A 57,671-nucleotide genomic window follows, 5' to 3' on the forward strand; every position below is an offset into this window, starting at 1 on the left:
AGATCGGTCCGCCAAACCCGCCGCGCCTGAACCACCTGAACCACCACTACCCGGCACCGCTTCGTTTGCGTCGCTGCGTCTGCAGCAGAGAAACGGGATTATGGAGAGCGGTCGACAACACGTCAATACCCTGCTCACAATTTATTTTAAAAAGTTGAAGAGCTTAAAAATTGAGCAACGCCGCGTGCAACCTGAATTAGTTAGGCTTCCAATTGAATTCTCCGGAGCGCCGCGGCGAAAGGGAGAGATGAGTGGAGTTGCGAAAAGCCGTTAAGCAGCTTTTCCACAGAAAATGTTTGCAAGGCTGTGGATAACCGCTCCACAACCGCGGCAAGTGCTTGATCCAAAACCATTCTCGCGCGTTGCGCGCGAAGCATGGCCGCTTGCGCGGCCGCGTGTCACCGTCATAATCAGGCGGACTTCATCGTCACCCGCGCATTCGTACGCATAAAAGCGCTGCGCTCGACCATCGCGCCAAACAGCAGCCCGATCGTCGTCCACATGACCACCTGCATGCCGATCGCCGCGACGCGGAACTTCCACAGCAGCACAGCCGGGAACGCGGCCGGCACTTCATTGATGACCGGCATCGACAGTTGCACGGCCGCGATGATCACGACGAACACGAGCCCCGCGACGATCGAACCGTTCCACGCACCCAGCTTCGCCGCCGCGCGACGCCGCACCTTCAGCGAAAACACCATCGTCGCGAGCGAAATCGCGATCATCAGAAAGAACAGGCCCGTGCGCGTGCCGATCGTCTCCGGATCACCGACCGACGGCGGATTGGCCGGATACTTGATATTCGGCACGATCACGAGCGTGATGAACGCGCCAAGCGCGAGCCACGCGGACAGCGCGCGCACGCTCAACGTACCCGCGCGTCCATACGCATACGCAAACACCAGCGAGAACAGCCCGCCAAATGCCGCGCCATACGTGACCACGCCAGTCAGCAGGCCGAGGCCAGCCTGCGTCTGACGGCTCACGATTTCGGGCTCGGGCGCCTCGCCGCGCGCGGCGGCCGCTTTTTCTTCGAATGAAATGGCCTGATCGACCTGTGGTTCGCCGACGATTCGCGCGAACGCGAACGTGAGCAAGCCCGCGACGATGCCCGCGAGCATCCCGCGCACCAACAATTTACCTACCATGTCGAACTCCGTTAGTGGCAGGGAAAGCCGAGCAGATGGCGGCCGTCGTGCACGAACTCATGCACGTACATGCCGGGCACGAGCGACGTCGCGCCCTGTTCCGCACCAACGAAGTAAAGCGCGAGCAACAGCAGCAAGCCGCCGAACACGACCCATGGCAGCAGTTCGCGCAATGGAATGGGAGTGGGCTGGGCCGCCGGTTGCGCGGCGCGATCAAGAACAGCTTCGGTCATGATGGACATCTCCTGGGGTGACGCGCCCCGAAAGTCGATTGCAGAGGAATGGTGCGAAGCTCAGGTCTGGCTTTCGGCTCTTGTGGATTGCAATGCCGATTACAGTGGCGCGACCGCGCCGGGCTCTCACCGGCTTCCGTGCTTCGCAGTGCCGCTATTCTACGCGCTAAACTGCGGCTTCCGTGACGGCGAGGGCTACCTCGCAACGCTCGCCGCGAACCGATGAAACCTCGCAGGCAAGTACGAATGGAGCGCCAACGCAAAGAATGGATACGCGACTATTACTGGTGAGCCACGCGGCAACGGCCGCGCAGCGCGCGGGCCGCTTCCCTGCCGACGATCCGCTCGACGCGCGCGGTCGCGCCGAAGCCGAAGCGGCGCGCGCGTGTCTCGCGCTTCCCGCCGACGCCGCCGTGTTCACCAGCCCCGCCGCCAGCGCGCGCGAAACGGCCGCCGCGCTCGGTCTGAGCGCCACGCCTGCCGACGCATTGGCGGATATCGACTATGGCAAATGGCGCGGCCAGCGCCTCGCGGACATTGCCGACGAAACGCCCCGCGAACTCGCCGCCTGGACACGCGAGCCCGACGCCGCGCCGCCCGGCGGCGAATCGTTCGGTCAACTCGTGCAGCGGGTTGGAGAGTGGCTCGACGCGCAGCAGGCAGACGTGCGTTCATGCAATGCCGTCAACGAAGCAAGCTTCGCGGCCTTTGCGCACAGTCGAACCATCGTCGCCATCACCCACGCGGCTCTACTGCGAGCGGCAATCGTGCACGCCCTCGGCGCATCGCCAACCGTGTTCTGTCGCATCGAGATCGCGCCGCTGTCGGTCGTCGCATTACGCCACTCGCGACGCGGCTGGTCGTGGTGGCCGGCCGCCACCGCCTGAACGGCACCGCCGCTTACCTGCCCGACACCACGAGCCGCAACCGGTTGGACCCCTCGGGCGTCAGCGTGATTTCGGTGCGTCGATCCTTCGCGCCGAGATAAAAGTGCTGACGTCCCGGCGAATTCTGATCGTGCGTTGCATCGGGCAGGCACGACGCGACGTCTGCCGCGACCGCTTCCAATGCATCCGCGTTCGAGCCCGCCGCCTGATGCGGCGTCCACGTGCACTGGAAACTTCGATGCGCGGCCGAACATTGCGCGTCATCGCCATAAGGTTGCGCAACGCCTTTGCCGTCGTCGGGTGTCAGCGAGGCGAAGCCGTCCGGCGCCGCGGCCACGATCCGTTTGAGCGCACCGCAAGGTCTGGGGCTATCGTCGGCGGATGCACTGACCGGCAGCAGCGCAACGAGCGATGCCGCGGTAAGCGCGATAGCGGAAAGTCGACAGGTTTTCATGGTGTGCGTGAAGCTTCCCAAGTGCTGCTGAAGAAAAACTCGCAGCGAGCCACCTTTAACAGCACGCTTCATGCCCGTGCGCGCGAGGCCCGAGCACGCAGGCAATTCACGACGGCACACAAATTGCGTAGCGCCATACCGGCCGCGACATCGCGCCCGTTCCGATCAAAGCCACTGCCGACGTCATTTCAACCATCATGTCGACCACTACCGCCGCCCCTACCCCCGCCCGCATATCGTCGGGCATCGAAGGCATCGACGACATCCTCGGCGGTGGTCTTACGCCGAACCGCATGTACCTCGTGGAGGGTGTGCCAGGCACGGGTAAAACCACCCTCGCGTTGCAATTCTTACTCAAGGGCCTGCACGAAGGGCAGACCGGCCTTTATATCGCGCTGTCCGAAACCCGTGCTGAACTGCTCGCGATCGGCGTGAGCCACGGCTGGGATCTGAGCCGTTTCACGATACTGGAGCAACTGCCCGAAGAAGGGCTCGAACCGCAATACGAACAGACCGTGCTGCACCCGGCCGAAGTCGAACTCGGCGAAAGCGTGCGCAACGTGATCGAGCACGTCGACGAACTGAAGCCGGCGCGCGTCGTCCTGGACAGCCTGTCCGAACTGCGTCTGCTGGCGGAGAACCCATTGCGCTACCGTCGGCAGATTCTCGCGCTCAAGCACCATTTCTCGACGCGCGAATGCACGGTGCTGCTGCTCGACGACACGTCGGCCAGCGCCTCCGGCATTCAGCTTCACAGCATCGTGCACGGCGTGATCAGCCTCGAAAACGTCGCTTATGATTACGGCGGCAATCGCCGCCGTCTGCGCATCGCGAAGATGCGCGGCATCAAGTTCCGCGAGGGCTATCACGACTTCACGCTGAACACCGGCGGTCTGCGCGTCTATCCGCGTCTGGTCGCCGCCGAGCATCACAGCGAATTCGGCACGAGCCCGATGAGCACCGGCACGCCCGGCCTCGACGCGCTGCTCGGCGGTGGCCTCGTCCCCGGCACCAATTCGCTGATCATCGGCCCGTCGGGGGTCGGCAAAACCACCACCGTCGTGTCGTGCCTACTTGCCGCACTCGAACGCGGCGAGCGTTGCGCGTACTACGTATTCGACGAAACGCTCAGCACGCTGGTCACACGCTGCGCGACGCTCGGCATGGATCTCGCCCCGCACGTCGAAAGCGGTCTGCTGATGCTGCGCCAGATCGATCCCGCGGAAATCTCACCGGGCGAGCTGTCGAGCGACGTGCGCAACGCGGTCGAAAACGAGCACGTGCGCTATGTCGCGGTCGACAGCCTGAACGCCTATCTGCAGGCGATGCCCGGCGAGCGCTACCTGCTGCTGCACATGCACGAATTGCTCGGCTATCTGAATCAGCAGGGCGTGGTCACGATGCTCGTGCTCGGGCAGCACGGCATCATCGGCGAAGTGCAGACCGAGGTCGACGTCAGTTATCTGAGCGACGTGGTCGTGCTGTTCCGCTATTTCGAGCACCAAGGCGAAGTGCTGACGGCAATAACCGCCGTCAAGAGCCGCGCGAACGATCATGAACGCACGATCCGCCAGTTCCGCCTCGGCACCGAAGGCGTCGAGGTCGGCGAAGCGCTGCGCGACTTCGAGGGCGTGCTGTCGGGCCTGCCCTCGTATCGCGGCAGCACCGTGATGCTCGGCGCGACGAACCATCTGATCGATACGTCAGGACAGTGAGCGATGGAGCAGCGTGTCCTCATCCTCGCACCGTTCGGCCGCGACGCCGAAGTGATCACCGCCGCTCTGCACAACGACGCACGCGCCTGCGTGACCTGCGACGACGCCGACGCGCTCACCAGCGAGCTCGACGTCGGCGCGGGCACCGCGCTGCTCACCGAGGAAGCGCTCGCGAACGGCCACGGCTCGAGCCTGTATGCGTGGCTCGAACGGCAGCCCGCATGGTCCGACTTCCCGTTCATCCTGCTCGCCGCCCGCAGCATCGGCCATCGATCCGCGCGCGGGCTCGAAGTGCTCGAACGGCTCGGCAACGTAGTGGTGCTCGAACGTCCGCTCAATTCGGAAACGTTGCGGCGCGCGGTCGCGTCGTCGTTGCGGGCCCGCGGACGGCAATATGAGTCGCGAAGGCTGCTTGCCGAGCGCATCGAGGCACAGGACGCGCTGGAGCAGCTGAACGATTCGCTGGAAAGCCGCATCGCCGCGCGCACGCACGAACTTGCGTCAGCCAACGACCGGCTGATGGCCGAGATCCACGAGCGCGCGAAGGTTCAGGCCGTGCTCGTGCAATCGCAGAAGATGGAGGCGCTCGGTCAGCTGACCGGCGGCATCGCGCACGACTTCAACAATCTGCTGAACGTGATCATGGTCAACGCGGAACTGATCGCGCGCGTGGGCGGCGACGAACGCCTGCGCGGCATGGCGGCCACCGTCAAGCGCGCGACCGAGCGCGGCGCGAAACTGACTGGCCAGTTGCTGACTTTCTCGCGCAACAGCAACCCGAATCTGAAAGCGATCGACGTGGTCGCGCTGCTGCAGGGCATGCGCGACATCATCGCGGTGTCGCTCGGCTCGAGCATCCGCTACGACAACGACTTCGAGCGCACCGAAATGTGGACCCAGGCCGACGCAAATCAGCTCGAGCTCGCGGTGCTCAATCTCGCGATCAACGCGCGCGACGCGATGCCGGCCGGCGGGCGCCTCGACATCCACGTGACCCTGCGCGACGCGCCCGACCAGACGCTGAAGCATGGCCGCTACGTCGTGATCGAAGTCGCCGACACGGGTGAGGGCATTCCGCCAGACGTCGTGTCGCGCGTGTTCGATCCGTTCTTCACGACCAAGCCGATCGGCAAGGGCACGGGGCTAGGCCTGAGCCAGGTGTATGGCATCGCGAGGCAGGCGGGCGGCGCCGCGCGCATCTTCAGCGAAGAAGGTACCGGCACCACGGTGCAGATCTGGCTGCCGATGCGCGAGCGAGTGGCCGCGCACAGCGAAGCGGAGTCCGATGCGGAAGCGAACGCGGTCGGCGACAAGCGCGTGCTCGTGATCGAGGACGACAGCGAAGTGCGCGCGATGCTCGTTGAATCGTTGCGCATGCTCGGCTACACGGTGACGGAGGCCGCCGACGGCCAGGCCGGCCTTGACCGCCTCGTCGACGATCATCCCGATCTGCTGATGGTCGACTTCGCGATGCCGGGCATGAACGGCATCGACGTGATCGCCGCGGCGCGCAAGCTTCGTGCCGATCTACCGGTGGTCCTGGCGACCGGCTATGCGGACGTCGACATTGCCGATCTCGCAGTCAAGCATTGCACGATCCTGCGCAAGCCGTTTCAGCTCGACGATCTGGCGCGCACGGTGCGGATCGGGCTGCTCGCGTGAATCAAGCTCAAGTGAATCAAGTAGACCTCTTGCATCAAAATGTCCATTAAATTGCGGCGCACCGCACACCCAACGATTCTGTAAGCCCACCTCCTGGCCACCGATTTAATGCCGCTGTCGCATTCACGCCGCAGACTCCTCCGGTTCGGCCACGATTTCCAATTCAATAGTTTGCTAACGAATATTTTGGAAATACAATACCGGCCATGTCGAATCTCGATGCCCTGCGCCGCACAGTCAGCAGCACGCTGGTCGTCGCCGCCAGAAAGTGGCGGCGCACGAGTCATGGTGTGCTCGCGGCCTTCAACGTATCCGAAGCGTGCGCGACGCCGCTGCTGACCGCGAGCCGGCTCGGCTCGGCGGTGCGTCAGGTCACGCTCGCCGATCACATCGGCATCGAGGGGCCGTCCCTCGTGCGGCTGCTCGACCAGTTGTGCGCGGCCGGCCTGATGCGCCGCGACGAAGATCCCGAAGACCGCCGCGCGAAGACCGTCGTACTGACCGACGAAGGCCGCGCCGTCACCGCGAAGATGGAGGAGGAGCTGGTCACGTTGCGCGCGCAGGCGCTCAAAGGCGTATCGCGCGACGATCTCGAAGCCGCCCTGCGCGTGCTCGACGCATTCACGGCCGATGCCGCCGGACGCGCCGAACCGGGAAGCGTCGAGCGCGACGCGCGTCAGGAACGCGCGCAGCCCGTGCGCCCGGAATCGGTCAGGCACGAGGCGACGAAGCGCACCTCGTCGGCGAAGCGCGAGCCCGCCAAAGGCGAGGCGCTTGCCAGCAAGGTCAAACGGACGAGCGGCAAAAGCGCTGCCAAAACGGCCGGCAAATCACGCAGCACCGCCAAGGCGCGCAAGTCCACCAAGAGCGGCGCGCGAGCCACCGCGCCGCACAACGCCGATTCCGCGTAACGGTTCATGGTCTATCCCACTCTCCGCGACTGGCTGTTTTCCGTCAAAACGTTCGCCGCGGCCATGCTCGCGCTTTACATCGGCCTCGCGTTCCAACTGCCGCGGCCGTACTGGGCGATGGCGACCGTCTACATCGTGTCGAACCCGTTCGTCGGCGCGACCCGCTCGAAGGCGATCTATCGTGCGCTGGGCACTGCGCTCGGCGCGTCGGGCGCGGTGCTGCTGGTGCCGCCGTTCGTCGAATCGCCGTACCTGTTCAGCGTGATCGTCGCGACGTGGACCGGCACGATGCTCTACCTCGCGGTGTCCGACCGCACCGCGCGCAGCTACGTGTTCATGCTGGCCGCCTATACGATGCCGATCATCGCGCTGCCGTCGGTGACGAATCCGACCGGCGTCTTCGATCTCGCCGTGAGCCGGACCGAAGAGATCATTCTCGGCATCGTCTGCGCGAGCATCGTCGGCAGCGCGGTGTTTCCGAGCCGGCTCGCGCCGACCATCATCGAGCGCACCGACGCATGGTTTCGCGACGCCGCGTTCTACGCGACCGAAACGCTGTCGGGCCGCATCGCAAGCTCGGCGATTTCCGGCGCTCGGCAACGACTCGCGAGCACGATCAACGGTCTCGAACTGCTGCTGAGCCAGCTCGCCTACGATCACACGCGGCCCGACGTCCTCGCGCGCGCGCATGAACTACGTGGCCGCATGCAACTGCTGCTGCCGATCATGTCGTCGCTCGCCGATCCGCTGCTCGCGCTCTACAACAACGGCCCGCAACACTGGCCCGAAGGACTCCAGACGCTGATCGACGACGTCATCAAGTGGTTCAACCAACCGCTGCCCGCGCCGAACGAGGGCTATCACGCGGACGAAACCGCCAACGCGCTGCGCGCGCGCATCGCCGCGATGCACCCGCCCGCCGCCGCGCTCGTGCATTGGGACGGCGCGCTGCTGTCGAATGCACTGTGGCGCCTCGCGCAAGTGATCGACGTGTGGCAAGACTGCCGCTCGCTGCGCATCATCATCACGCGCGAGGAAGGTTCGTGGCGGCCGCATTTCCGTCACTGGCGACTCGGCGGCACCGAGCGCTTCTACGATCGCGGCATGATGCTGTTCGCGACCGTGTCGGCGGCCGCGGCTGTGGTGCTCGCGTGCGCGCTGTGGATCGGCTCGGGCTGGAACGACGGCGCGAGCGCGGTCACGCTCGCGGCGGTCGCCTGCTGCTTCTTCGCCGCGCTCGACGAACCCGCGCCGTTCGTGTTCCGCTTCTTCCTCGCGACCGGCGTCGCCGTCGTGGCCGCGGGTCTCTATCTGTTCGTCGTGCTGCCGCAGGTGCACGACTTCGCGATGCTGGTGATCCTGTTCGCCGCGCCGTTCATTCTGGTCGGCACGCTGATTCCGCGCCCGCAGTTCAACATGGTGACGGTGCTGGTCGCGGTGAACACGGCCACCTTCATCAGCATTCAGGACGCGTACGACGCGAACTTCCTGACGTTCCTGAACGCCAACCTCGCGGGCCTCTCCGGCCTGCTCTATGCATACCTGTGGACCCGCGCAACGCGCCCATTCGGCGCCGAGCTGGCCGCGGCGCGCCTGTTGCGCTCGAGCTGGGCCGACGTCGCGCTGAGCGCGTCGACGCGGCCGATCGAAGACCCGCGCAATCTCGCCGCGCGCATGCTCGACCGGCTGATGCAATTGATCCCGCGCCTCGCGGCCACCGACGACTACCGCCATCCGTCGATCGAGAGCTTCCGCGATCTGCGCATCGGGTTCAATGCGCTGGACCTGCGCCGCCTCACACGCAAGCTCGGCGGCGAAGCGGCCGGCGCGATCGACCATGTTCTCGATGGAGTGCGTACATACTACGAGATCTGCATCGATCGACGTCACCGCGTTCCGGTGCCGGACAGCCTGATGTCGTTGATCGACGTGGCCGTCGCGCGCGTCACCGCGCAGGGGCTCGCCAATGCCGCGGCGCCGACCGAGACCTCGCAGACCTCGGCGCGTCAGTTGCGCGATGCGCTGCACGCGCTGGTCGGCTTGCGTCTTTCGCTGTTTCCGGCGACCCTCACGAAACCAACGCCGACCGAACCGGAGGCCGCCGCGTGATGCACCCATTCTTGCGCCCCTGCTTGCGCCCGCTTGCGCACCCCGCCCTCCCTTTTCCCAGTTCCCGCGATGATCGGTGAAATCGATATCTTCGGCGTGTTCGTACCGTCCGTGCTGGTGCTGATGTTGATCGCGTATCTGATCAACCTCGGCATTCGCACCGCGCTCGATTACACCGGCTTTTACCGCTTCGTCTGGCATCGCACCATCTTCGATCTCGGCGTCTATGTGCTGGTGCTGGGCCTTGTCGTCGTCGTTTCGCACAGACTAATAACGTGAAAAAAACCTGGTTCTCCGTCGGTCAGATCCTGCTGACCCTGATCGTCGTAGTGGTCGCAGCATTCGTGCTATGGAAACTCGTCAACTACTACATGTTCGCGCCGTGGACCCGCGACGGGCGCGTACGCGCCGACGTGATCCAGGTCGCGCCCGACGTGTCGGGACTGATTTCGTCGGTCGAGGTCACGGACAACCAGCAGGTCAAGCAAGGCCAGGTGCTGTTCAGGATCGATCAGGCGCGCTACACGCTCGCATTGCGTCAGGCCGAGGCAACGGCGCAGCAGCGCCGCGCGACGCTCGATCAGGCGCGCCGCGAATACGCGCGCAATCGTCAGCTCGGCAACCTCGTCGCCGCCGAAGTACTCGAAGAAAGCCGCTCGCGCGTCGAGGCGGGCGAAGCCGCGCTCGCCGACGCGAACGTCGCGATCGACACCGCGAAGCTGAACCTCGAGCGCTCGACGATCAAAAGCCCGGTAGACGGCTATCTGAACGACCGCGCGCCGCACGTCGGCGAATTCGTCGCGGCCGGTCGCGCGGTGGTCGCGGTGGTCGACATGCATTCGTTCCGCGTCGACGGCTACTTCGAGGAAACCAAGCTGCGCGGCATCGACATCGGCCAGCCGGTCGACATCATCGTGATGGGCGAGCCGAAGCCGCTGCGCGGGCACGTGCAGAGCATCGTCGCCGGTATCGAAGACCGCGACCGCACGCAAAGCGCCAATCTGCTGCCGAACGTGAACCCGGCGTTCAGCTGGGTGCGGCTCGCGCAGCGCATTCCGGTGCGGGTCGCGCTCGATGAAGTGCCCGCTGATTTCCGCCTGATCGCGGGGCGTACCGCGACGGTGTCGGTGCGTGACCTGTCGCCGCTCAGGAGACGAGCCGTGTCGGGCACGGGTGGCGCATCTGGCACGGTCGCCGCTTCGGCTGCGCCGGTGGCGCCGGGTTCATCGGTGGCGTCCGGGTCCGCTGGGTCGGGCACCGCACCGTCGGGCGCGTCGCAATGAAGTTCGTGCGTACCTTGTCCTCGCTGGCGCCGCGCTTGCCGCTGCTGCCACTGCTGCCGTTATTGCCGCTCACCGTCGCGCTGAACGGCTGCATCAACGTCGGGCCGAACTACACGCTGCCGAAACAGGCGCTCGTCAATGCCCCGCTCGCGAACGGCGCGATCGAGGGCGCCGATCCCAAGCTGACGTCAACCCTCAATCTGCCGACCGTCTGGTGGAAGCTGTACGACGATCCGGTGCTGAACGGTCTGGTCGACCAGGCGTTGAAATCGAATACCGACCTGCGCGTCGCGACCGCGAATCTCGCGCGCTCGCGCGAGGTGCTGGGCATAGCGCAAGCGCAGGGCGGTTTTTCGGGCAACGCGTCGGTGGCGATCCAGCGCGCGCAGGAATCGGCCGAGCAATACCTGCTCTTCGAGAAACTGCCGGTCGCCAACCTGGGTGACATGGGCATCAACGTCTCGTACGAAATCGACCTGTTCGGCAAGCTGCGCCGCGGCGTCGAAGCGGCGGCGGCAGACACCGAGGCCGTGGAAGCCGCGGGCGACCTCGCGCGCATCACTGTCGTCGCGGACGTGGTGCGCTCGTACGTCGAACAATGCTCGGCGGCCGAGGAGCTGCGCGTCGCGCAGCAATCGCTCGCGCTACAGAAGGAGCGCGTGGACGTGTCGCGCCGTCTGCGCGACGCGGGACGCGGAAACCAGACCGCGGTCACGAGCGGCCAGACTCAGGTCGAGACTCTGACGGCCGACATCCCGCGCTACACCGCGCGCCGCAAGATCGCACAATACCGGCTCGCGATGCTGCTCGCCGAGGCACCGTCGCAATTGCCGCCGGCCGTGCTCGCCTGCGACCGGCTGCCGCAAATCCACCAGCCGATTCCGATCGGCGACGGCGCCGGGCTGCTGCGGCGACGCCCGGACGTGCACGAAGCCGAGCGTCAGCTCGCGGCGTCGACGGCGCGCATCGGCGTCGCGACCGGGGCGCTCTATCCGAGCATCAGCATTGGCGCATCGGCGGGCTTCACCGGCATTCTGGAAGACATTCCCACCTCGCCGACGGCGCGTTGGGCCTTCGGTCCGCTGATCAGCTGGACCTTCCCGACCAATGGCGCGCGCCAACGGGTCCACGAAGCCGAAGCGTCGAGCCAGCTCGCGCTCGCGAAGTTCGACGGCGTGGTGCTGACCGCGCTGCGCGAAACCGAGACCAACCTCGCGACCTACGCGTCCGATTACGCGCGCGCCGAATCGCTGCGCGCGGCGCTGAAGTCGGCGGCGCAATCGGCGGATGAAACGCATCGGCTGTATCGCGCCGGGCGCGAGTCGTACATCTCCGATCTCGACGCGACGCGCACGCTGACAGCCGCGAGGTCGCAGCTCGCGGCGGCGGAGGGTCAGGTGGCGATCGATCAGGTCAATCTGTTCCTGTCGCTGGGCGGCGGGTGGGAAGTTGGCGGGCAAAGCACGCCGGGTGAAACGCGGCCGCAGCTGAAGGCAACACCTGTCGCGGCCAAGCCGTCCGCGAAGTCGGGAGCGTCGACGGCCGCAACTGCGAAAGCGCCTTGATCGGCCGTCTTACGATTTATTTTTGAAAATCTTTCTTTTTGCTTTCACTTTCGGTTAAATACGTGACACCACTTCACGCTACGGAGTCTCGTATGTCGCCATTCATGCAGGGTGTAGTCACGTTGGGCGGATGCATCGGTATCTTCACCGCAGTGGTTGCGGTGGTCGAAATGTTGGCTAACTGAGCTGGGCGGGCGGCGGACCGAAAGAGCGGCTAGCTGTTCCGCACTTTCGCCGCCGCCTGATGTATCGCCGCCCGTACCCGCGGATACGTGCCGCAACGGCACACCACCGGCGTCATCGCCTCGTCGATGTCGGCATCGGTCGGATCGGGCTTGTGCTTCAGCAACGCGCAAGCCGCCATCAATTGCGCGCTCTGGCAATAGCCGCACTGCACCACATCGAGTTCGATCCACGCGGCCTTCAGCGCCTGCGCTTCGCGTCCCTGCAAACCCTCGATCGTCGTGATCTTCTGCGTATGCAGGCTCGACATCAACGTCTGGCACGCGAAGCACGCGGCATCGTCGAGATTGATCGTGCACGCGCCGCAGATGCCCACGCCGCAGCCGAACTTGGTGCCGGTCATGCCGAGATCGCAGCGCAGCACCCATAGCAGCGGCATGTCCGGATCGGCATCGATCTTCACCTTGCGTCCGTTGATATTCAGTACCGCCATGCTTGCCTCCTGAGTCGCCGCGCTACACCGCAAGCTTTTGCTCATCCACCGTCCGTCATGCAAGCCGCAACGGCAGCGTCCGCAAACGCTGCCCCGTCAGTGCGAACACCGCATTGCCCACCGCCGGCGCGATCGGCGGCACGCCCGGCTCGCCGACACCTTGCGGGTGCAGCTGGCTCGGCATGATGTCGACCTCGATCGCAGGGCACCCGTTCATCCGCACGACCGGAAAGTCCACGAAGTTCTTCTGCTGCACCTGGCCGTTGACGATCGTGATCTCGTTCTGCAACGCGCTCGACAGCCCGAACACGATGCCGCCTTCCATCTGCTGACGGATCAGGTTCGGATTCACCGGCAAGCCGCAATCGATCACGCCCACCACCCGATGCACGCGAATCTGCCGGTTCGCGCCGATCGACACCTCCGCGACCTGCGCGACCACGCTGCCGAACGCCTCGTGCAACGCGACGCCACGAGCGCAACGCGCGCCATCGGCGGCGGGTTTTAGCGGACGCCCCCAGTCGGACAACTTCTCGACGCGCTTCAGGACCGCCAGATGACGCGGATGCTGCGCGAGCAGCAGCGCGCGAAACGCGATCGGGTCCTGACCGGCCGCGGCGGCGGCTTCGTCGGTGAAGCTCTCGGTGAAGAAGGCCTGATGCGAGTGGCCGACCGAGCGCCAGAAGCCGATCGGCACCGGCAATTCGACTATCTTGTGCGACACGCGCGCGGCCGGCCACTCGTACGCCTGATCGAACGCGCCTTCGCAGGTGGTCTTGTCGATCGGGATGTGCGGCACGCCGTAGTAACGCGCGAGCGCATCCGGCACGATCGCCTGACCCGCCGACTTCGCGTGCCAGGCGACCAGCTTGCCGTGCTCGTCGAAGCCGGCCTGAAGCCATGCCGCGCATGCGGGCCGGTAGAAGTCGTGCGTGAAGTCCTGCGCGCGCGACCAGATGGTTTGCACCGGACGGCCATCGGCCTCGCGCGCGATCGCCGCGGCCTGCGCGACGAAATCGAGTTCGAGGCGCCGGCCGAACGCGCCGCCCAACAACTGCGTCTGTACATCGACGAGATCGACGTCGAGGCCGAGCACTTTCGCCGCATGATGCCGCGCCAGCCGCGGCATCTGCGTCGACACCCAGACGGTCGCTGCGCCGTCCGCGACCTGCACCGTGCAGTTCAGCGGCTCGACCGCGCCGTGCGCGAGATACGGTGCGTGATAGACCGCTTCGATCGTGCGCGCCGCGCGACTCATCGCGTTGTCGACGTTGCCGACGCGGTAATACACGTGGCCGTCCGTATGGTCGAGCGCCTCGACGAGGCGGCAGTCCACCGCCGCGCTCGACACCTTCGCGGCTGCGCCGTCATGCCAGCTCACGTTGATCGCCTCGACCGCGCTCATCGCGCGAAACGCGTTGTCCGCGATCACGGCCACGCCGCCGGTGCCGCCCGCGTACGGCGGCACGGCGAACGCCTTGATGAAGCCCCGTATCTTTTGCGCGGGCGTCGCGTCGAAATGCGCGACCGTGCCGCCGAGCGTCGGACACATCACGACGCTTGCATAGACCAAACCGTCGGGCAACACGTCGATGCCGAAGCGCGCCACACCGTCGATTTTCGACGCGGCTTCGATGCGCCGCACGGGCTGGCCGATCAGCCTGAAGTCGGCCGGCTGCTTCAGGACGACGCTGCGCGGCAGCGGCTGGCGCGCGGCCATCGACGACAACTCGCCGAACGTCGCCTTGTGCCCCCACGGGTGCAGCACGTAGCCCTTTTCCGCGCGGCATTCGCGGACCGGCACGTCCCAGCGCTCGGCCGCCGCCTCGATCAGCATCACACGCGCCGACGCGCCGGCCTCGCGCATCGGCGTCCAGAGATCGTTCATGCTCGAGGAGCCGCCCGTCATCATCGTGCCGATCTCACGCACTGCCTTGCTCGTGATCCACACGGTGCCGCGCCGGATGTAGCTGTCGTCGTCGGGGCGAAACGGCAGATCGTCGACGATGCTCTGCACCGCGTTGTAGATCCGGTCGATCGGCGCCTCTTCGACTTTCACCTGCGGCCAGTCGGCGTCGAGCTCCTCGGCGAGCAGCATCGCAAGCCCCGTATGGATGCCCTGCCCCATTTCGGCCTTCGGCACCATGATCGTCACGCGGTTGTCGGCGTCGATCTTGACCCAGCCGTTTAGCCCAACCTGAGTGCCTTGCGTCGGCAGCGGCGTCGACGTCATCAGGCGCTGGCGCGGCGGCACCACGGCCCAGCCGACCAGCAGCCCGCCCAGCACACTGGCGCCGCCAAGCAGAAAGGTTCTGCGCGTCAACATGGCATGGCTCGCTCGGCTGGCTCGATGGTAGGAAAGCGGCGACAGCGCCGATGCACCCTTCTTTGTCTGCGAATAGTAATAAGACGAATCGGCGAGCGTGAGACTTAAATGCGCGCGTGAACCTCGAGCGGCCGTGCGGCGTGGGAAGGCGGGGACTGAAAGCGGCGGGGGAAAGTCGTGGGGTGTTTCATTAACTGCGACCGCGCAGAGGCGGCGGTGTGCCGGCGTAAGTCACCGCCGGCACACCGCGAACCTTGCGCTTGATTCAATCAGGCGATCATGCGACCGGATCAACGGCGGTTCGAACCCGATACCACGTCGATCCACACGGCCAGCACGAGGATGCCGCCCTTCACGATCATCTGCCAGTACGCGTCGACGTCGAGCATGGACATGCCGTTGTCGAGGCTCGCCATGACGAGCGCGCCGATCAGCGCGCCATACACGGTGCCGGAGCCGCCGCGCATCGAGGTGCCGCCGATAAAGCACGCGGCGATCGCGTCGAGTTCGCCCATCGAGCCCGCCGACGGCGAACCGGCCGCGAGCCGCGCCGTGTTGACGATGCCGGCAAACGCGCACATCAGCCCCATCAGCGCGAAGATCGCGAGCTTCACGCGGTCGGTGTTGACACCCGACAGCCGCGTCGCTTCGAGGTTCGAGCCGACCGCGTAGATGCGGCGTCCGAACACGGTCTGCGTCGCGATCCACGTGAAGACGCCGAGCAGCGCGAGCAGCAGCAACACCGGCACCGGAATGCCGCCGTAACTGTCGAGCATCGCGATGAAGCCGGCGAGAATCGCGCCTGCGCCGATCACCTTCGCGACGTCCTGCCAGAACGGCACGACGCGCAACTGATAACGCTGCCGATTCGCGCGCTGGCGGATCGTCAGGAATGCCAGCAGCAGGAACAGCACGACGGCGAGCGTGTCGCCGGCGAGCCGCGGCAGATAGCCCTGGCCGACGAACACGAAGCTGTCCGACACCGGCGCGATCGTCGACCCTCCGGTAATGCCGAGCAGAATGCCGCGATACGCGAGCATGCCGCCGAGCCCGACGATAAACGACGGCACGCGCCGATACGTCGACCACCAGCCGTTGAACACGCCGACCGCGATGCCGAGCAGCAACACGACCGGAATCGTCACGCCGATCGGCCAGTGCCGGTTCACGTCGAGAATCGCGGCAACGCCGCCGAGCAAACCGAGCAGCGAACCGACCGACAGATCGATTTCACCGGCGATGATCACGAACACCATGCCGCACGCGAGCATGCCGGTAATCGACATCTGCCGCAGCAGATTCGACAGATTGCGCGGCGTGACGAACGCGCCGTGCGTGAGCGCCGAAAAGAAAATCCAGATCACGGCGACGGCGATCAGCAGCGCGAGAATCTTGTAGCGCGCGAACAGTTGCTGGATCCGTTGCGTGCCGCCGAATGCGCCTCGCGGCGCGGCGTTGTCGGTGCGTTGGGAAGTTACTTCGGGAGTCATGCGGCACTCGCTGCGGTTGGGTTCGAAGATAGATGCACGGGGCGGATCGCGGCACCGAGAATGTCTTCCTGCGTGAGACCGTCGTTGATGAAGTCGCCGCGCAACTCGCCTTCGCCGATCACGAGCACCCGGTCGCTGATGCCGAGCACTTCCGGCAATTCGGACGACACCATCACGATCGACATGCCGCGCTGCGCCAGCTGGAAGATCAGCTTGTAGATCTCGTATTTGGCGCCGACGTCGACGCCGCGTGTCGGTTCGTCGAGAATCAGCACGGTCGGGTTGGTCAGCAGCATGCGCGTGAGCACGGCCTTCTGCTGATTGCCGCCCGACAGACTTGCAATCGATAACATCGGATTCGCGGCGCGCACGGAAAGCCGCTTCATTTCCGTCTGAATCGTGTCGAGTTCGGCCGCGGAATCGATACGTCCGCCCGACGCGAAACGCTGCAACACCGCAAGCGTGATGTTATGGCCGACGCTCATGCCGGGCACGATGCCGTGGCGTTTGCGATCCTCGGGCACCATCGCGATGCCGGCGCGAATCGCGTCGATCGGCGCACGAATTTTCAGCGGCTTGCCGTCGAGCATGACGTGCGCCTCGCTGATGCCTGCATACGCGCCGAAAATCGCCTGCATCAGTTCGGTGCGGCCCGCGCCGACGAGCCCGGCGACACCGAGAATTTCGCCGCGCCGCAGCGAGAACGACACGTCGTCCACGCGCTTGCGGCGCGGATTCGTCACGTCGAAACAGGTCACGTTGCGCGCTTCGAAGATCACGTCGCCGATCGGATGCGGCTCGCGCGGAAACAGGTTCTTGATCTCCCGGCCGACCATCAGCGAGATGATCCGCTCGGTCGTCAGGGCGTGCATCGGCTCGGTCGCGACATGGCGGCCGTCGCGAATCACGCTGATCGTGTCGCAGACGGCCGCGACTTCGTCGAGCTTGTGCGAAATGTACACGCAGGCAATGCCGCGCCGTTTCAGATCGCGCACGATATCGAGCAGAATCGCGATTTCGGAGGCGGTCAGCGACGACGACGGTTCGTCGAGGATCAGCAGCTTCGCGCGCTTGTTCAGCGCCTTCGCGATTTCGATCAGCTGCTGATGGCCGCCCCCGTAGTTCATCACGGGCTGCGCGGCGTTGATGCCGCTGATGCCGAGTTCGCGCAACAGTTCGTCGGCGCGCTGATACATCGCCGCGTAGTTCATGCGGCCGCCGCGCAGCGTGATTTCGTTGCCGAGAAAGATGTTTTCCGCGACCGACAACTCCGGCACGAGCATCAGTTCCTGGTGAATGATGATGATGCCCGCGCGTTCGGTGTCGCGTACGCTCGCGGCCTTCAGCGTCTCGCCTTCCCAGGTTATTTCGCCATCCCACGTACCGTGCGGATACACGCCGGACAGCACCTTCATCAGCGTCGATTTGCCCGCGCCGTTTTCGCCGCACAGGCCCACGCATTCGCCCGGCGATACGGTCAGATCGATGCCGTCGAGCGCCTTCACGCCGGAAAAAGCTTTGACGATGCCGCGCATCGTCAGAACAGGTTGCGTCATTCGCTATGCCTCGCTGCAAGTTGGGCCAATGTTCGATCACGCTCCCGGGCGCGATGACCCGGGAGCGTGGCGTTCACATAGCCCGTCTCCGTGTTATTTGCTCGCGAGTTGCTCTTGCGTGTAGAAGCCGTCCTTCACGACGGTGTCGAGGTTCGCCTTGGTCAGCTTGGTCGGCTGCAGCAGCACCGTATCGACCTTCTTCTTGCCGTTGTCGTATTGCGCGTTGAACGCCGGCTTGTCACCCTTGGCAAGCGCGACCGACAGCTTCGCCGCTTCGCTCGCGATCAGCTTCAGCGGCTTGTAGACCGTCATCGTCTGCGTGCCGGCCGCCACGCGCTTCACGGCTGCGAGGTCGGCATCCTGACCCGAGATCGGTACCTTGCCGGCGAGGCCTTGCGCGGCGAGCGCCTGGATCGCGCCGCCCGCGGTGCCGTCGTTCGACGCGACGACTGCGTCGATCTTGTTGTTGTTCGCGGTCAGCGCGTCTTCCATGATGCGCAGCGCGGTCGATGCGCTCCACTCCGGCACCCACTGCTGGCCGACCACCTTGATGTCACCCTTGTCGATCGCCGGTTGCAGCACCTTCAGTTGGCCCTGGCGCAGCATCTTCGCATTGTTGTCGGTCGGCGCGCCGCCGAGCAGGAAGTAGTTGCCCTTCGGTCGCACGTCATAGACGCCCTGCGCCTGCATCTCGCCAACCTTCTCGTTGTCGAACGAGATATAGGCGTCGATATCGGCGTCGAGAATCAGGCGGTCATACGACACGACCTTGATGCCCGCTTTGCGTGCTTCGGCCACGACGTTGCCGAGCGTCTTCGAGTTGAACGGCACGATCACAATCACGTCGACGCCGCGCGAGATCAGGTTTTCGATCTGCGAGATCTGACGCTCTTCGCTCGCATCGGCCGATTGCACCGACACCTTCGCGCCGAGCTTTTCCGCCGCGGCGACGAAATAGTCGCGATCGCGCGACCAGCGCTCGACGCGCAGATCGTCGATACAGAAGCCGATTTCCGGATGAGCCTTGCTGGCGTGCGCGAGCGGCGCGGCGAGCGACAGGCTGGCGAGTACCGCGCCGCACAACAGCGAACTCAGGACGTTACGACGCATTGCGAATTTCATTGATGTCTCCTTTGTGTAGTGATAGCCGGAATACCGGACGTATCGGTCTGCGCTGCGAGCCGCAGACTCGGACAAGCGACAACCCACAGCTTGCTGGTGCGCGCGGTCGACGTGGCCGCGCGATCTTTATTCAACGTCCGCTATAAATCGCCTGATTTACGATGTTTTCCATGTGTTCCTGTTGCCCGCTCACATGCCGCGGATTCAGATCGCGCGCCAGCGTGTCCGCCGCAAGCGTCGACAGCGAGTAGTCGCCGGACAGGATCTTGCGGCCGAACTCGCCATCCCAGCCCGCGTAGCGTTGCCGCTTGAACTGCTCGAGGCGCTCGTTTTCGACCAGCACCGCGGCGCGTTCGAGGCCGAGCGCGAGGTTGTCGATCGCGCCGACGTGGCCATAAAACAGGTCTTCCGCATCGACACTCTGGCGCCGCACTTTCGCATCGAAGTTCATGCCGCCGCTCGTGAAACCGCCGTGGCGCAGGATTTCGTAGAAGGCCAGCGTGAGTTCCTCGACGCTGTTGGGAAATTGGTCGGTATCCCAGCCATTTTGCGGATCGCCGCGATTCGCATCGACGCTACCGAAGATGCCGAGCGCAAATGCGGTCGCAATCTCGTGATGGAACGAGTGCCCCGCGAGCGTCGCGTGATTCGCCTCGATGTTGACGCGAATCTCCTTGTCAAGGCCGTGCTGCAGCAGGAAGCCGTGCACGGTCGCGACGTCGTAGTCGTATTGATGCTTGGTCGGCTCCTGCGGCTTCGGCTCGATCAGCAGCGCGCCCTTGAAACCGATCTGATGCTTGTGTTCGACCACCATGTGCAGGAAGCGCGCGAACTGCTCGCGCTCGCGCACGAGGTTGGTGTTCAGCAGCGTGTCGTAGCCTTCGCGGCCACCCCACAATACGTAGTTTTCACCGCCGAGGCGCAGCGTCGCGTCGAGCGCATGACGCACCTGGGTCGCCGCAAAGGCGAAAACCTCCGGATTCGGATTGGTCGCGGCACCGGCCGCGTAACGCGGATGCGAAAACAGATTCGCGGTGCCCCACAGCAATTTGACACCGGTATCCTGCTGCTTGCGCGCGAGGTAGTCGGACACGCGCAGGAAGTTCTCGCTGTATTCCTTCACGCTCGCGCCTTCGGGCGCGACGTCGGTATCGTGGAACGTGTAGTACGGCGTGCCGAGCTTCGAGAAGAATTCGAACGCGGCGTCGGCCTTTTGCAGCGCCCGCTCCATTGCGTCGCCGGGTTGCTGCCACGGCCGCCGGAACGCGCCCTGACCGAAGATATCGATGCCGGGCCATACGAAGGTATGCCAGTAGCAGACGGCGATACGCAGATGTTCCTCGAGCGTCTTGCCGAGTACCTTCCTCGTTTTGTCGTAGTGACGGTACGCGAGCGGGTTGTCCGATTGCGGACCTTCGTAACGAATTTCCGGAATGTGTTCGAAGTAGGACATCGGCGTCTCCAATGTATGCTGCGTTGCAACCCACGCGAGAAGCCGCGCAGGCCGACAAAGTGACGCCATGCTGCCGCTTGCACGATGTGCCGGCAATTGCGAAATTGCGCAGCGCGCTTGATGTTTCTTACCGCCCGCGCGTTTGTTTACTGCCGTCGCTCGATTCGGCGCCTAGAATAACCGGACGCTTAAAAACGGGGTTGCTCCCAGGCACCCGACACAATGGAGACAAAGGCGCGTGGTCCATCGATCCACCCGCCGCTCACCGCCATGACCCGTCCACAAGCACCTCAGACAACCCATCGCATCGCGCTGCTGTTCAACGCGAACAAGGTCTACGATCGCGAGATCATCACCGGCATCGGCAACTACTTGCAGTCGACGCGCGTCGCATGGGATCTCTTCCTCGAAGAAGACTTCCGCTGCCGGCTCGCGGGTATCCAGCGCTTCGACGGCGACGGCATCATCGCGGACTTCGACGATCCCGCCGTCGACGAAGCCCTGCGCGACTGTCCACTGCCGGTGGTCGCGGTCGGTTCGTCGTACGAGGACCCGACGCAGTACCCCCCGGATTTACCCTATATCGCGACCGACAACAGCAAGCTCGTGTCGCTCGCGTACACGCACCTGATCGGCGCGGGCCTCGAAAACTTCGCGCTGTACAGCCTGCCGCAGGCGCAGGAAAACCGTTGGGCGCAACAGCGCGAACTCGCCTTCGCGCATCTGCGCAGCGCCAACGGACGCAGCGCGGCGCAGATCGATAGCGAGATCTATCGCGGTCTGTCGACGAGCGCGCCGTCCTGGAACCAGGCCATCGAACAGCTGACCGCGTGGCTGCGGCAACTGCCGAAGCCGGTCGGCATCATCGCGGTGACCGACGCGCGTGCACGGCATTTGCTGCAGGCATGTCTGATCGCGGGCATTCCGGTGCCCGAGGAAGTCGCGATCATCGGCATCGACAACGATCCGCTCACGCGGACGCTGACGCGCATTCCGCTGTCGTCGGTGATCCAGGGCACCGAGGAAATGGGCCGTACCGCCGCGCACATCCTGCATCAGATGCTGCACGGCGCGCGCTTTCCGGGGCGCCGCATTCTGGTGCCGCCGGTCGGCATCAACGTGCTCGAATCGACGCGGCATCAGCCGCTCGCGAGTCCTTACGTGATGCGCGCCCGCCATTTCATTCGCCAATACGCGTGCCAGGGCATCCGCACCGAGCAGGTGGCCGACTATGTGGGCGTGTCGCGTTCGTCGCTCGAAGAGTATTTCCGGCGCGAGCGGCAGTGCACCGTGCATCAGGAGATCCTGCGCCACAAGCTCGACGTCGCGAAGTCGCTGCTCGCGAAACGCGATGCGTCGAGCGCGGAAGTCGCGATCCGTTGCGGCTTCACGTCGCTGCAATACATGTACGCGGTATTTCGCCGCGAACTCGGCTGCACGCCGCGCGAATACCAGGAGCGCGTGGGCCCGAAGGCCAAAACCGCTGGCTGAGCGTGCTTTCTATTTTTTCTTCGCACTGACCACATGATCAGCATCGCACAACTCTCTTCCGAGCCGTGGGGCACGCTGCAGGGCGGCGATCGCGTACGGCTTTACACGTTGCGCAACGCGCACGGCATGAAAGTCGCCATCAGCGACCTCGGCGCGACGCTGGTTTCGTGGCACGCACCGGATCGCGCCGGACGTCTCGGCGATATTCTGCTCGGTCACGACACGCCCGCCGAATACGTGGCTGCCTCGACCTACATGGGCGGACTGATCGGCCGCTGGGCGAATCGCATTGCGGGCGCGCGCTTTTCGCTCGACGGCATCGAGTACACGCTCGATCGCAACGAAGGTCCGAATCTGCTGCACGGCGGCACGGTCGGTTTTCATCGGGCGTTGTGGGAGGTCGCCGAGGACGACGGCGCGTTGCTGATGCGGCTCGAGTCGCCCGAAGGCGATGCCGGTTTTCCGGGCAACGTGACGGTGCAAGTACGCTATTCGCTCGACGACGACGGCACGCTGACGATCGGCTACGAAGCGATCACCGACGCGCCGACGCCGCTCAATCTGACGAGCCATCCCTACTTCAACCTGACCGGGCGCGCGGGCACCGACATTCGCGGCCACGTGCTGTCGATCGACGCCGAGCGCTTTTTCGAAGTCGACGCGACGATGATTCCGTGCAAGCTCGCCGATGTCGCGGGCAACGCATTCGACTTCCGGCAGAGCGCGCCGATCGGCGGCCGGCTCGACTGGCCGCACGCGCAACTCGCGCGCGCCGGCGGCTTCGATCATTGCTATGTGCTGCGCGAGGCGCCGGCAAACGCGATGCAGGGCAACGACGGCCACGCGCCGCCGCTGCGCGAAGTCGCCTGGGCATACGATCCGGGCAGCGGACGCGAACTGACCGTCGCGACCGATCAGCGGGGCTTGCAGTTTTACACGGGCAACGCGTTGAACGGCAACCCGGGACGCGGCGGTGTCCGCTATCAACGGCACGCCGGCTTGTGCCTCGAGGCGGGCGGTTTCCCGAACGAGGTCAATATGACCGGGCAGAACGAAGTGATCGTGCGACCCGGAGATACTTATCGGCAAATCACGAGTTATCGCGTCAATGTGCGCAAAGGTGTGTGACCAGATTGACGGCCGCTTTTGCGCTGTTTTACGAGAATCCGCGACGGCGAGATTACAGCTCGCCGACTACCCGTTCTTTGCAATACTGAATTAGTCGGCTAGTGGTTTTCCCCAAGTTCACCCCCCTCTAGACTGCGCTTATGGCACCGGTATCGCTGCGGTGCCGGATAGACAACTACGGAGGGAAACATCATGAAATCGCTTATCCAGGCAGTTGCGCTTACGGCCCTGATCGCTGCGCCGGTCGCGTCGTTCGCGCAATCGGAACAGCCGATCACGCGGGCCGAAGTCAAGGCAGAGGTGCAGCAACTCGAACAGATTGGCTATAACCCGGCCATCGTGCTCGATGCCCAGTATCCCGCGGACATCCAGGCGGCCGAGGCACGCGTCTCCGCGATGAAGGCGAAGGGCCAAGGCGACACGTCCGGCTATGGGTCGTCGATGGGCGGATCATCGCAAGCGGGCCATCATCCGATGTGGGTCAATCCGGACGGTCAGTGACGAGTCGCGAACGTATAGCGAATGTCCGTAGCGAGGAAAGATTCTCGAGTTGACGGCCCTTTCCCCTCTTTGCGGTTCTCGCCGTTTCGAACCGATATGAAGCGGGCGCATGTTTTCAAGGCATGCGCCCGCTCTTTACGTTTATGCGGCACTAACAACGTACCGCCAATTCTGACGCCGCGGCAGATTCACCCAGCCCGTGCCTGCGGGCATTCCGCCTGATACCAGGTGTCCACCTGCCTCTGCGCACGCTCGAGACTCGCCGGATAGTCAGGATCAAAGCGTCGTTCAGGGTGGTAGCCCGCTTGCCGCAGCGCTGTCAGTTCGCTCATGCTCCGCTGGTGCGTGGCCGGTGCCTTGTTCCTGAGGTCGGTCAGATCGCGGCATTGCGTTGCACTCAGATGCGTTTGCGCGCCGCCATTCCCGCCGCCGGCGGCGCAGCCAACGAGCGTGAGCACCAACACGGCAGGGATCGACCGCATCCGGGTCGCGATGTTCATGTTGTGCCTCCTTTGGGGAAATGACCTCAGTCGCGAATGCCGTCTTCCCACGCGGCCCTTCGCATCTCTGAACCGGCTTCTTTGCCTGTCGTCATTTTGAATTATTGGAAACGTCTGTGAAAGTCGCCACCCATTTCATCAACCACGGTTTCGATACGGACATAGACTTTCCCCTGGTGAATGCCGATTCGCCTGCGCAACAGTTGGCGCGGCGTTTTCCCTTCAACGAGGGAGCCGCTCCCTCACACCAAGGAGACATGCGATGCCCCGCACCCCCGCTGAAAAACGCGCCGCTTTCCGCGCGCTGCACTCGTCTGGCTGTTTCGTGCTGCCCAATCCGTGGGACGCGGGCAGCGCCCGTTATCTGCATACGCTCGGCTTCAAGGCGCTCGCGACGACGAGTTCCGGTTTTGCGTGGTCGACCGGACATGCGGACAACACATTGCCGCGCGAAACGATCCTCGCGCACCTGCGCGCAATCGTCGACGCGACCGATCTGCCGGTCAACGCCGACTTCGAAAACGGCTTCGGCCGCGACCCGGAAGAAGTCGCCGAGAGCGTGACGCTCGCGGTGGAAACGGGCGTCGCGGGCCTGTCGATCGAAGACTCGACCGGCAACCCCGCCGCGCCGCTGTTTCCGGTCGACGTCGCCGTGCAGCGGCTCGGCGCGGCCCGCCGTGCGATCGATCAGAACGGCGGCGACACGCTGCTCGTCGGCCGCGCGGAGAATTTCTTCGCCGGCAAGCCCGATCTCGACGATGCCATTGCGCGTCTGAAGGCCTATGCGGCGGCGGGCGCCGACTGCCTGTATGCGCCCGGCATCCAGACGCGCGAGCAGATCGAAGCGGTGGTCGCGGCCGTCGCGCCGAAGCCCGTCAATCTGCTGATCGGCTCGACATCGACCCTGACGTTGCAGGACGTGGCCGCGCTCGGCGTGCGGCGGATCAGCGTCGGCGGCGGGCTCGCGCGCGCGGCGTGGGGTGGCTTCATGCACGCCGCTCAGGCGCTGGCCGATGGCCGCTTCGACTTCACCGGCGCGACGGCGGGCACGCAGCTCAATGAGCTTTTCAATCGCAGCGCGTGAAAAACGCCGCGCAAAGGACGCCTCATCAACGTGAGATCGCCACGCTGCGTCGAACTCACCGGAAAAGCCGCGACGTTTCCGATGAGAAAAGCGCACGAACGCCTGAATCGGCGCATAAAGGCCCCGGCCACGCCAAATGTTATGATCGGAAACATTATTCGCCCGATCAAGCGCATACCCGACCAGCGGCAAGCCTCATGGACACCCACCTCACCAAATCCGCCGACACGTCCTCCACCGATCTCGGCCGGCGCGTGCGCGCCGCCCGTCAAGCGCAGGATCTGACGCTCGAAACCGCGAGCCGCCTGTGCGGTGTCTCGCGCTCGACGCTGTCGAAGGTCGAAAACGGCCTGATGTCCCCCACGTTCGACGTGCTGCAAAAAATCGTGCTGGGCCTGAAGATCGAAATTGGCGAACTGTTCGGCTCGACGCCGAAAGTCAGCGCGAGCGGCCGGCGCGCGCTGACGCGCAAGAACGAAGGCCAGCGCCACGCTTATCGCGGCTATCAGATGGAGTTGCTCGCCACCGACCTGGCGCACAAGGCGATGCTGCCGTTTCGCATCCGCATCTCGGCGCACACGCTCGATGCATTCGACGACTGGGGCCGCCACGAAGGCGAGGAGTTTCTCTACGTGATCAGCGGCAGCGTGTGCCTCTATTCGGAGCTGTACGCGCCGACACATCTGAACACGGGCGACAGCCTCTACTTCGACAGCCGCACGGGTCACGCGGCGGTGTCGACCAGCGAGGAAGACGCCGAAGTGTTGTGGATGGCGACCAATGCGGACCTTCCGCATACACCGCCTGCCGCGAACGAGTCAGCGAAGAAATAAAATAGCGCGCCCTGCACTCAGCGCGCACTCAGCGCGCCGCCAGCGCCCGTTGCGCGAGTTGCGCGATATGCAGTGCGTGTCGCCCTGTGCCGTGCTCGATCTGCTCGCGACAACTGAAGCCGTTGGTCAGCACGATCGTTTCCGCATTCGCCGCCATAGCGTCGCGCACGGCCTCAAACATCTCCTCGCCGATCTTTTCCGACAACGCGTGATGCTCGATGTTGAAGCCGAACGATCCCGCCATCCCGCAGCAGCCGGTATCGAGCAGCTTCCATTTGACGCCGAGCTTGTTCAGCAACGCCGTGTCGCCCTGCATGCCGAATAGCGCCTTCTGATGACAATGGCCATGCACGATCACATCGGCCGCGAGCGTCGGCCACTCGAACGGCTGACGCGCGACGAAATCGGCAAACAGATATGTTTGCGCGGACAGCTTCTTCGCCAACGCATGATCGGGGAGTTGCTTCAGCAACTCGTCCTTGAACACCGATAGACAGCCAGGTTCCAGACCGACCAGCGGCACGCCGGCGGCGATGTCGTCCGCGAGGTCGTCGACGATATGCGTGAGCAGCTCGCGCGCGCGTTCGAGCAGGCCGAAGTCGTACAGCGGACGCCCGCAACACAAACGTTTCTTCGGCAATACGACGTGCCAGCCGAGTTGCGTGAGCACCTCAGCGGCGGCCTGCGCGATCTCGGGCGTGAAGTGCTCGTTGAATGTATCGACCCACAGGATCACCTTCTTTGCGTCGCCGCCGAGCGCATCAATCGCGGATGCTTGCGACGACGCACTCCGTCTATAAGTTGCAGCGGCGAACCGCGGCAACGCACGCGTTTGCGCCACACCCGCGATCCATTTGCCGAGCGCGGACAAAACGGGCGCCGTCGTCAGAAAGTTCGTCGCGTGCGGAAAACGTGCGGCCCACGGTGCCCATTCGCCGATCCGCCCCATGAACAGCGCCTGACGCGGCCGACGATTGTTCTCATAGTAGTGGGAAAGGAACTCCGCCTTGTACGACGCCATGTCCGTATGCGTCGGGCAATCGGACTTGCAGCCCTTGCATGCGAGGCAGGTATCGAGCGCTTCTTTCACTTCGCGGCTGTTCCAGCCGTCGGCGATCACGTCGCCTTGCAGCATTTCCCAGAACAGATGCGCGCGCCCGCGCGTCGAGTACTTTTCCTCGCGCGTGCCGCGATAGCTCGGACACATCGTGCCGCCTTCGAGCGAGCGGCATTTGCCCATGCCGATGCAGCGTTCGATCGCACGCTGAAAGCCGTCGCCTTCCTGGCTCGCGAACGCGAGCTTCGTATGCAGCGTCACCGGCTTGTACGCAGGGCCCATGCGCAGGTTTTCGTCGGCGCGGTATGCATGCACGACTTTGCCCGGATTCAGACGATTCGCCGGGTCCCAGATCGCCTTGAACTGCTCCATCGCCTGCATCAGCTCGGGGCCGTACATGATCGGCAGAAACTCGGCCTTCGCCTGGCCATCGCCGTGTTCGCCCGACAGCGAGCCGCCGAATTCGACCACCAGTTCCGCCGCTTCGCGCAAGAACCCGCGCCACGTCGCGATACCTTCCGCGCTGCGCAGATCGAACGTGATGCGCGCGTGCACGCAGCCGTCGCCGAAATGGCCGTACAGGCTCGTCTCGTAGCCATGGCGATCGACGAGCGCCTGAAACGCGCGCAGATAATCGCCGAGCCGCAGCGGATCGACCGCCGCGTCTTCCCAGCCGACGACCGGATCGGGCTTGTCGCGATCCACTGACAACGCGACCGCCGACGCCCCTGTCTCGCGAATCGACCACACCTTCGCCTGCAAGGCGCGATCTTCGACGAGCATCGTCGAGATTTGCTGCCCGGCCGCGCCCGATTGGAAATACGCGGCCGCGTCGCGTGCCTGTTGCAGCACCTCGTCCTGTGTGTCCGCGCCGAATTCGAGCACGACCCACGCATCGCCTTCGGGCAGCAGTGCGATCTCGTCCTTCTTCAGGCCGCGCGACTGCAAGCCGCGAATGATCGCGCGGTCGAGTCCCTCGACCGCGATCGGCCCGCAGCGCATGAAATGCGGCACCGCGTCCGCCGCCGTATAGATGTCGGTGAAGCCGACCACGACGATCACGCGCCTGGCCGGACTCTTCACGAGCCTCACTTTCGCCTGCAACGTGACCGCGCACGTGCCTTCGCTACCGACGAGCGCACGCGCGACGTTGAAGCCGTTTTCCGGCAGCAGTTGATCGAGATTGAAGCCCGACACGCGCCGCTTGATCTGCGGGAATTTCGCGCGAATCCGTTCGGCGTAGGTGTCGCGCAGTTGCTTGAGCGCCGCGTAGATTTCGCCTTGTCGGCCACCCGCCGCGATGATGCGTTCGAGTTCTTCCCCGGAGGTCGGGCCGACCCAGAAACGCGCGCCGTCGAAGGTCGCGATTTCGAGCGCTTCGATGTTCTCGACGGTCTTACCGGCCATCACCGAATGCGCGCCGCACGAGTTGTTCGCGATCATGCCGCCGAGCGTGCAGCGACTATGCGTGGCGGGATCGGGTGCGAACGTGAGGCCGTGCTGTTCGGCGGCATCGCGCAAGGAGTCGCACACCACGCCCGGCTCGACGACCGCGACGCCCGCGAGCGGATCGATCGAGACGACGCGGTTCAGATACTTGCTCGCGTCGGCCACGACCGCGACGTTCACGCATTGGCCGTTCTGCGACGTGCCGCCACCGCGCGCGAGAAACGGCACGTCGTTGCGACGGCATGCGGCGAGCGTTGCGAGCAGATCGTCGATATCGGCCGGCACCACGACACCGAGCGGGACTTGCCGATAGTTCGACGCGTCCGATGCGTACAATGCTTTGGAACCCTGATCGAATCGCACCTCGCCGCGCACGTGCTGGCGCAGGTCGCTTTCGAGCGCCTGCAATAGCTCCGCGCTGGCCGAGAAAGGCGTGGCGACACGCGGTTCATGCAAAGCGCCCCGCTGCGCGCCAACCCGCCGCTCTTCATCCAATGACAATGACGTCCCCACTGCGCACCTCGTCTGCGATGCCGGCGCTCGCGCCGCCGTAAGCGCTCAGGCCGCCTGGCTCGCGGTCATCCGGAAGATGCCCTGTGCGTTGCCCGCGTCGAAACGCAGGTCCGTTTCCCAGCGGCGCGCGTCCTGATCGAAACTGCGCTTGCGCGTAATGAATTCGTAGAACGAGCCCGGCACGTCGCGCGTGACGACGCTGCCGTCGGCCGCGCAAAATTCACGCTGCACGACATCCGCGCGATACGCGGTCTGGAACACGCGGCCCGAACGCGAATGCTCGACTTCGGGCTTCATCGGCCGACCCTTCGCCTTCTGTTCGTCCGACAACTTGAAGACGTCCGCGACGCGATCGGTCGCGTGATTGAACGCGTTACCTTCGGTCGCGATCCACGCCATCTCCGCCGATTCCTTCAACAATACTTCGTAATCGGCTTCGCGTGGCATGTCGTGCTGACGCGCGAACGCACCGACGATCACCGGTAGCAACTCCTGCGCCGCATCGAGCGGCAGCACGCCATCGCGTTCGAGTTCCCACAAGAGGCCATGGGCGCGCGGCGTCAACGGATCGCGCGAGGCACCGATCACGTTCGTCACCGCCTGCTGGAACGCCGCGGAAAAACGCTCCGGGTGCAGTTCGCTGACGAAGAACTGCGCGATCTCGTCGGCGGCGTCCTCATGCGCCCACGCGCGGCCTGTCATGCCGAGACGATCGAGCGGGTAACGGCCGTTGATCCGAAAGCCGAGCGGCCGCAGGATGCGCGCGAACGCGGCCTCGCCGGGCGGCAGCGCGCCGCTGTGCGGCCAGCGCACGGTGCGCAGCGCGCCATGATCGAAGTACACGCTGCCGCCGGCGGCGACGGTTTCCTCCGTATAGCGGCGGCCGTTTTCCGAGCGCGCGAGCAGATCGTCGAACAGCGCCATGTTCATCGCCTGTGCGAGTTCGGCGCGCGTGACGCTGCCGCTTTCCCACTCGTTCAACACACGCGGATGATTCAGCGTCGCAAAAAGGCGCGCGGCTTTCTCCGCGCCCAGCAGCTTCACCAGCAGTTGTTCGACGTTCGCATTCTTCAGGTTTCGCATCCGGCTTCTCCACGCTATACGTTGAGCGCTGCACGAGCGCCTCATAACGGGCGAAATTATTCAAAATGCGCTGTGCCCCGTAAAGCGAGATAAACTCGCCACTTGATGCGTTTCTGGAATTAACGTGCGAAAGTTCAAGATTCCCAACATGGGCGCGCTGCTCGCGTTCGAAGCCGCCGCGCGGCACCAGAGCTTCACGCATGCGGCGCGCGAACTGTTCCTCACCGAAAGCGCGGTGTCGCGACAGATCAATACGCTCGAAAGCAATCTCGGCGTGCGGCTGTTCGTGCGCGTCAAGCAACGCGTGGTGCTGACGCGTGCGGGCAAGGTCTACAGCGCGCAGGTGAGACGCTCGCTCGAACACCTCGATCGCGACACGCTATCGATCATCGCGCACGGCAGCGGCGGCGGCTATCTGGAACTCGCGGTATTGCCGACGTTCGCATCGCAATGGCTGATTCCGCGCATGGCCACATTCAATGAACAATACCCGGACGTACGCGTGAACATGGGCGTGCGTACCGCGACGTTCCCGTTCGCCGAGACGCATTTTGAAGCGGCAATTCACTACGGCAAGCCGACGTGGCCGGGTACGTCGGCCGATTTTCTGTTCCGCGAGGAAGTGGTGCCGGTCTGCGCAGAGAGTCTGCTGAAGCGGCCGGTCCGCAATGTCGCCGAACTACTCAATTATCCGCTGCTGCATTCGACGACGCGACCCGACGGCTGGGCGAGCTGGTTCGCGAATTTCGGCGTCGACGACAGCCGCACGATGCAGGGCGTGCGCTACGAACTGCACACGATGCTGATCAGCGCTGCCGCAGCCGGACTCGGCATCGCGCTGGTGCCGCGCTTTTTCGTCGACACGCAGTTGCAGCAGTTCGGTCTCGTGATTCCGTTCGACACACCCGCGCTCGCCGAGGCCGCGTACTACCTTGTCTATCCGACCGAGTTGAGTCACGGCAAGCCGCTCGCGAGTTTCCGCGAGTGGCTGCTGCGTCAGGCCGCCGCATACGGCGCGATTTATCCGGAGTTGGTGGAGCGGCCCGAGGGGGCGTGAGGTGACGAAAGCCGCATGCGTAAGTGATCCAATCACGCATGCGACTACGCGCAGTGTTCAGCTGCCGGTGCGCGCCTGGGCCAATGCGGCGAGATTGCCTTCGCCGAAGCCATGATGTCCCTGGCGTTGCACGATCTCGAAGAAAATCTCGCCGGCGCGGCGGCGCACGAAGGTCTGGAAAAACAGCAGCGGCACGCCGTCCGCGCCGATCTCGCCATCGACGAGCACATGCGTGCGCCGCAGTCGCTCGACATCGAGCCCGTGGCCCGGCAAACGTGCATCGAGCTGATCGTAATAGCGCGGCGGCGGCTCGACGAATTCGACGCCGTTCGCGAGCAGACGCTCGACGCACGCGAAGATGTCGTCGGTGGCGAGCGCGATGTGCTGCACGCCTTCGCCCGGATGATCGGGCAAATACTCGTGCATCAGGTTGGTCCGGCCCGTGCCTTCCTCGTACAGCGGCACGCGGATCGCGCCGCACGGCGACACCATCACGCGCGATTCCGCCGACACATGCCAGTTGGCGTGCAGCTCGTGGATCTCGCGGAAATTCAGCAGGTCGCGATAGAAGTCGATCCACTCCTGCATGCGGCCTTCGCCAACGGTTTGCGTCAGATGGTCGACCGCGATCAGGCCGCTGCCCGCGTGATTCAGATCGGCTGCGGCCGTGTCGATTTCGATGGGCCGGAAGTCGATGTCGAAGATCGAGATATCGCCGAGGCCGCCGCGCTGACCGCCTCGCCCGCGCCAACGATCGACGAAATAGATGTGCGAATCGCCGATGCCTTGAATGGCCGGAATCAGCAGTTCGCCGGCACCGAGGCGTTCGCCTTCGAACGCCCACGCGCCGAGTTCCACCGCGCGTTCGAACGCGCGCTGCGCGTCGGCGACGCGAATCCCGATCGCGCAGATGCCGACCCCGTATTCTTCCGCGTAGCGCGCTGCGAACGAATCGGGCTCCGCGTTGATCAGGAAATTCATCTCGCCCTGGCGATACAGCGTCACATCCTTGCTGATATGACGCGCGATCGCCTTGAAGCCGAGCCGCGTGAAGGTCTCGCCGAGCGCCTGCGGATCGCGCGCGGCGAACTCGACGAACTCGAGGCCGGCCGTGCCGAGCGGATTGTGCTGCGGCGCCAATACGGCGCGCTGCGCGGCCTCTGGAGTGGGCAAGTCGCTGGGCATGGCAATCTCCTTGTACGGTCTTTCGACGCGGGGCCGGTCTTTCCGGGTTCGGCGCGAAGTGTTCCGGTCGTTCGCGAGGGGCTGCGTGGTGCGTGCTCGCTCGTGGCGCGCACGCGGCGTGCCGCAGGAACAACGGTCTGCGGCGGCTTTCGCTCGGTGTTTTTACACCGGGTCGCGGGGCGTTCGCAACCGTCTGCCCCGCGCGACCTCGCGCACCGCCTCGATGAACGCGCGTCCCACCGTCGACGGCTGCGTATCCGAGCGACGAATCAGCCCCACCGGCTCGCCTGTGCCCGCAAACGGCAGCGGCAAGCGCACCAGCATGCCGTGCGCGAGTTCGTATTCGACCGCGCTTTGCGGCACGAACCACACCGCGCCGTTTTCGAGCGTCAGCGCGCGCCCCGTCGATACCGACAACACCTCGACGAACGCCGACAACGGCGGCACGCCCCACGCGCCGAGCAGGCTCTCGGCCGATTGGCGGATCAGCGTGCCGAACGGCGGCAGCACGATCGGAAATTCCTCCAGCGACGTGGCGGGCAAGGCCTTCCCTTGCGCCAGCGGATGCCCGGCGCGCACGACCGCGATCAGCGGCTCGGTAAACAGTTGCTCGAAACTCAGGCCGACCATCCGCTCCGGGTCCGCGAGGCGGCCGATCGCGAATTCGATCGACCCCGCTTTCAGGCGTTCGAGCAATTCCGGATTTGCGCCGGTCGCGAGGCGCACGATCACGCGCGGCCACTGCGTCGCGAACTGTCTCAGCACGGGCGGTACCAGCACCGCGGCGACAGTGGGCAGCACACCGACTTCGAGCGTCGCGGCGGCCGCGCCCTCGGCCCGCGCAAGCAGATCGACGCCCTGACGCAGCGCGCTCACGCAGGCGCTCGCGTGCGGCATGAAAAGCTGCCCCTCGCGCGTCGGCACCGCGCCGTGACGGCCGCGCTCGAACAGCTTCACGCCGAGAATGGTCTCCAGCTCGGCGACCGTCTTCGATACCGCCGGCTGCGTGATGGACAAACTGTCCGCCGCCCGCTGGACGCTGCCGAACTGCGCGACGGCCAGAAAGCACTGGAGATGACGGAATTTGACGCGGCTATCCGCGAGACTGCGTTGCATAACGGAAGGTTATACGAAACGGGCAAAAACGTCATTTTTCATAACCACACGCTTTGTATAAAGTGCGAGTCATAACGTCGCATCCCGCGATTCCTCCAACGGAGACACCTCATGGAAGATTCAATTCTTTCGCCGCGAGATTTCGCGTCCCATCCCGAGTACATCTATCCGCCGTACGGTTCGTCGGTCAAACGCGGTCCGTCGCGTCCGCTGATTCCGCTGAAGGAGCGGCTGCGCGACCAGCGCGTACCGGTCTACGGCACCGACGACCTCGACCCGCTCGACAGCGACCTGACCCGCAACGCGGTGCGCAATGGCGAACCGCTCGGCGAGCGCATCATCGTGACGGGCCGTGTGCTCGACGAAGGCGGCCGCCCGGTGCGCAACACGCTGGTGGAAGTGTGGCAAGCGAACGCCGCCGGCCGCTATGTGCACAAGGCCGACCAGCACGACGCGCCGCTCGACCCGAACTTCCTCGGCGCGGGCCGCTGCATCACCGACAACGAAGGCCGTTACCGCTTCATGAGCATCAAGCCGGGCGCGTATCCGTGGGGCAACCATCCGAACGCCTGGCGTCCGCAGCACATCCATTTCTCGCTGTTCGGCGACCACTTCGGCTCGCGTCTCGTCACGCAGATGTACTTTCCCGGCGATCCGCTGCTCGCATTCGACCCGATCTACCAGGGCACGCCCGAGCACGCCCGCGAGCGCATGATCTCGAAGTTCTCGCTCGACACCACGCAAGAGGCCTACGCGCTCGGCTACGATTTCGACATCGTGCTGCGCGGCCCGAACGAAACCCCGATGGAGCGCTAAGCCATGACGACTCTCAAGCAAACGCCTTCGCAAACCGTTGGTCCGTACTTCGCCTACGGTCTTTGTCCGCAGCAATACGATTTCGACTTCAAGAGCCTGTTCACGAACGTTCTGGCCGACATGGAAGCGGCCGGCGAGCACATCACGATCGTCGGTCAGGTGTTCGACGGCGACGGCAAGGTGATCGGCGACGCGATGATCGAGATGTCGCAAGTCGACTCGAACGGCCACTATCCGGAATCGCGCGAAGAAATTTTGAAGACCGGCTTTCACGGCTTTGCGCGCGTCGGTACGGGCACGGATCCGCACAAGCGCTTCATCGTCGAGACGGTGAAGCCGGGCCGCGCGAATCCCGACGAAGCGCCGCACATCGACGTAATCCTGACGATGCGCGGCATGCTGCTGCACACGTTCACGCGCATCTATTTCGAGGACGAAGCGCAGGCGAACGAGCAGGACACCGTGCTGGCGTCGGTGCCGGCCGAGCGCCGTAATACGCTGATCGCGCGCCGCGTTGCCGGTACGGCCAACGTGTATCGCTTCGACATCCACATGCAGGGCGATCAGGAAACCGTGTTTTTCGACCTGTGATGCGCGATTCGTCGCGAGACTCCGAGCAGTAAAGATCGAGCCCGCCTTGCGCGGGCTTTTTTTCGCGCGGGCGTTTCGCGGTGCGCCTGCGCGCGCTCAGCAGCGGAAATGATCGATGCTTTGTCCGGCGTGAATCGCGCGCGCGAGCCACGCCGGTTTATCGCCGCGACCGTCCCACGTGTTACCGAACGCGTCGCGATACAGCACCGCGGCCACGGCGTTCGCATCGGCTTCGAGCGATTCGGCCAGCGCTTCGAATGTGATGCCGTGGTCGTCCATGCGTCGGCGGATCCACGCGATCATGCGCTCGCGCAGGTTCTCGTCGCGTTCGAACAGTCGTTGTTGTCCTTCTCGTTGTTTCATAACGTATTGGTGTCGCAGCTCTTGCTGGCATTAGACAAACGGGCAACTCGCATAGCAACGCGAGGCTCGTGCGTAATTCAATTTGAATGGAAGCAATTCGACGAATTCACGCGATCCATGCAAATGCGTGAAAACCCGCATTTGCTAGTGATGCCTGTCAGATCCTGAATTAAAGCGCCTGAAGTAAAGCGCCTGAGTTGAAGCGCTGGGATCAACCGAATCGGCTACTCGAAAAATCGGCGTGGCTCGAATTGCGCCCGTGTTTCGCGTCGTGCGTCGCCTCGTCGTGACGAGGGAGCTTCCGCGTATGGAAAGTCATTCTAGCATTCGATGTATTTTGGCCGCAGCAAAGAACTTTTTCTAATTTCACTGATTGCACGACTTCCGGGTTTTCGGTATTCGTGGCTTCCGCCGCGCGATTGGCGGACAATGCGAGACTCTGTATTCGCCCAGAACATCTGGCATCGGCCCGACGTCAGGAGACACGACCATGCCCGCCTCGACCGCCATCCTCACGATCCTCGCCGCGCTGCTATTGGGCGCGATGAGTCCGGGGCCCAGCTTCGTCATCGTCGCACGCAATGCGATCGGTCTGTCGCGCGGCGACGGTCTCGCGACAGCGCTCGGCATGGGTATCGGCGGTGTGTTTTTTAGCGGCATCGCGCTGCTCGGGCTCTATACGCTGCTCGCGACGGTCGAATGGCTCTACGTCGGGCTGAAAGTGGCCGGCGGCGTCTACCTGGTCTATCTGGCGTCGAAAATCTGGCGCGGCGCCGCGAAGCCGCTCGCGTTCAGCGAAACGCAAACCGGCAGCGGCGGCAATCCGCGCAAGTCGTTCTGGATCGGCTTGAGCACGCAGCTCAGCAATCCGAAAACGGCTGTCTATTACGGCAGTATCTTCGCTGCGCTGCTGCCGCAGCATCCGCCGGTGTGGTGCTATTTCGCGCTGCCGCCGGCGATCTTCGCGATCGAGGCGGGCTGGTACACGATCGTCGCACTGTGCTTTTCGAGCCAACGGCCGCGCGAAATCTATCTGCGCTGGAAGGGGTGGATCGATCGGATCGCCGCGAGCGCGGTGACCGCGCTGGGCCTGCGGCTGATTTTTAACGCGCACAAGGTGGGAATTTGACGGCAACACGAAGCGGCGCGCACCGTCGCGACTCGATGCGCGCCACTCGCGCCGCCCTGAATCAGCGGTAATCGCGGCGCGTTACCCTTTCCCCTCCGCCTTGATCCGCGCGCGCAACTCGAACTTCTGGATCTTCCCCGTCGACGTCTTGGGCAACTCGCCGAAGCGCACCGCCTTCGGCAACTTGTAGCCGGCCAGAAACAGCCGGCAGTGCGCGATGATTTCCTCCTCGGTCACCTGCGCGCCTTCCTTCAACTCGATGAACGCGCACGGCACCTCGCCCCACTTCGGATCGGCCATCGCGACCACCGCCGCCACCGACACCGCGGGATGCCGGTACAGCGTGTCCTCGACCTCGATGCTCGAAATGTTCTCTCCGCCCGAAATGATGATGTCCTTGCTGCGGTCGCGGATGCGGATATAGCCGTCGGCCGTGCGCACGCCGAGATCGCCGGTATGGAACCAGCCGCCTTCGAAAGCCGCTTCGGTCGCGCGCTCGTTCTTCAGATAGCCCTTCATGCAGATGTTGCCGCGAAACATGATCTCGCCGATCGTTTCGCCGTCGTCCGGCACCGGCGCGAGCGTGTCCGCATCGAGCACCGCGACCGCCGCCTGCAGGTGATAACGCACGCCCTGGCGCGCGGTCAGGTCGGCGCGGATTTGATCGTCGAGCGCGTCCCATTCGTCCTGCTTCGCGCAGACGGCCGCCGGCCCGTAGGTTTCGGTGAGCCCGTACACGTGCGTCAGATCGAAGCCGATCTGCTTCATCTTCGCGATCACCGCGGGCGGCGGCGCGGCGCCCGCGACCATCGTCGACACGCGATGCGTGATGCCCCCGCGCCATTCGGCCGGCGCATTCACGAGCGAACTCTGTACGATCGGCGCTCCGCAGTAATGCGTGATGTGTTCGCGGCGAATCAACTCGAACACGATCTTCGCGTCGAACTTGCGCAGACAGACGTTGACGCCCGCGCGGGCGGCCACCGTCCACGGAAAGCACCAGCCGTTGCAGTGGAACAGCGGCAGCGTCCAAAGATAGACCGCGTGCTTCGGCATGTCCCATTCGAGAATGTTGCTCAGCGCGTTCAGATATGCGCCACGGTGATGGTAGACGACGCCCTTCGGGTCACCGGTCGTGCCCGATGTGTAGTTCAGCGCGATCGCGTCCCATTCGTCGGCGGGCGGGGTCCACTCGAAGGACGGGTCACCGCTTTGCAGGAACTGCTCGTAGTCGGTCGCGCGAATGAACTGCGCGGCGTCGGCGGGCTGCGCGTCGGCCACGCTGATCACGCGGAGCTCCGGGAATTCTAGCGCCGCGCGATGCGCGAACTCGCCGTATTCGGTGTCGACGATCAGCGCCTTCGCCTCACCGTGGCGCAGCATGAACAGCAGCGTCGCGACGTCGAGCCGCGTGTTCAGTGTATTCAGCACGGCGCCGGCCATCGGCACGCCGAAGTGCGCCTCGACCATCGGCGGGATGTTCGGCAGCAGCGCGGCGACCGTGTCGCCGCGGCCGATGCCGGCCTCGTGCAGCGCGCTCGCGAGCCGCCGCGCACGCTCATAGGTCTCGCGCCAGTTGCGACGGATCTCCCCATGGACGATCGCGAGCCGCTCGCCATACACTTGCGCTGCGCGCACGAGGAAATCGATCGGCGTCAACGGGACATAATTGGCCTCGCGCCGCCCGAGGCCTTCGTCGAACATGTGCTGTGTCATTGCTTCGTCTCCTGAGGCGCGGGCCGCGCCGCCGATTGTTGTGACCGTGTTCTATGAAAGAACCAGGGCCTAGCCTAGCAATTGTCGTCATGAACTGTCTGTCATTCAAATGACAGAGTGGCGCCACTGACGCCCCGCCTTGACCTGGCTCAGCCGGCACCGCTCCCAAACCGCTTATCGCCGATGACCGACGCTCCGCTGACTGACCGCGCCGACACCCGGCCGCCCCAACGTGTCGCGCCCGCCGACCTCGCGCGACTGTTCGTCGCGTGCGCGTGGTTTCGCGCGCTCGCCGCCGATCATCAGGCGATGGTGCTCGCCAGCGCACACGCCGAGCACTTTGAAGGCGGTGCGTGGATCGCCCGCCGCCAGCAACCGTCCGACTATTGGATCGGCGTGCACTCGGGGCTCGTCAAGCTCGCTATCTACAACGCGTCGGGCCGCAGCTGCACACTGTCGGGCGTGCCGCCGGGCGGCTGGTTCGGCGAAGGCAGCGTGATCAAGCGCGAATTGCGCAAATACGACGTGGCCGTGATCCAGCCGTCGCTCGTGATGTTCGTGCCGTCCGCGACCTTCCATGCGTTGCTCGAATCGAGTCTGCCGTTCGCGGGCTTCGTGATCCGGCAATTGAACAACCGGATGGGGGAATTCATCGCGTCGATCCAGAACACCCGGCTGCTCGACGTGGACGCACGCGTCGCGCAATCGCTCGCTCAGCTGTTCAATCCGGATCTGTATCCGGACACGGGTCGCACACTGGCGATTTCACAGGAAGAAGTCGGTCTGCTCGCGGGAGTGTCGCGGCAGCGCATCAATCAGGCGCTGCAGAACCTCGAGAAGCTGCGGATTTTGCGACTGTCGTATAACCGGATCGAGGTGCTCGATCTCGAGCGGCTGGCTGCGTACGGGCGGGAACAGATCTAGCGGCGCGACTGGCGCTCGCTACCCGGCGCGCACGCCGCCCTTGCGCGTCGCGCGCGTTTCGAGAGCGTCGTCGGTCTTGAACAGCGCGAGCATGATCGCGCTCAACACGCCCGTTTTTTTCCAGCGCAGATAGTAGCGATGCGCGGTCTGGTACGGGACGTAGTGCTCGGACATTGCGCTCCACGGCGCGCGCGTGTGCAGCACCCACATCACGCTGTTGAGCACGTGGCGAATTTCGATCGGCGGACGACCACGGCGCGGGCCGTCATCATGCAAGGTTTCAGGTAACAGCGGCGCGACCCGCTGCCATTGCTCGTCGGTCAGCTCCTGAACGACTGGCGAGGTCGCGATGGATTCGGAAGATGGACTATTCATGCGTGAAAGCGCACGCGTAAAACGCGTGCTGGCGTCGCTCCGAAAGTCGTGCCGATACGTCAATTCGCTCGAGACTACTCGAAGCTTGCCTGGGAGAAAGTCAATTTTTGTCACCAGGAACGGCGCAATTGTCAAAAATGGCAATAGGTCATTGCGCGAGAGCGGCGATGGCGCGGCACGGACGGTGATCTATCATCGGCGCGCCCGGCGGCGCCCCACTCGGCGCGCGCCGCGTCCGGCGCATTTTTTTCAAAGGCCTGACGGTGGCCGCGATGTACTCATTCGGCACGAACTCGGAATCGACCGGCGGCGGCGGCTTCTCGGGCCAGATGCCAAGCCATCTCGGCGCGGGCAACATGTACGGCTTCACGCTGTCGTACGTGGCGGGTCCGCTATCGGTCGCGGCCGGCGTGCAGCAGAACAGCGACAACAGCAATCACAAGCAGACCATCTTCAACGCGAACGCGGTCTATGCGTTCAGCTCGACGAAGCTGTACGTCGGCTATCTGCATTCGAAGGACGACACCGGCTTCGTCGACAGCGCGCTCGCGCAGCAGACGCTCGTGCCGGGCGTCGATATCGTCAAGGGCTCGGGCCGCATCGACAACGGACCGTTCGCCGGCGTCACGTGGCAGACCACGCGCGCGCTGACGCTGACGGGCGCCGCGTACTACGACCACATGTCGAACGCGGCGATCGGCGCTGGTCAGCTCGGCAGTGGCTATCGCTACACGTTCGTCGCACTGGCCGAGTACGCGCTGTCGAAGCGCACCGAGGTGTACGGCACCGTCGATTTCGACAAGGTGTCGGGCGCGGCGTCGGTCGAACTGCCGGGCCGCGACAACCAGACCGGCGTTGCGCTCGGTTTGCGGACAATTTTCTGAATCGTTTCACGTCGTCATGGCAAAACGGGCGTCCCCAGGGACGCCCGTTTTTTTCGCCTCGCATACGGAAACCGGCTCACCGGTCTGCCGCGCGCATAAAAAAAGGTGCCGCGAACGGCACCTTTCTGTACTACAGGCAGCTTCTGCTGAAGCTTAGAAGCGGTGACGCAGACCGACCGTAGCAGCCGTCTGGTTCTTCGACGACGAGGTCGGAACCGTGTTGTCGCCGCTGTAGATCGAAGCCACGCCGCCGTCACCCATTGCGTGCTGGTACACAGCCTGAGCGTAGACGTCGGTGCGACGCGACAGAGAGTAGTCAGCCTGCAGGCCGATCTGGTGGTAACGGGTCTTCATGTCGTTACCGTCGGCGTTGATGCCGTAGCCGCGCGCGTCGGTGAACGTGTACGCGACGCCGAGAGCCATAGCCGGGGTCACGTTGTACTTGCCGTTGATTTCGTAGTTGTTGGTGTGGCCTTGACGCTGACCAGGAGCTTCACCAACCAGGTTGTCGACGCGCGATTGCGTCCATGCCACGCCAACCAGCGCCGGGCCGAAGCCGTACGAAGCGCCTGCGCCGAACTGACGCTGACGGAAGTCGCCTTGCAGCACGCCCGCGGTGTTCGCCAGAACGCCGTCCGATGCGCCGCTTGCGTTAGCAGCCGGGTTGTTTTGCTGAGCGTAGGCAGCACCGAGGTGCAGGCCTTGCCACTGGTATGCGGCGCCCAAGCTGTACTGACGGTTGTTTGCGAAGCCACCAGCCTGGTTCGAGAAGCCGTACGTGCCGCCGAACGTGAAGCCAGCGTAGTTAGCGCTCGAGTACTTGACCGAGTTGTTGACCGACAGACCACCGTTGGTGTTCAGGTTGTCGTTGTTGAACGGGTGCGCGAAGTACGTGCCGCCCCAGCTGCCCGTTGCGGTCAGCGGTGCCAGGTAGTCCTGCGCTGCGTCGTACTGGCGACCCAGCGTGACCGTACCGAATTGCGAGCTCGACAGACCGACGAAGGCCTGGCGGTTGAACATGCCGTTGTTGTTAGCGTACTTGCCGTTGTTGATGTTGAAGCCGCTTTCCAACGTGAAGATTGCCTTCAGACCGCCGCCCAGATCTTCCGAACCACGCAGGCCGAACATGCTCTGGTTGATGCCGCCGCTACCTGCTGCCCACTTGGAGTTGTGGGCAACGTTGCTGGTGTACGTCAGACCTGCGTCGAGCAGACCGTACAGGGTCACGCTGCTTTGTGCGTGAGCGACCGAAGCGAACGATGCGGCAGCCGAAACGACGATGAGACTCTTTTTCATGGGAACTCCAATTCGAAAAATTTATACGGGGAGCAGGACCTGCTTCAGCAGCCGATGCATCGCATTTGCCGCCGCCCGCTTGGCCGAACCGTGGGGATCGACCGGGCACCCTTGAAGCGAAGCGTGAGTGTAGGGGGACACCCTGGTACCGACGCAGGCAATTCACGCAACAGGATTTTTCGAATTTCGCAACAATGTTGGACCCGATGGGGATAACTTCTTGTTTTTCCACCGTTTATTGCAAGATCTAGGTGCCGGATCGCCAGCTCCACCCAAAACGAATTTGCAACGCGTCAATATTCTAAGTTGCGCGTTTGCAACAGTGCTTTAATACGCGTGACGTAATCGGGTCGGAGCAAATTGACGAAAAGACCGGCCGATATTTTTTGTAATCAAATGGTTGAAGGGACGGTTTTCCGGGTCGTGTGAGATTTATTTTTGGAGCGTCGGAACTTAATAGAGTTAAATGCAGTCTTGCTCGCGCACCCGCCAATTAATGGTTTCCGGCGGGGCGATTAACTCATCGAATCACCAAGACGGCTTATTCACCTAATCTTTATTGACCGAGGCAAGCAATCGCTGCCGCCCCCGGGCAGCGCAACGGTTCGAGCCCACCGCGTCGAATCGGCATTCACTATTGAGACACTGCCATTGCGGCGGTCTTCTGATTTCTCGCTTTAGCGAGCACCCTCTGTCACGTCTCTATAAGATGCGCGTGCGATTCGAAAAAACCTTCAGCATGGGCGTTGCCCGGAGGTGAATTGCGACGCCGGCCGCCGCGTGACAAGACCCGCGCTGAAAGCGGACGGCATGCATCAACAAGCCTTCCGCATTCAATTAACGGCGGGGTTGCGCCCGCTTTTACACGGAGTTTCCCTGATTACGCGTGATCACCGCTTATGGCTGGCGCGGAGCGCGCTTAAGCGCCTCCTCGTCCGCGGGCGAGGCCCGGCGCGAGCGGGTCGGTGTCGGGCGGTGTGTGGCGCAACGGACGCGGCTCGCCGGGGTTGAGGCTGGGCACTGGGTCGCCCAGCTGAGGCAGCCGAAGGCCGCCCAAAAACAAAAAAGGGTTCCGGAATTCGGAACCCTTTTTTCGATACTTTGGTGGGCCGGGTGGGGTTCGAACCCACGATGTCCTTTCGGAGGTGGATTATGAGTCCACTGCCTGCAACCAACACGGCGTCCAGCCCAAGAAAAAAGACCCGGTCGTGAAGGCCGGGCCCGTTTCGTCGATTGGCCGACATACTACACGAAAAAGGAGCCTCCGCAACCGCTTCGCTTCGGCGAAACGACCGGGAGGCCCCTTTGATCGCATCATTTGCGGCCAACCGCGGCCGTCGCCGTCAATTCCCTTCGAGGAATGACTTCAGCTTGTCCGAACGGCTCGGATGACGCAGCTTGCGCAGCGCCTTCGCCTCGATCTGACGAATTCGCTCACGCGTCACGTCGAACTGCTTACCGACTTCTTCGAGCGTGTGATCCGTGCTCATCTCGATACCGAAACGCATGCGCAACACCTTCGCTTCGCGCGGCGTCAGCGAATCGAGCACGTCCTTGACGACGTCGCGCATACTCGCGTGCAACGCCGCATCCGCCGGGGCGACCGTGTTCGTATCTTCGATGAAGTCGCCCAGATGAGAATCGTCGTCGTCACCGATCGGCGTTTCCATCGAGATCGGCTCCTTCGCGATCTTCATGATCTTGCGGATCTTGTCTTCCGGCATTTCCATCTTCTCGGCCAGCGTCGCCGGATCCGGCTCGAGACCGGTTTCCTGCAGGATCTGACGCGAGATGCGGTTCATCTTGTTGATCGTTTCGATCATGTGAACCGGAATCCGGATCGTGCGCGCCTGGTCGGCGATCGAACGCGTAATGGCCTGACGGATCCACCACGTCGCATACGTGGAGAACTTGTAGCCGCGACGGTATTCGAACTTGTCCACCGCCTTCATCAGGCCGATGTTGCCTTCCTGAATCAGGTCGAGGAACTGCAGACCGCGGTTCGTGTACTTCTTCGCGATCGAGATCACGAGACGCAGGTTGGCCTCGGTCATTTCGCGCTTCGCCTGGCGCGCCTTAAGCTCGCCGGCCGCCATCTGACGGTTGGTTTCCTTCAGGTCCTTCAGCGGCAGTACCACGCGCGCCTGCAGATCGAGCAGACGTTGCTGCTGTTCGCGGATCGCCGGAATGTTGCGCGTGAGGATCGCGCTATACCCGTGACCTTCGGCGACGATCTTGTCGGCCCATTCGAGGTCCGTCTCGCTGCCCGGGAAACGCGCGATGAATTCCGCACGCGGCATGCCGCACTTGTCGACGACCGTATGCAGGATCTGACGCTCGACCTGACGCACTTCATCCACCTGCGCGCGCAGCGTGTCGCACAGACGTTCGACGGTACGCGCGGTGAAGCGGATCGTCATCAGCTCGTTCTGGATGGTTTCCTGCGCCTTCAGATACGACTTGGACTTGTAGCCTTCCTTCTCGAACGCGCGACGCATCTTGTCGAACCATTCGCTGATCGACGCGAATTTTTCGAGCGACGCGCGCCGCAGCGCTTCGAGCTGCGCGGCGTTGGCGGTGGCTTGCGCCGCGCCATCGTCTTCTTCCTCGTCCTGTTCGTCCTCTTCCTCGGCTTCCTCGTCTTCATTCTCGATCGCTTCCGCCTCCTGCGCGGAGAAGCCGTCGGCGTCTGCCGCGTCGGCGTCGATCAGACCGTCGACGAGTTCGTCGATGCGCGCTTCGTCGTTGGCGACGCGCTCGGCCATCGCGAGAATGTCGGCGATCGTGGTCGGGCACGCGGAGATCGCCATCACCATGTGCTTCAGGCCGTCTTCGATGCGCTTCGCGATTTCGATTTCGCCTTCACGCGTAAGCAGCTCGACCGTGCCCATTTCGCGCATGTACATACGCACGGGATCGGTGGTGCGGCCAAATTCGGAGTCGACGGTGGACAGCGCGACTTCAGCTTCCTCTTCGACTTCGTCGTCTGACGAAGCCGCGGGCGCGTTGTCGTTGAGCAGCAGCGTTTCAGCGTCCGGGGCCTGTTCGTAGACCGCGACGCCCATGTCGTTGAACGTGCTGATGATGCCTTCGATCGCCTCGGTCTCGGTGAAGTTGTCCGGCAGGTGATCGTTGATTTCAGCGTACGTGAGGAAGCCGCGCTCCTTGCCGAGCTTGATCAGGGCGCGCAGCTTGGAGCGACGCTCCTCGAGTTCCTCCACCGTGCCAGGCTGCGACGACGCGAACGCATCCTTCAGCAGCGCTTTTTCCTTTGCACGACGGTCGCGAGCCTTGACCTTCTCCGGCTTGCCCGGTGCGGCGGCAGCGGTTTCTTCGGTCTGGGTTGCATCGTCATCGACGGGTACTTCATTCAGCTTTTTCGTCATGGAGTTCGCCGTACCGGCTGTAGTCTCGACCCCCGGCTGTTGGACAACAGCCGGTTGAACCGTGGATACTGAAGTCACGCGCGCTACCGCATCGTCCTGAACGGCAGCCGCTTCCCTTGCGCTTCTGACACCCGCCCGCTTGGCAGCCGGCGGTGCTACAGCTTTCGCCGCCCGAACCGGTGCGGCCTGCGCGGCCGCAGTGGTCGACGACTTCTTCCCGGCAGCCGGTGCAACGCTGACAGCAGACGTTCTTCTGGCGGATGCAGTCAGCCTGGCTTCGGTAACTTTTCCGGTGCGCTCTTTAGCGCGTGAGCCCGTTGCATGATTTCCGCCTGTCGTCTTTGCCATCGCATCGCCTTTCGCCTTTGCTAGGAAAACCCTTGAAAAACAAACCGCTAGAAACTTTTGATTATACCACCCGAGGTTTCGGCCTCTCCGCTACAGCCCGAGTTGACGCTTCATGTCGGCCCGCTTCCGGTTGAGCTCCGAAAACTCGGCAAACTCTTCCGGCGTATGCCGCGACTGTCGCGAAAGCTGTTCGAGACGATCGCAATAAGCGTCGTATCGCATCTTCAAAATCGCGGCTTTCAGCTCCTCGCCGACAATTCGTTCCTGCTCGCGCCGTTCCTCGATGACGGCCGCGTCCTGCGGGTCTTTCAGCAGCAAATCCCGGACGTTTTCATCATAGTCTAGAATTTTGCGAAAGATTTCCTCGAAAGTTGGGGCGTTCGCGCCATTTCGCAAGAGATCGGACAACAACTGGAACGCTGCCGAATCGCCTAGGGCTCGCGCGTGCGTCGTCACTTCCGCGAACAGTTCGCCGTGCCGGGTCACGGTGAGCAGCGCCTCTTCGGCCGCTTCGTCGAGCATCGCGACCGTGCGCGGATACATCACCAGATTGCGCAGCGTCTTTTCCTCGATGCCGGTCACGCTGCGCCGGTCCTTGCGGGCCGGCGCCTTGCGCGACGCGGCCGCGATCCGCGCGTCGACTTCGCAAAGCGCCGCGACTTCGCTGAATGGCACATCGAGCCGGTCTGCGAACATATGCATGATCTGCGCGCGCAGCGCATTGGCCGGCAACGCCTGCAGCAGCGGTTTCGCGTCGAACAGCGCGCGGGCCTTGCCTTCGGGCTGATCGAGCTCCTTGCCGGTCAACACCTCGTTGAGCATGAACTGCGACAACGGCATCGCCCGTTCGACCTGCTCGGCGAAAGCCTCGGTGCCGAACTCGCGCACGTAGCTGTCGGGATCATGCTCGCTGGGCAGGAACAGGAAACGGATCGTCCGGTTGTCGGCGGCGTGCGGCAGGCACGCATCGAGCGCGCGACGCGCGGCGCGCCGGCCGGCCGCGTCGCCGTCGAAACTGAAGATGACCGTATCGGTCTGGCGCATCAGTTTCTGCACATGAATCGGCGTGCAAGCGGTGCCGAGGGTCGCGACGGCGTTCTGGAAGCCCAATTGGGCCAGCGCGACCACGTCCATATAACCTTCGACGACCAGCACGTAATGTTGCTCTCGAATCGCAAGACGCGCCTCGAACAGCCCGTACAGCTCGCTGCCCTTGTTAAATAGCGGCGTTTCCGGTGAATTCAAATACTTTGGCTCGCCGCCGTCGAGCACGCGGCCGCCGAAGCCGATCACCTGCCCTTTGACATTGCGGATCGGAAACATGATCCGCTCGCGAAAGCGGTCGTAGCGGCGGTTCTGACCCTGCGCGTCCGACTTTTCGCTGACGATCACGAGACCCGCTTCGACCAGGGCGTCGTCGCGATAGTTCGGGAACGCCGCCTCGAGGTTTTGCCACCCGTCCGGCGCATAGCCGAGACCGAAGCGCGCGGCGACTTCGCCGGTCAGGCCGCGCTTCTTCAAATATTGGATCGCGCCCGGCGCACCGCGCAGTTGCTTACGGTAGTAGTCGCAGGCGGTCTGCATGAGATCGGACAGCGCGGTTGTCACGGCCTTCGATGCCGCCGGCGCGTAGCCGCCGCCAGCTCCGCCACCACCGCCGCCGCCATATCCGGGAGAAGGCTCGTGCGGTACGGTGAGACCCACCGATTGCGCGAGCTCGTTGACCGCTTCGGGAAACGACGCGCCCACGTGTTCCATCAGGAAACCGATGGCCGTACCATGCGCACCGCAGCCGAAGCAGTGATAAAACTGTTTAGTCGGACTAACCGTAAACGAGGGGCTCTTCTCGTTGTGAAACGGGCACAGCCCCATGAAGTTCGCGCCGCCCTTTTTCAGCTGCACATACCGGCCGACCACGTCGACGATATCGACGCGGTTGAGCAGGTCCTGCAGGAATGACGGTGGGATCACAGTAAATAACGCTGCCTGGAAAGCTTCAAAATCCAAGCCCGGAGCCCGGGCTCGACACCGCGCCCGGGCCCCGCGCCTCGCCTTCAGGAGGCGCGCGACCCGGACAAATCGACAGAGTTACTTAGCGAGCGCGGCCTTGACCTGTGCGGAGACGGCGGTCATGTCGGCGCGGCCGGCCAGCTTCGGCTTCAGCACGCCCATCACCTTGCCCATGTCCTGCGGGCCGGCAGCGCCGGTTTGCGCGACCGCCGCCTGCACCTCGGCAACGATTTCCGCTTCGGACATCTGCTCAGGCATGTACGCGGAAAGAATGGCCAACTCGGCCTTTTCCTTGTCCGCAAGATCCGTACGTCCTGCGGCCTCGAACTGGCTGATCGAATCCTTGCGCTGCTTGATCATCTTGTCGATGACGGAGGTTATGGCGGCATCGTCGAGCGTGACCCGCTCATCGACTTCACGCTGCTTGATCGCGGCGAGCAGCAGGCGGATCGTCCCGAGACGTTCGGTCTCGCGCGCCCGCATGGCGGCTTTCATATCGTCGTTGATCCGGTCCTTGAGACTCATCACTCACCTGAATTGCGTTGAAAAGTTGAAAAACCGGCCGGTCGACGGCGGCGATACCGCCGCATCAGCACAAAAACCCGCTTGGGACTTCTTCCTCAAGCGGGTTGGCGCAATTTTGCGTAGTGGATGCGACCCTGCCGGTTGGCCCGATGGGCCGGGTTTGTCATGATGACACCTGTCGTGCCGCCATCGGCTTGGATGCTGCCGCGCCGCGTACAGCGGGCAACGCCAGAATCAGTAGAGCTTCCTTGGCAGCATCTGGCCACGCAGACGCTTGAAATGACGCTTCACCGCCGCCGCTTTCTTGCGCTTGCGTTCGGCTGTGGGTTTCTCGTAAAACTCGCGAGCGCGAAGTTCCGTCAATAAGCCGTTTTTCTCCATGGTGCGCTTGAAACGGCGCATGGCGACTTCGAACGGCTCATTGTCTTTTACGCGGATGGTCGTCATTTTTCAATAACGGAACTTTGTAAAGGTTCAGGAGTATAGCAGAGCTTTCTCACAAAGCCATTGCGCCGTCAAGCCCCCGGGCATATTCGGCCGCCGCCTCGCCCGCCGCGACACCCGACGCCCACGCCCACTGGAAGTTGTAGCCGCCGAGCCAACCGGTCACGTCGACCGCCTCGCCGATGAAGTAGAGGCCCGGCACCCGCGCGCTCATCATCGTGGTCGATGACAAACCGCGCGTATCGACCCCGCCGCTCGTCACTTCGGCCTTGCGATAACCCTCGGTGCCGTTCGGCGTGACGGTCCAGCGCGACAGCGCCTCACCGATGCCGCGCAGCGCCTTGTCCGGCAGATCGGCGACGCGGGCCTCGGCGGCCACCTGGTGAGTGTCGAGCCACACGTGCGCGAGCCGCTGCGGCACCCATTCCGATAGCAGATTGGCGATCTGCCGCTTCGTGCCGCTTTTCGCGTCGATGAGCGCAGTCGCGGCGTCGCGCTCCGGCAGCAGATTGATGTGAATCGGCTCGCCGGGCTGCCAGTAGCTCGAGATCTGCAGCACGCCTGGGCCCGACAGGCCGCGGTGCGTGAGCAGCAGATCTTCGGTGAATTCGGCGCCGGTCTTCGTATTGCCAGTCGACAGCTGTACTTCAAGCGACACGCCCGATAGCGCCGCGAACGGCTCCCAGTCGGCCGGAGCGAAGGTCAGCGGAACCAGCGCGGGACGCGTGTCGATCAACTTGTGGCCGAACTGCCTGGCGATCCGGTACGCGAAATCGGTCGCGCCGATCTTCGGGATCGACAGACCGCCCGTCGCGATCACGAGCGCACGGGCGGCGATCGTGCCCGCCGTCGTGCCGAGCAGGAACTGTCCTTCGGCGTCCTGGCGCACCTCTTCGACCGACAGCGGCGTGCGCCATGCAACCCCGCCGGCGTCGCACTCGTTCTTCAGCACGTCGATGACCGCGTCGCTCGACTGATCGCAGAACAGCTGGCCCTTGTGCTTCTCGTGCCATGTCACGCGATGCTGCTTCAGCAGCGCCATGAAATCGCGCGGCGTATAGCGCGCGAGCGCCGAGCGGCAAAAATGCGGATTCGCCGACAGATAATTGGCCGGCCCCGCATACAGATTCGTGAAGTTGCACCGGCCACCGCCGGAAATGCGGATTTTTTCCGCGAGACGCTGCGAGTGGTCGATCAGCGCCACACGCCGGCCGAGTTGACCGGCCACGGCCGCGCACATCATGCCGGCCGCGCCCGCGCCGATCACCGCGATATCGAAGGATTCCATGGGGCCGCATTGTACCTGCCGGGCCCTCGCGTCCATGCCCGTGCTCAGCCGGCCGCCTGCGGCCGCCTGTCCGCGCTGGTATACTTTGTGGCTTACCTTTCACCTCCGGACGCGCGACGCGCGCGCCCGTCTCAAGCGATTCATCATGCTCGTTCTCGGCATCGAAAGCTCCTGCGACGAAACCGGTCTCGCGCTCTACGACTCGGAGCGCGGCCTGCTCGCGCACGCGCTGCATTCGCAGATTGCGATGCATCGGGAGTACGGCGGCGTCGTGCCGGAGCTTGCATCGCGCGACCATATCCGCCGCGCGCTGCCGCTGCTCGAAGAGGTGATGGAGCGCGCCGGCGTCGCGCGCGGCGACATCGACGCGATCGCTTACACGCAAGGGCCCGGGCTCGCGGGCGCGCTGCTGGTCGGCGCGAGCGTCGCGAATTCGCTGGCGATGGCGTGGAACAAGCCGACCGTGGGCATTCACCATCTCGAAGGGCATCTGCTGTCGCCGCTGCTCGTCGACGAGCCGCCGCCGTTCCCGTTCGTCGCGCTGCTGGTCTCGGGCGGCCACACGCAGTTGATGCGCGTGACGGCCGTCGGCTTCTACGAGACGCTCGGCGAGACGCTCGACGACGCCGCCGGCGAAGCCTTCGACAAAACCGCCAAGCTGCTGGGCCTCGGCTATCCGGGGGGCCCCGAAGTCTCGCGCATGGCCGAGTTCGGTACACCCGGCGCAGTCGTGCTGCCGCGCCCGATGCTGCATTCCGGCGACCTCGATTTCAGCTTCAGCGGCCTGAAGACCGCCGTGCTCACGCACGCGAACCGGCTGGGCGGTGCGAACATCTGCGAGCAGGCCAAGGCCGACCTCGCGCGCGGTTTCGTCGATGCCGCCGTCGACGTGCTGGCCGCGAAATCTCTAGCGGCGCTCAAGCGCACGAAGCTGAACCGGCTGGTGGTGGCGGGCGGCGTCGGCGCGAACCGGCAATTGCGCGAAGCGCTGTCGGCCGCCGCGCAGAAGCGCAATTTCTACGTCCACTACCCGGACCTGTCGCTGTGCACGGACAACGGGGCGATGATCGCGCTGGCCGGCGCGCTGCGTTTGCAACGCTGGCCCGAACAGGCCGGCCACGACTACGCGTTCACCGTGAAGCCGCGTTGGGATCTGACGTCGCTCGCGCACTGAACCGCCGCCCCAAGAGGACAAAAAGCCGCTTTACAAGCGGCTTTTTTGCTTCAATGCTTTCGCAACGAAACGGCGTGGAGCGATCAGGAACGTATCAGGCAAGGCGCTTGTCCCGCTCGATCACCGCATACGCGCTGTGATTGTGAATCGACTCGAAGTTCTCCGCTTCGAGCACATACGCGACGATGCGCTCGTCGGCATTCAGACGCTGGGCAACGTCGCGCACGAGGTCTTCGACGAACTTCGGATTTTCATACGCGCGCTCGGTGACGAACTTCTCGTCCGGGCGCTTGAGCAGGCCCCACAGTTCACACGACGCTTCTTCCTCGGCGATACGGATCAACTCTTCGACAGCGACGTCGCCGCTCAGCTCGGCATCGATCGTCACGTGCGAACGCTGATTGTGCGCGCCGTACTGCGAGATCTTCTTCGAGCACGGGCACAGGCTCGTGACCGGCACCAGCACCTTCAGGAACACCCGCGTCGCGCCATGGCGGGTCTCGCCGGTCAGCGTGACTTCATAATCGAGCAAGCTCTGCACGCCCGACACCGGCGCGGTCTTGTTCACGAAGTACGGGAACGACACTTCGATGCGGCCCGCCTCGGCCTCGAGTTTTTCGAGCATAGCCGCGAGCATCGTGCGGAACGTGGCCGGTTCGAGCGGCGCCTTGTTCTCTTCGAGCAACGCGACGAAGCGCGACATGTGGGTGCCCTTCTGCTCGGCCGGCAGATGCACGTCGAGATTCCACGTGCCGACCGACGGCTGCACTTCGCCACCTTGCGTGCGAATCGTCAACGGATGACGCACGCCCCTCACGCCGACCCGCTGGATCGGAATCTGGCGCGTGTCGGGGGTGCTTTGCACGTCGGGCATCACGAAAGCGGGATTCATCTGATTCATTCTTTTGTCCTTTCTGGAAAGCGCCGGGCTGCGCCAAGGTCTCGCTGCATCGGCGACTATCGCGCAGCGAGTGCGAGGCATCCATCGGCCATGCGGATCAGTGCGCGCAACGGCGAACGCCGGCTCGCGCCGGCGTTGGGTGACGGGCCGCAACACCCGTCGGTTCAAACTGGAGATTGCCGAAGCCGCCGTCGCATGACGGCGGCATGAGTCGCACCTACGACGGCACGACAGCCGACAGCGCTTTACGCGACGCGCTTCACGGACGACTGACCGCCGACCGCGCCGCTCGCAAGGAAGCGTTCGCGGATCGACCGGGCGATACCCGCGGCGTCGAGACCGCACGCGGCGAGCAGCTTGGCCGGGTCCCCGTGATCGATGAACCGATCGGGGAGGCCCAATTGTAGTACGGGACGCATAACCCCACTTGCGAGCAGGGCTTCGACGCACGCCGAACCCGCGCCACCCATGATGCAGCCTTCCTCGACGGTGACGATCGCGTCATGCGTCTCGGCCAGCTTGCGCACGAGTTCGGTGTCGAGCGGCTTCACGAAGCGCATGTTCGCGACGGTGGCGTCGAGTTGTTCGGCGGCCGCGAGCGACGGCGCGACCATCGTGCCGAACGCGAGAATCGCGATGCGTTTGCCGGCCGGCGCCGACGTCTCGCGACGCACTTCGCCCTTGCCGAGCGGCAACGCGGCCATCTGCTTGACCGTTGCGACCCCGGTACCCGCGCCGCGCGGGTAGCGCACAGCGGTCGGATGCGACTGCTGCAACGCGGTGTACAGCATCTGGCGGCACTCGTTTTCGTCCGACGGCGCCATCACGGTCATGTTCGGAATACACCGCATGAACGCGAGGTCGTACGCGCCCGCATGCGTCGCGCCGTCCGCACCAACGAGACCCGCACGATCGATTGCGAACACCACCGGCAGGTTTTGCAGCGCGACGTCGTGAATCAGCTGGTCATACGCGCGTTGCAGAAAGGTCGAATAGATCGCGACGACCGGCTTCATGCCGTCCGCGGCAAGGCCGCCCGCGAACGTCACCGCGTGCTGCTCGGCGATGCCGACGTCGAAGTAACGATCCGGGAAGCGCCTTTCGAACTCGACCATGCCCGAGCCTTCACGCATTGCCGGCGTAATGCCGATCACGCGCGAGTCGAGCTCGGCCGCGTCGCACAGCCACTCGCCGAACACCTGCGTGTAGGTCTTTTTCGACGGCGTCGCGGCCGGTTTGATACCCTCGGCCGGATTGAACTTGCCGGGGCCGTGGTACAGCACCGGATCAGCCTCGGCCAGCTTGTAGCCCTGGCCTTTCTTCGTGACCACGTGCAGGAATTGCGGCCCGCGCAGTTCCTTGATGTTTTGCAGCGTCGGAATCAGCGAATCGAGATCGTGACCGTCGATCGGCCCTATGTAGTTGAAGCCGAACTCTTCGAACAGCGTAGCCGGCACGATCATGCCCTTCGCGTGCTCCTCGAGCTTGCGCGCGAGATCGAGCACCGGCGGCGCGACGCGCAGCACGCGCTCGACGCCCGCGCGCGCGGCCGCATAGAAGCGCCCAGACATCAGACGCGCGAGATGGCGATTCAGCGCGCCGACCGGCGGCGAGATCGACATGTCGTTGTCGTTGAGGATCACGAGCAGCGGCACGTCGTCTTCGACGCCCGCGTTGTTCATTGCCTCGAAGGCCATGCCGGCCGTCATCGCGCCGTCGCCGATCACGGCGATGCCCATGCGGTTGTCGCCTTGCAGCTTGCTCGCGATCGCCATGCCGAGCGCGGCCGAAATCGACGTGCTCGAGTGCGCGGTGCCGAAGGTGTCGTATTCCGATTCGTCGCGCTTCGGGAAGCCCGAGATGCCGCCCAACTGACGCAGCGTGTGCATCTGGTCGCGACGACCGGTCAGGATTTTGTGCGGATAGGTCTGATGGCCGACGTCCCAGACGATCCGGTCGTGCGGCGTATCGAAGACGTAGTGCAGCGCGATGGTCAACTCGACCGTGCCGAGGTTGGACGAGAGATGGCCGCCCGTCTGCGATACGCTGTCGAGCACGAAGGCACGCAACTCGTCGGCAAGCGGTTGCAATTGGCGGCGATCGAGGCGGCGCAGGGCTGCCGGGTCGTCGATGGTTTTCAGCAAGTCGTACATCGTCGTTCCATTGTAGGAAAACTTACGCGCCCGCACTTCATACATGCACCCCGGGGATGGAGGGTGCGCGGCGGCGGGCTTTCGCGTTCAGCTGACCCGGTTCACCACCAGGTCGGCCAGTTCGGCAAGACGCTGCGCGCGCGCGCCGAACGGCGCGAGCGCGGCGTGCGCGTCGCCGCGCAGTTGCGCCGCGAGCGCGCGCGACGCGTCGAGCCCAATAATCGACACGTAGGTCGGCTTGCCGTCCTTCGCGTCCTTGCCGGCGGTCTTGCCGAGCGTTGCGGAGTCGGTCGTGACGTCGAGAATGTCGTCGACGACCTGAAACGCAAGACCGACCGCGGCGGCGTAGGCGTCGAGCGACGCCAGACCCTGCGCGTCCGGCGTCTCGCCGGCCAATGCGCCCATGCGCACGGCCGCGCGCAGCAGCGCGCCGGTCTTCATGCGATGCATGGTCTCGAGCTGCGGGCGGGTCAGCGTGTGGCCGACGCTCGCCAGATCGATGGCCTGGCCGCCGCACATGCCGATCGAGCCGCTTGCGAGCGCGAGTTCGCGTACGAGCGAGGCCTGCTGCGGCCGGCCGAGTACGTCGGACGTGAGCACGATGAATGCTTGCGACTGCAGCGCGTCGCCAACCAGCAGCGCGGTCGCTTCGTCATACTTGACGTGGACCGTCGGCTTGCCGCGGCGCAGTTCGTCGTCGTCCATGCAGGGCATGTCGTCGTGCACGAGCGAGTACACGTGAATCATTTCCAGCGCCGCCGCCGCCGCATCGAGGCATTCGGCACGCGCGCCGGTCAGCTCGCCGGCCGCGTGGCACAGGAGCGGCCGCACCCGCTTGCCGCCGCCGAGCACCGCATAGCGCATCGCCTCGTGCAACCTGGCGGGTTCGGTCGTCTCGGCCGGCAGATAGTGTTCCAGAGCCGTTTCGACGCGTTCGAGCACCGAGCGCGTCCATTGTTCGAATGTCATAGGTCGTCCCCGCTCTCAGTCGCGGCTGTTCCTGCGGTATTCATGGGCAGCGGCTTGAGGGTCTCGCCATCGAGGACCCGCACCTGCTGCTCGACCTTTTCGAGCTGCTGTTGACAGAATGCGACAAGTGTCGCCCCGCGACGGTAAGCGGCCAGCGATTCCTCGAGGCTCAGACTGCCGCCTTCCATGCGCGCGACGAGCTCTTCCAGTTCGGTCTGCGCGGCCTCGTAGTTCGCCGGCAGCGGCGCGCTATCGCCGCTTTCGGCTGGTGCGGCGGCGGAATCGTTCGATGCGGTCTTCGCCATGAATAGTCGCAAAATTAAAACAAGTCGGACATTCTACGGCAAAAGCGACATTTTCGATCCGCTCGCCGGCCTGCGCCCCGCCGTGCTGTCTCGCTTCGAGCCTGTCCGATGCCCACCCTTGCCCCGCTTCGACCCTGAAGTCTCGCAGAAAAAAAGCTCGAGGTCTGCGGCGAAAATGCCGAACTTTCTTGACATTTTTAACCCAAATCAGGGACTTAAGTGCCCCTGTCACAGGGAAACGGGTATAATTGCGGGCTCCCTAAATCGAATCTTCGATGGTTGGGTTGTTCACTGCTTTCACGTCTTCATCGGGAGTGGGAATGTCCAATCTGAGCAATGCATTGCAGTTGCGGTCTGTTCACAGCCAGCTGCCAGTCACGGCTTACTTTGACGAAGCGCTTCTTACGCGCGAAATCGACACCCTTTTCAAGAAAGGTCCTCGCTACATCGGCCACGATCTCATGGTGCCCGAAGCGGGGGATTATTTTGCCTTGCCCAGCGAACGCGAGGGGCGGGTACTCGTCCGTAACCAGCAGTCGCAAGTCGAGTTGCTGTCGAACGTGTGCCGCCACCGGCAAGCCATCATGCTCAACGGCCGCGGCCAGACGCAGAACATCGTCTGTCCGCTGCATCGCTGGACGTACGACCTGAAGGGCGAGCTGCTCGGCGCGCCCCATTTCGCCGACAACCCGTGCCTGAATCTCGGCGCCACGCCACTGCAGAACTGGCAGGGTCTGCTGTTCGAGGCTCAAGGTCGGGATGTCGCGAAAGATCTCGCACGCCTCGGCACCAAGCGCCATTTCGATTTCTCGGGCTTCATGTTCGATCACGTCGAAGTCCATGAGTGCAACTACAACTGGAAGACCTTCATCGAGGTCTATCTGGAGGACTATCACGTCGCACCGTTCCATCCGGGCCTCGGCAGCTTCGTCAATTGCGACGATCTGACGTGGGAGTTCGGCGACTGGTACAGCGTGCAGACGGTCGGCGTGCACAAGGCGCTCGAGCAACCGGGCAGCCCGACGTATCGCAGGTGGCACGACGAAGTGCTGCGCTTTCGCGACGGCAATCCGCCCGAGTTCGGCGCGATCTGGATGGTGTACTACCCGGGCATCATGATCGAGTGGTATCCGCACGTGCTGGTCGTGTCGTGGCTGATTCCGCGCGGTCCGCAGAAGACCACCAACGTGGTGGAGTTCTATTACCCCGAGGAAATCGCGCTGTTCGAGCGCGACTTCGTCGAAGCCGAGCGCGCCGCCTATATGGAGACAGCCCGCGAAGACGACGAGATCGCCGAGCGCATGGACGCCGGCCGCCTCGCGTTGATGGAGCGCGGCGAATCACAGGTCGGACCGTATCAGAGCCCGATGGAAGACGGTATGCAGCACTTCCACGAGTTTCTGCGGCGCGAACTCGGCACGATCTGATCCGCGCCGCGTGGCGCATCGATCGACTCAAGGAAAGACGGGCTTCGACCCGTCTTTTTTTGTTTAGACTACCGATATAGACCGGCCATGCGCCAGCCGCGTGAACGACGCGGCCCGCAGCCGCCATCGCCCGTATCGAGGAGACGCTCATGCCCCACACTCATTACACCACCCTGATCTCCGCGACCAATCTTGCCGAGCGGCTCACGGCCGCGCCGGGCAGCGTGTTCGTGATCGACTGCCGGTTCGACCTCGCCGATACCGACGCGGGCGAGAAAGCCTGGCTGGCCGGCCATCTGCCGGGCGCGCACTATCTGCATCTCGATCGCGATCTGTCCGGGCCGAAGAACGGCTCGAACGGCCGGCATCCGCTGCCCGATCGCGCGCGGCTCGTCGAAACGCTGGAGTCGCGGGGACTGAAGCAAGGTCAACAGGTCGTCGCATATGACGCACAAGGCGGCATGTACGCAGCGCGCGTCTGGTGGCTTTTGCGCTGGCTCGGTCACGACGCGGTCGCGCTGCTCGACGGCGGGCTGCAGGCATGGGAAGCGGCCGGCCAACCGCTGACGCAGGACGTGCCCGCGCAGAACACCGGCGACTTCAAGGCAGCCGCGCCGCTCGCCGTGACTATCGATACCCAGGCGGTCGAGCGCAATCTAGGTTCGAAGGAGCGAATCGTCGTCGATGCGCGCGCGGCCGATCGCTATCGCGGCGAAAACGAGACGCTCGACCGCGTCGGCGGCCATATCCCGGGCGCGCTGAACCGCTTCTTCAAGGACAACCTGACCCCCGACGGCCGCTTCAAGCCGGCGCACGCACTGCGTGAGGAATTCCACGCGCTGCTCGGCGACACGCCGCCCGAACACGTGGTGCTGCAATGCGGCTCGGGCGTGACCGCCTGCATCAATTCGCTTGCGATGGAGGTTGCCGGCCTGCATGGTTCAGCGTTGTACGCGGGCTCCTGGAGCGAATGGAGTTCCGACCCGAAACGGCCGGTGGCGACGGGGGCGAAACCTTGAGCGCGAGCCGCCGCAAGTCGTAACCAGACGCGAGGAAT

At 64.1% G+C, this 57,671-nt stretch carries 49 protein-coding genes, 1 tRNA gene, 1 pseudogene and 1 riboswitch; of the genes and pseudogenes, 23 read left to right on the plus strand and 28 right to left on the minus strand.

The features are described from left to right. Positions 1-274, plus strand: a 274-nt coding sequence (locus HDG32_RS36025; RefSeq protein WP_221307882.1) for a hypothetical protein, incomplete at its 5' end; no start/stop codon positions are given. Between the two features lie 136 nt (positions 275-410). On the opposite strand, the gene HDG32_RS27205 is transcribed toward HDG32_RS36025, so the two are convergent. After that, complete coding sequence (locus HDG32_RS27205; protein ID WP_184072143.1) at positions 411-1,151, minus strand: CbtA family protein; 741 nt, start codon at positions 1,149-1,151, stop codon at positions 411-413. A gap of 11 nt (positions 1,152-1,162) precedes the next feature. After that, positions 1,163-1,384, minus strand: a complete 222-nt coding sequence (locus tag HDG32_RS27210; protein ID WP_184011521.1) for a CbtB-domain containing protein — start codon at positions 1,382-1,384, stop codon at positions 1,163-1,165. A gap of 40 nt (positions 1,385-1,424) precedes the next feature. Continuing rightward, positions 1,425-1,580: riboswitch (cobalamin riboswitch) on the minus strand. A gap of 70 nt (positions 1,581-1,650) precedes the next feature. Between HDG32_RS27210 and HDG32_RS27215 the strand changes: the two genes are divergently transcribed. Further along, positions 1,651-2,271 (plus strand): histidine phosphatase family protein, encoded by a 621-nt coding sequence (locus HDG32_RS27215; RefSeq protein ID WP_184072144.1) that lies wholly within the window; start codon positions 1,651-1,653, stop codon positions 2,269-2,271. Positions 2,272-2,284: 13 nt separating this feature from the next. Here HDG32_RS27215 and HDG32_RS27220 read toward each other — a convergent pair whose 3' ends face one another. Then, positions 2,285-2,725, minus strand: a complete 441-nt coding sequence (locus tag HDG32_RS27220; RefSeq protein WP_184072145.1) for a hypothetical protein — start codon at positions 2,723-2,725, stop codon at positions 2,285-2,287. Positions 2,726-2,922: 197 nt separating this feature from the next. Here HDG32_RS27220 and HDG32_RS27225 point away from each other — a divergent pair, with 197 nt between their 5' ends. The 7 genes from HDG32_RS27225 to HDG32_RS27255 all read left to right on the plus strand — a co-directional run bounded on the left by HDG32_RS27225 (position 2,923) and on the right by HDG32_RS27255 (position 11,970). Then, a complete protein-coding gene (locus tag HDG32_RS27225) occupies positions 2,923-4,440 on the plus strand; it encodes an ATPase domain-containing protein (protein WP_184072146.1) in 1,518 nt (505 codons plus the stop codon). A 3-nt stretch (positions 4,441-4,443) separates the two neighbouring features. Next, on the plus strand, positions 4,444-6,102 hold the full coding sequence (locus HDG32_RS27230) for an ATP-binding protein (protein ID WP_184072147.1): 1,659 nt from the start codon (positions 4,444-4,446) through the stop codon (positions 6,100-6,102). Between the two features lie 206 nt (positions 6,103-6,308). After that, positions 6,309-7,013, plus strand: coding sequence for a MarR family winged helix-turn-helix transcriptional regulator (locus HDG32_RS27235; protein ID WP_184072148.1), 705 nt, complete (start codon positions 6,309-6,311; stop codon positions 7,011-7,013). A 6-nt stretch (positions 7,014-7,019) separates the two neighbouring features. Then, the gene (locus tag HDG32_RS27240) at positions 7,020-9,122 is read left to right on the plus strand and encodes an FUSC family protein (protein ID WP_184072149.1); all 2,103 of its coding nucleotides are present in this window, start codon (positions 7,020-7,022) and stop codon (positions 9,120-9,122) included. Positions 9,123-9,191: 69 nt separating this feature from the next. Next, positions 9,192-9,401: a DUF1656 domain-containing protein gene (locus HDG32_RS27245; RefSeq protein WP_184011511.1), complete on the plus strand. Its 210-nt coding sequence runs from the start codon at positions 9,192-9,194 to the stop codon at positions 9,399-9,401. Next, complete coding sequence (locus HDG32_RS27250) at positions 9,398-10,405, plus strand: HlyD family secretion protein (RefSeq protein ID WP_184072150.1); 1,008 nt, start codon at positions 9,398-9,400, stop codon at positions 10,403-10,405. The genes HDG32_RS27245 and HDG32_RS27250 overlap by 4 nt, the downstream gene beginning before the upstream one ends. Continuing rightward, positions 10,402-11,970, plus strand: a complete 1,569-nt coding sequence (locus HDG32_RS27255; RefSeq protein ID WP_184072151.1) for an efflux transporter outer membrane subunit — start codon at positions 10,402-10,404, stop codon at positions 11,968-11,970. The genes HDG32_RS27250 and HDG32_RS27255 overlap by 4 nt, the downstream gene beginning before the upstream one ends. Positions 11,971-12,184: 214 nt before the next feature. On the opposite strand, the gene HDG32_RS27260 is transcribed toward HDG32_RS27255, so the two are convergent. The 6 genes from HDG32_RS27260 to xylA form a co-directional block, all read right to left on the minus strand. Next, a complete protein-coding gene (locus tag HDG32_RS27260; protein ID WP_184072152.1) occupies positions 12,185-12,646 on the minus strand; it encodes a (2Fe-2S)-binding protein in 462 nt (153 codons plus the stop codon). 55 nt (positions 12,647-12,701) lie between these two features. Beyond that, positions 12,702-14,972 (minus strand): xanthine dehydrogenase family protein molybdopterin-binding subunit, encoded by a 2,271-nt coding sequence (locus HDG32_RS27265; RefSeq protein ID WP_184072153.1) that lies wholly within the window; start codon positions 14,970-14,972, stop codon positions 12,702-12,704. A gap of 290 nt (positions 14,973-15,262) precedes the next feature. Then, positions 15,263-16,462, minus strand: coding sequence for a sugar ABC transporter permease (locus HDG32_RS27270; RefSeq protein WP_184072154.1), 1,200 nt, complete (start codon positions 16,460-16,462; stop codon positions 15,263-15,265). After that, complete coding sequence (gene xylG / locus HDG32_RS27275; RefSeq protein ID WP_184072155.1) at positions 16,459-18,018, minus strand: D-xylose ABC transporter ATP-binding protein; 1,560 nt, start codon at positions 18,016-18,018, stop codon at positions 16,459-16,461. The genes HDG32_RS27270 and xylG overlap by 4 nt, the downstream gene beginning before the upstream one ends. Positions 18,019-18,111: 93 nt before the next feature. Next, positions 18,112-19,140, minus strand: a complete 1,029-nt coding sequence (gene xylF / locus HDG32_RS27280) for a D-xylose ABC transporter substrate-binding protein (protein WP_184072156.1) — start codon at positions 19,138-19,140, stop codon at positions 18,112-18,114. 130 nt (positions 19,141-19,270) lie between these two features. Beyond that, complete coding sequence (gene xylA / locus HDG32_RS27285) at positions 19,271-20,593, minus strand: xylose isomerase (RefSeq protein WP_184072157.1); 1,323 nt, start codon at positions 20,591-20,593, stop codon at positions 19,271-19,273. A 270-nt stretch (positions 20,594-20,863) separates the two neighbouring features. Between xylA and HDG32_RS27290 the strand changes: the two genes are divergently transcribed. The 3 genes from HDG32_RS27290 to HDG32_RS27300 all read left to right on the plus strand — a co-directional run bounded on the left by HDG32_RS27290 (position 20,864) and on the right by HDG32_RS27300 (position 23,713). Continuing rightward, positions 20,864-22,084, plus strand: a complete 1,221-nt coding sequence (locus HDG32_RS27290) for a DNA-binding transcriptional regulator (protein WP_184072158.1) — start codon at positions 20,864-20,866, stop codon at positions 22,082-22,084. A gap of 33 nt (positions 22,085-22,117) precedes the next feature. Continuing rightward, positions 22,118-23,212: an aldose epimerase family protein gene (locus HDG32_RS27295; RefSeq protein ID WP_184072159.1), complete on the plus strand. Its 1,095-nt coding sequence runs from the start codon at positions 22,118-22,120 to the stop codon at positions 23,210-23,212. Positions 23,213-23,404: 192 nt separating this feature from the next. Further along, positions 23,405-23,713 (plus strand): DUF4148 domain-containing protein, encoded by a 309-nt coding sequence (locus HDG32_RS27300; protein WP_184072160.1) that lies wholly within the window; start codon positions 23,405-23,407, stop codon positions 23,711-23,713. Positions 23,714-23,901: 188 nt separating this feature from the next. Here the strand turns inward: HDG32_RS27300 and HDG32_RS27305 are convergent, their stop codons facing one another. Then, on the minus strand, positions 23,902-24,213 hold the full coding sequence (locus tag HDG32_RS27305) for a hypothetical protein (protein ID WP_184072161.1): 312 nt from the start codon (positions 24,211-24,213) through the stop codon (positions 23,902-23,904). A 262-nt stretch (positions 24,214-24,475) separates the two neighbouring features. Between HDG32_RS27305 and HDG32_RS27310 the strand changes: the two genes are divergently transcribed. Both HDG32_RS27310 and HDG32_RS27315 read left to right on the plus strand, forming a co-directional pair. Continuing rightward, the gene (locus HDG32_RS27310; protein ID WP_184072162.1) at positions 24,476-25,297 is read left to right on the plus strand and encodes an oxaloacetate decarboxylase; all 822 of its coding nucleotides are present in this window, start codon (positions 24,476-24,478) and stop codon (positions 25,295-25,297) included. A 197-nt stretch (positions 25,298-25,494) separates the two neighbouring features. Next, complete coding sequence (locus HDG32_RS27315) at positions 25,495-26,130, plus strand: helix-turn-helix domain-containing protein (protein WP_090808454.1); 636 nt, start codon at positions 25,495-25,497, stop codon at positions 26,128-26,130. 28 nt (positions 26,131-26,158) lie between these two features. Here the strand turns inward: HDG32_RS27315 and HDG32_RS27320 are convergent, their stop codons facing one another. Together HDG32_RS27320 and HDG32_RS27325 are read right to left on the minus strand one after the other, a co-directional pair. Then, complete coding sequence (locus HDG32_RS27320) at positions 26,159-29,131, minus strand: FAD-binding and (Fe-S)-binding domain-containing protein (RefSeq protein ID WP_184072223.1); 2,973 nt, start codon at positions 29,129-29,131, stop codon at positions 26,159-26,161. A 63-nt stretch (positions 29,132-29,194) separates the two neighbouring features. Further along, entirely contained in the window at positions 29,195-30,232 is a 1,038-nt protein-coding gene (locus HDG32_RS27325) for a DUF1338 domain-containing protein (protein WP_184072163.1), read from the minus strand. Between the two features lie 124 nt (positions 30,233-30,356). Here HDG32_RS27325 and HDG32_RS27330 point away from each other — a divergent pair, with 124 nt between their 5' ends. Further along, positions 30,357-31,289 carry a LysR substrate-binding domain-containing protein gene (locus HDG32_RS27330; RefSeq protein WP_184072164.1) on the plus strand — a complete coding sequence of 311 codons (933 nt, stop codon included), beginning with the start codon at positions 30,357-30,359 and terminating at the stop codon, positions 31,287-31,289. Between the two features lie 57 nt (positions 31,290-31,346). Here the strand turns inward: HDG32_RS27330 and HDG32_RS27335 are convergent, their stop codons facing one another. Further along, positions 31,347-32,474 carry a 4-hydroxyphenylpyruvate dioxygenase family protein gene (locus HDG32_RS27335; protein ID WP_184072165.1) on the minus strand — a complete coding sequence of 376 codons (1,128 nt, stop codon included), beginning with the start codon at positions 32,472-32,474 and terminating at the stop codon, positions 31,347-31,349. Between the two features lie 162 nt (positions 32,475-32,636). Further along, positions 32,637-33,590 (minus strand): pca operon transcription factor PcaQ, encoded by a 954-nt coding sequence (gene pcaQ, locus HDG32_RS27340; protein ID WP_090808443.1) that lies wholly within the window; start codon positions 33,588-33,590, stop codon positions 32,637-32,639. Positions 33,591-33,701: 111 nt separating this feature from the next. Between pcaQ and pcaH the strand changes: the two genes are divergently transcribed. Together pcaH and pcaG are read left to right on the plus strand one after the other, a co-directional pair. After that, entirely contained in the window at positions 33,702-34,406 is a 705-nt protein-coding gene (pcaH, locus tag HDG32_RS27345) for a protocatechuate 3,4-dioxygenase subunit beta (protein WP_184072166.1), read from the plus strand. A gap of 3 nt (positions 34,407-34,409) precedes the next feature. Beyond that, positions 34,410-34,997 carry a protocatechuate 3,4-dioxygenase subunit alpha gene (gene pcaG / locus HDG32_RS27350; RefSeq protein WP_184036265.1) on the plus strand — a complete coding sequence of 196 codons (588 nt, stop codon included), beginning with the start codon at positions 34,410-34,412 and terminating at the stop codon, positions 34,995-34,997. A gap of 96 nt (positions 34,998-35,093) precedes the next feature. Here the strand turns inward: pcaG and HDG32_RS27355 are convergent, their stop codons facing one another. Next, on the minus strand, positions 35,094-35,360 hold the full coding sequence (locus HDG32_RS27355) for an H-NS family nucleoid-associated regulatory protein (RefSeq protein WP_090808437.1): 267 nt from the start codon (positions 35,358-35,360) through the stop codon (positions 35,094-35,096). 490 nt (positions 35,361-35,850) lie between these two features. Between HDG32_RS27355 and HDG32_RS27360 the strand changes: the two genes are divergently transcribed. Beyond that, positions 35,851-36,489 carry a LysE family translocator gene (locus tag HDG32_RS27360; RefSeq protein ID WP_184072167.1) on the plus strand — a complete coding sequence of 213 codons (639 nt, stop codon included), beginning with the start codon at positions 35,851-35,853 and terminating at the stop codon, positions 36,487-36,489. 81 nt (positions 36,490-36,570) lie between these two features. Here the strand turns inward: HDG32_RS27360 and HDG32_RS27365 are convergent, their stop codons facing one another. Continuing rightward, a complete protein-coding gene (locus HDG32_RS27365; RefSeq protein WP_184036247.1) occupies positions 36,571-38,205 on the minus strand; it encodes an acyl-CoA synthetase in 1,635 nt (544 codons plus the stop codon). Positions 38,206-38,388: 183 nt separating this feature from the next. On the opposite strand from HDG32_RS27365, the gene HDG32_RS27370 reads away from it, so the two are divergent. After that, positions 38,389-39,129 carry a Crp/Fnr family transcriptional regulator gene (locus HDG32_RS27370; RefSeq protein ID WP_184072168.1) on the plus strand — a complete coding sequence of 247 codons (741 nt, stop codon included), beginning with the start codon at positions 38,389-38,391 and terminating at the stop codon, positions 39,127-39,129. 18 nt (positions 39,130-39,147) lie between these two features. Here the strand turns inward: HDG32_RS27370 and HDG32_RS27375 are convergent, their stop codons facing one another. Then, a complete protein-coding gene (locus HDG32_RS27375) occupies positions 39,148-39,504 on the minus strand; it encodes a transposase (RefSeq protein ID WP_184072169.1) in 357 nt (118 codons plus the stop codon). Positions 39,505-39,752: 248 nt separating this feature from the next. Here HDG32_RS27375 and HDG32_RS27380 point away from each other — a divergent pair. Beyond that, positions 39,753-40,388 (plus strand): annotated as a pseudogene (locus HDG32_RS27380) (porin); the annotation flags it as partial. 153 nt (positions 40,389-40,541) lie between these two features. Here HDG32_RS27380 and HDG32_RS27385 read toward each other — a convergent pair. The 7 genes from HDG32_RS27385 to HDG32_RS27415 all read right to left on the minus strand — a co-directional run bounded on the left by HDG32_RS27385 (position 40,542) and on the right by HDG32_RS27415 (position 49,685). Beyond that, entirely contained in the window at positions 40,542-41,684 is a 1,143-nt protein-coding gene (locus HDG32_RS27385) for a porin (protein WP_090808426.1), read from the minus strand. Between the two features lie 1,102 nt (positions 41,685-42,786). Further along, positions 42,787-42,874 (minus strand) — tRNA-Ile (locus tag HDG32_RS27390). Between the two features lie 153 nt (positions 42,875-43,027). Beyond that, positions 43,028-45,418 carry an RNA polymerase sigma factor RpoD gene (gene rpoD / locus HDG32_RS27395; RefSeq protein WP_184072170.1) on the minus strand — a complete coding sequence of 797 codons (2,391 nt, stop codon included), beginning with the start codon at positions 45,416-45,418 and terminating at the stop codon, positions 43,028-43,030. A gap of 90 nt (positions 45,419-45,508) precedes the next feature. Next, a complete protein-coding gene (gene dnaG, locus HDG32_RS27400; protein WP_184072171.1) occupies positions 45,509-47,389 on the minus strand; it encodes a DNA primase in 1,881 nt (626 codons plus the stop codon). Positions 47,390-47,506: 117 nt separating this feature from the next. Next, positions 47,507-47,953 carry a GatB/YqeY domain-containing protein gene (locus tag HDG32_RS27405; RefSeq protein WP_184057455.1) on the minus strand — a complete coding sequence of 149 codons (447 nt, stop codon included), beginning with the start codon at positions 47,951-47,953 and terminating at the stop codon, positions 47,507-47,509. 234 nt (positions 47,954-48,187) lie between these two features. After that, positions 48,188-48,400, minus strand: a complete 213-nt coding sequence (gene rpsU, locus HDG32_RS27410; protein ID WP_018424196.1) for a 30S ribosomal protein S21 — start codon at positions 48,398-48,400, stop codon at positions 48,188-48,190. 49 nt (positions 48,401-48,449) lie between these two features. Next, positions 48,450-49,685, minus strand: coding sequence for an NAD(P)/FAD-dependent oxidoreductase (locus HDG32_RS27415; RefSeq protein ID WP_184072172.1), 1,236 nt, complete (start codon positions 49,683-49,685; stop codon positions 48,450-48,452). Positions 49,686-49,830: 145 nt separating this feature from the next. On the opposite strand from HDG32_RS27415, the gene tsaD reads away from it, so the two are divergent. Further along, entirely contained in the window at positions 49,831-50,859 is a 1,029-nt protein-coding gene (gene tsaD / locus HDG32_RS27420; protein WP_184072173.1) for a tRNA (adenosine(37)-N6)-threonylcarbamoyltransferase complex transferase subunit TsaD, read from the plus strand. A 94-nt stretch (positions 50,860-50,953) separates the two neighbouring features. Here the strand turns inward: tsaD and folE2 are convergent, their stop codons facing one another. The 4 genes from folE2 to HDG32_RS27440 all read right to left on the minus strand — a co-directional run bounded on the left by folE2 (position 50,954) and on the right by HDG32_RS27440 (position 55,187). Next, positions 50,954-51,760, minus strand: a complete 807-nt coding sequence (gene folE2 / locus HDG32_RS27425; RefSeq protein WP_184072174.1) for a GTP cyclohydrolase FolE2 — start codon at positions 51,758-51,760, stop codon at positions 50,954-50,956. A gap of 245 nt (positions 51,761-52,005) precedes the next feature. After that, entirely contained in the window at positions 52,006-53,913 is a 1,908-nt protein-coding gene (dxs, locus tag HDG32_RS27430) for a 1-deoxy-D-xylulose-5-phosphate synthase (protein WP_184072175.1), read from the minus strand. Positions 53,914-54,000: 87 nt separating this feature from the next. Further along, on the minus strand, positions 54,001-54,882 hold the full coding sequence (locus tag HDG32_RS27435) for a polyprenyl synthetase family protein (protein ID WP_184072176.1): 882 nt from the start codon (positions 54,880-54,882) through the stop codon (positions 54,001-54,003). Next, entirely contained in the window at positions 54,879-55,187 is a 309-nt protein-coding gene (locus tag HDG32_RS27440) for an exodeoxyribonuclease VII small subunit (protein WP_184072177.1), read from the minus strand. The genes HDG32_RS27435 and HDG32_RS27440 overlap by 4 nt, the downstream gene beginning before the upstream one ends. A 320-nt stretch (positions 55,188-55,507) precedes the next feature. Between HDG32_RS27440 and HDG32_RS27445 the strand changes: the two genes are divergently transcribed. Both HDG32_RS27445 and HDG32_RS27450 read left to right on the plus strand, forming a co-directional pair. Next, complete coding sequence (locus tag HDG32_RS27445) at positions 55,508-56,614, plus strand: aromatic ring-hydroxylating dioxygenase subunit alpha (protein ID WP_184072178.1); 1,107 nt, start codon at positions 55,508-55,510, stop codon at positions 56,612-56,614. Between the two features lie 149 nt (positions 56,615-56,763). Beyond that, a complete protein-coding gene (locus HDG32_RS27450; RefSeq protein ID WP_184072179.1) occupies positions 56,764-57,633 on the plus strand; it encodes a sulfurtransferase in 870 nt (289 codons plus the stop codon). Positions 57,634-57,671 lie beyond the last annotated feature (38 nt).

The organism is Paraburkholderia sp. CI2 (assembly GCF_014201055.1).
Classification (GTDB): Bacteria; Pseudomonadota; Gammaproteobacteria; order Burkholderiales; family Burkholderiaceae; genus Paraburkholderia; species Paraburkholderia tuberum.

Coding starts and splice junctions, on each gene's coding strand:
- HDG32_RS27205 (WP_184072143.1), bottom strand. CDS start 1,151: ATGGTAGGTAAATTGTTGGTGCGCGGGATGCTCGCGGGCATCGTCGCG.
- HDG32_RS27210 (WP_184011521.1), bottom strand. CDS start 1,384: ATGACCGAAGCTGTTCTTGATCGCGCCGCGCAACCGGCGGCCCAGCCC.
- HDG32_RS27215 (WP_184072144.1), top strand. CDS start 1,651: ATGGATACGCGACTATTACTGGTGAGCCACGCGGCAACGGCCGCGCAG.
- HDG32_RS27220 (WP_184072145.1), bottom strand. CDS start 2,725: ATGAAAACCTGTCGACTTTCCGCTATCGCGCTTACCGCGGCATCGCTC.
- HDG32_RS27225 (WP_184072146.1), top strand. CDS start 2,923: ATGTCGACCACTACCGCCGCCCCTACCCCCGCCCGCATATCGTCGGGC.
- HDG32_RS27230 (WP_184072147.1), top strand. CDS start 4,444: ATGGAGCAGCGTGTCCTCATCCTCGCACCGTTCGGCCGCGACGCCGAA.
- HDG32_RS27235 (WP_184072148.1), top strand. CDS start 6,309: ATGTCGAATCTCGATGCCCTGCGCCGCACAGTCAGCAGCACGCTGGTC.
- HDG32_RS27240 (WP_184072149.1), top strand. CDS start 7,020: ATGGTCTATCCCACTCTCCGCGACTGGCTGTTTTCCGTCAAAACGTTC.
- HDG32_RS27245 (WP_184011511.1), top strand. CDS start 9,192: ATGATCGGTGAAATCGATATCTTCGGCGTGTTCGTACCGTCCGTGCTG.
- HDG32_RS27255 (WP_184072151.1), top strand. CDS start 10,402: ATGAAGTTCGTGCGTACCTTGTCCTCGCTGGCGCCGCGCTTGCCGCTG.
- HDG32_RS27260 (WP_184072152.1), bottom strand. CDS start 12,646: ATGGCGGTACTGAATATCAACGGACGCAAGGTGAAGATCGATGCCGAT.
- HDG32_RS27265 (WP_184072153.1), bottom strand. CDS start 14,972: ATGTTGACGCGCAGAACCTTTCTGCTTGGCGGCGCCAGTGTGCTGGGC.
- HDG32_RS27270 (WP_184072154.1), bottom strand. CDS start 16,462: ATGACTCCCGAAGTAACTTCCCAACGCACCGACAACGCCGCGCCGCGA.
- xylG (WP_184072155.1), bottom strand. CDS start 18,018: ATGACGCAACCTGTTCTGACGATGCGCGGCATCGTCAAAGCTTTTTCC.
- xylF (WP_184072156.1), bottom strand. CDS start 19,140: ATGAAATTCGCAATGCGTCGTAACGTCCTGAGTTCGCTGTTGTGCGGC.
- xylA (WP_184072157.1), bottom strand. CDS start 20,593: ATGTCCTACTTCGAACACATTCCGGAAATTCGTTACGAAGGTCCGCAA.
- HDG32_RS27290 (WP_184072158.1), top strand. CDS start 20,864: ATGACCCGTCCACAAGCACCTCAGACAACCCATCGCATCGCGCTGCTG.
- HDG32_RS27295 (WP_184072159.1), top strand. CDS start 22,118: ATGATCAGCATCGCACAACTCTCTTCCGAGCCGTGGGGCACGCTGCAG.
- HDG32_RS27300 (WP_184072160.1), top strand. CDS start 23,405: ATGAAATCGCTTATCCAGGCAGTTGCGCTTACGGCCCTGATCGCTGCG.
- HDG32_RS27305 (WP_184072161.1), bottom strand. CDS start 24,213: ATGAACATCGCGACCCGGATGCGGTCGATCCCTGCCGTGTTGGTGCTC.
- HDG32_RS27310 (WP_184072162.1), top strand. CDS start 24,476: ATGCCCCGCACCCCCGCTGAAAAACGCGCCGCTTTCCGCGCGCTGCAC.
- HDG32_RS27315 (WP_090808454.1), top strand. CDS start 25,495: ATGGACACCCACCTCACCAAATCCGCCGACACGTCCTCCACCGATCTC.
- HDG32_RS27325 (WP_184072163.1), bottom strand. CDS start 30,232: ATGCGAAACCTGAAGAATGCGAACGTCGAACAACTGCTGGTGAAGCTG.
- HDG32_RS27335 (WP_184072165.1), bottom strand. CDS start 32,474: ATGCCCAGCGACTTGCCCACTCCAGAGGCCGCGCAGCGCGCCGTATTG.
- pcaQ (WP_090808443.1), bottom strand. CDS start 33,590: ATGCAACGCAGTCTCGCGGATAGCCGCGTCAAATTCCGTCATCTCCAG.
- pcaH (WP_184072166.1), top strand. CDS start 33,702: ATGGAAGATTCAATTCTTTCGCCGCGAGATTTCGCGTCCCATCCCGAG.
- pcaG (WP_184036265.1), top strand. CDS start 34,410: ATGACGACTCTCAAGCAAACGCCTTCGCAAACCGTTGGTCCGTACTTC.
- HDG32_RS27355 (WP_090808437.1), bottom strand. CDS start 35,360: ATGAAACAACGAGAAGGACAACAACGACTGTTCGAACGCGACGAGAAC.
- HDG32_RS27360 (WP_184072167.1), top strand. CDS start 35,851: ATGCCCGCCTCGACCGCCATCCTCACGATCCTCGCCGCGCTGCTATTG.
- HDG32_RS27365 (WP_184036247.1), bottom strand. CDS start 38,205: ATGACACAGCACATGTTCGACGAAGGCCTCGGGCGGCGCGAGGCCAAT.
- HDG32_RS27370 (WP_184072168.1), top strand. CDS start 38,389: ATGACCGACGCTCCGCTGACTGACCGCGCCGACACCCGGCCGCCCCAA.
- HDG32_RS27375 (WP_184072169.1), bottom strand. CDS start 39,504: ATGAATAGTCCATCTTCCGAATCCATCGCGACCTCGCCAGTCGTTCAG.
- HDG32_RS27385 (WP_090808426.1), bottom strand. CDS start 41,684: ATGAAAAAGAGTCTCATCGTCGTTTCGGCTGCCGCATCGTTCGCTTCG.
- rpoD (WP_184072170.1), bottom strand. CDS start 45,418: ATGGCAAAGACGACAGGCGGAAATCATGCAACGGGCTCACGCGCTAAA.
- HDG32_RS27405 (WP_184057455.1), bottom strand. CDS start 47,953: ATGAGTCTCAAGGACCGGATCAACGACGATATGAAAGCCGCCATGCGG.
- rpsU (WP_018424196.1), bottom strand. CDS start 48,400: ATGACGACCATCCGCGTAAAAGACAATGAGCCGTTCGAAGTCGCCATG.
- HDG32_RS27415 (WP_184072172.1), bottom strand. CDS start 49,685: ATGGAATCCTTCGATATCGCGGTGATCGGCGCGGGCGCGGCCGGCATG.
- tsaD (WP_184072173.1), top strand. CDS start 49,831: ATGCTCGTTCTCGGCATCGAAAGCTCCTGCGACGAAACCGGTCTCGCG.
- folE2 (WP_184072174.1), bottom strand. CDS start 51,760: ATGAATCAGATGAATCCCGCTTTCGTGATGCCCGACGTGCAAAGCACC.
- dxs (WP_184072175.1), bottom strand. CDS start 53,913: ATGTACGACTTGCTGAAAACCATCGACGACCCGGCAGCCCTGCGCCGC.
- HDG32_RS27435 (WP_184072176.1), bottom strand. CDS start 54,882: ATGACATTCGAACAATGGACGCGCTCGGTGCTCGAACGCGTCGAAACG.
- HDG32_RS27440 (WP_184072177.1), bottom strand. CDS start 55,187: ATGGCGAAGACCGCATCGAACGATTCCGCCGCCGCACCAGCCGAAAGC.
- HDG32_RS27445 (WP_184072178.1), top strand. CDS start 55,508: ATGTCCAATCTGAGCAATGCATTGCAGTTGCGGTCTGTTCACAGCCAG.
- HDG32_RS27450 (WP_184072179.1), top strand. CDS start 56,764: ATGCCCCACACTCATTACACCACCCTGATCTCCGCGACCAATCTTGCC.